Origin of the sequence: Enhygromyxa salina, from assembly GCF_002994615.1 — a bacterium.
GTDB classification, from domain to species: Bacteria; Myxococcota_A; Polyangia; order Nannocystales; family Nannocystaceae; genus Plesiocystis; species Plesiocystis salina_A.
The window spans coordinates 1-52211 of sequence record NZ_PVNK01000311.1 but is presented as its reverse complement, the minus strand read 5'-3'; the positions used below and the strand labels follow the sequence as shown (position 1 = coordinate 52211).

The window sequence follows — 52211 nt, the reverse complement described above, 5'->3', positions numbered from 1 at the left end:
CGTCATCGCGGCGCCCTGCTCATCGACTTTCGTCAGCAGGTCATCATCGACACACTGCGGGCAGCCAACGGTCTCGAGCCGGACGATCTCCGACCCCGCGGGGCCCGACAACGGCGAGAAGACCCCGTCCAAACCCAAAAATGACTGTAAAGGTGTACAGGAGGCCGCCGAGCAGGCCAAGTCAGAGCGCGATTGGCCTGCGGTCCTGCGTCACACCAGCAAAATGCGATGCTGGTCGTCGAACCAAGCTCGCCTACGCTTGCGTGTAGAGGCCCTCGCACAAGCCAAGCGCTGGGCCAAGTGCCTCGAGGCTGCCGAGGGCAGCGACGACCCCGAGCTCGCCCGCTGGGTGAAGTTCTGCACCAAGAACAACTAGCCACCCGATCCCCGACCTACCATGTCCAAGCCAGCGATTTTCATGACCGCCGTGTTGCTCGCGGGGCCCCTCGTCGTTCTGCCGAGGCCGGCTGAGGCCGCGCCAGCGAGCGAGCCGAGCACCGACCCCGCCCAGGTCCGCCTCGTCATCGACGCGAACGCCCTCGGTGACGCCGCCAAGTTCTTCTCCGGCGCCATCGCCGAGCGCCTCGGCCCCGTGTTCGAGGACGCGGGCTACAAGGTCACCGACAAGGCCGACGCCGACGTGACCGTTCGGGTTCGCTTGTCCTTCTATAATGAGGAGGACCTGGACTACCAGGTTGACGTGGACATCTCCGCGGGGTCGGAGATCGTCCGGCTCGAGACCGTTGGCTGCCCGCAGTGTGTCGATGATGACCTGCTGACGAAAGTCGATGAGCAGGGCGCCGCGATGACGGATGCGATCGGCAAGGCCCTCGCGCAGGCGCGCGACGCTGATTCGACGACCGAGCCACCGGCCACGCAGGCCAGCGAGCCCGAGGAGGTCGCGCCGATTGGGGCGCTTGGTGGGGTTGGGATCGGCGTTGCTGTGCTCGGCCTCGGGGCGACCGTCGCCGGGGCGGTCGAGCTGTCCCGCGGGAGGGTCTACGACCAGCCCGCCGACGGTCTGGAGCTGGGCTACGTAGATCACCGCCCGCCTGGCGCCGTGCTCCTCGGCGTCGGCGTGCCCGTGTTCGTCGCCGGGGCCGCGATGCTGATCGCGGACGTCGTCATCCGGTCGAACAAACGCAAGCGACGACAAGAGCAAACTGGCACCACCTACCCCTTGATGGGCCCGGACGTCGTAGGCTTGGGCTACGTTCGCCGATTCTGAGACACACGAGGAAGATCATGCACAACAAAAAATTCACAATCGCTACATTTGGACTTGGTTTCGTCGCCAGCGCTTTTCTGGGTCTCGGCGCGTGTAGGGGCTCCGAACCCAACGACGAGCACTGCGCCAACGCCAACGGCAATGAGACCTGCGACCAACGCTATGGAGACCAGCGCCCGTTCTGTCTGAGCTGCGGAGACGGGTCCGACGCCAACTTCGGCTGCGTCTCCGACGAGCCCACGGACCTCTCCTGCTACAGCCCCTGCGGCGGCGGCGAGAACTACAACGACAACTCGACCTGCATCGAGATCGGCGACGGCGACGGCGACACCGGAGATGGCGACGGAGACACCGGAGATGGCGACGGCGATGGCGACGGCGACACCGGCGGGTGCATGGAGGACGTCGACTGCACCGAGGCCGGCAGCCCGTTTTGCAACCTCGACACTGGCGAGTGCGTCGCCTGTGATGCGACCGCCGAGCCCGACGCCTCGTGTGCGTCCCTCGACGCGGGGACGCCCGTGTGTGACGACGCGGGCAGCTGTGTGCAGTGCACCCTCGACGTCCAGGATGCTTGCGTCGACACCACGCCGGTCTGCGATGCCGACGCGGGCGCTTGCGTCGGGTGCTCCGACCACGCGCAGTGTTCCGACAGCGCTTGCAACCTCGCCGACGGGAGCTGCATCGACCAAGGCAACATCATTCATGTCGATGGTGACGGAGGCGACTGCGACATGGCTGACGGCAGCGAGGGCATGCCCTACTGCACAATTGCCTCGGCCATCGAAAACGCAGACGACGCCACCCTCATCATCCTCCACGAACAGGATGGGGACGCACCTTACCTAGAAGCCACGACTCTGACGCAACCCCTCGCGCTCTTCGCCGCAGATGGCGAGCGACCCATCTTGCAGGGTTTCGACAGCAAGCCCGCCATCACCGTCTCTTCCACCGGAGACCTCTTCATGCGGGGCATCACAATCTACGGCTCTCCGAACAACGCCGAGGGCCTGCTCATCGACGGCGGCGCCGCCTGGGTCGAGCGCTCACGCATCATCAACAACACCGGCGGCGGCATCACCGTCGACAACGCCGGCTCCCTCGTGCTCGTGAACTCCTTCGTTGGCGGCTCCAACAGCAACCCCGCCCTCAGCGTAGACAACGGCTCGTGCGACATCTCCTACGCGACGCTGGCCGCCCCTCTCCTGGTTGGAGGCCCCTCCCTCGCCTGTACAGACGGCGTTAACACCACGGTCCGCAACAGCATCATCGTGAGCGCCCACGCCGACCCTGAGGTCGACTGCTCCAACGCCACCATCACCGACAGTGCCTTGGAGATGGTACTGGGCGACAACGTCGCCCTTGGGGATCTCAATATCAATTGGTTCACCGACTACCTGCAAGGGGACTTCCATCTCGCGCCCGGGTACCCGCCCGAGCTCGACACCGCCGCCATCTGGCTCACCGGCGACCCCACCACCGACATCGACGGCGACCCACGCCCCATGGTCGACGGCACCATGGACTTCGCGGGCGCCGACCTCGTCGTCCCCTGACGAATTCTCCTCACCACCAACACCTCGGCTCTCAGGCCAAAGACCCACGCCAACCCGGGCAGGTCTCCGCGGCCACAACCGACCCCGCCCCTCCCCCAGCGCCGTCCTGCCTGGGCTCGAGGGGCCCGGGCGTCACTGGCTTGAGCTTCGTTCGCCGACTCTGAGAGGCGAGGGAGCTCATGCATCACCAACACGTCACACTTGCGACCTTCGGGCTTGGCTTCGTCGCCAGCGTCCTCATTGGTCTTGGCGCGTGCCAGAGCTTGGAGCCCAACGAGAAGCATTGCTTCAACGCCAACGGCAATGAGACCTGCCTCGAGCGCTATGGAGACGAGCGCCCGTACTGCGTGAGCTGCGGAGACGCGACGTATGCCAACTTCGGCTGCGTCTCCGACGAGCCCACGGGCCTCTCCTGCTACAGTCCCTGCGGCGGCGGCGAGAACTACAACGACAACTCGACCTGCATCGAGATCGGCGACGGCGACGGCGACACCGGAGACGGAGACGGCGACGGAGACGGCGATGGCGACGGCGACGGCGACACCGGCGGGTGCATGGAGGACCTCGACTGCACCGAGGCCGGCAGCCCGTTTTGCAACCTCGACACTGGCGAGTGCGTCGCCTGTGATGCGACCGCCGAGCCCGACGCCTCCTGTGCGTCCCTCGACGCGGGGACGCCCGTGTGTGACGACGCGGGCAGCTGTGTGCAGTGCACCCTCGACGTCCAGGATGCTTGCGTCGACACCACGCCGGTCTGCGATGCCGACGCGGGCGCTTGCGTCGGGTGCTCCGACCACGCGCAGTGTTCCGACAGCGCTTGCAACCTCGCCGACGGGAGCTGCATCGACCAAGGCAACATCATTCATGTCGATGGTGACGGAGGCGACTGCGACATGGCTGACGGCAGCGAGGGCATGCCCTACTGCACAATTGCCTCGGCCATCGAAAACGCAGACGACGCCACCCTCATCATCCTCCACGAACAGGATGGGGACGCACCTTACCTAGAAGCCACGACTCTGACGCAACCCCTCGCGCTCTTCGCCGCAGATGGCGAGCGCCCCATCTTGCAGGGTTTCGACAGCAAGCCCGCCATCACCGTCTCTTCCACCGGAGACCTCTTCATGCGGGGCATCACAATCTACGGCTCTCCGAACAACGCCGAGGGCCTGCTCATCGACGGCGGCGCCGCCTGGGTCGAGCGCTCACGCATCATCAACAACACCGGCGGCGGCATCACCGTCGACAACGCCGGCTCCCTCGTGCTCGTGAACTCCTTCGTTGGCGGCTCCGCCAGCAACCCCGCCCTCAGCGTAGACAACGGCTCGTGCGACATTTCCTACGCGACGCTGGCCGCCCCTCTCCTGGTTGGAGGCCCCTCCCTCGCCTGTACAGACGGCGTTAACACCACGGTCCGCAACAGCATCATCGTGAGCGCCCACGCCGACCCTGAGGTCGACTGCTCCAACGCCACCATCACCGACAGTGCCTTGGAGATGGTACTGGGCGACAACGTCGCCCTTGGGGATCTCGATATCAATTGGTTCACCGACTACCTGCAAGGGGACTTCCATCTCGCGCCCGGGTACCCGCCCGAGCTCAACACCGCCGCCATCTGGCTCACCGGCGACCCCGCCACCGACATCGACGGCGACCCACGCCCCATGGTCGACGGCACCATGGACTTCGCGGGCGCCGATGTCGTCGTCCCCTGACGACTTCTCCTCACCACCAACACCTCGGCTCTCAGGCCAAAGACCCACGCCAACCCGGGCAGGTGTCCGCGGCCACAACCGACCCCGCCCCTCCCCCAGCGCCGTCCTGCCTGGGCTCGAGGGGCCCGGGCGTCACTGGCTTGAGCTTCGTTCGCCGACTCTGAGAGGCGAGGGAGCTCATGCATCACCAACACGTCACACTTGCGACCTTCGGGCTTGGGTTCGTCGCCAGCGTCCTCATTGGTCTTGGCGCGTGCCAGAGCTTGGAGCCCAACGAGAAGCATTGCTTCAACGCCAACGGCAATGAGACCTGCCTCGAGCGCTATGGAGACGAGCGCCAGTACTGCGTGAGCTGCGGAGACGCGACGTATGCCAACTTCGGCTGCGTCTCCGACGAGCCCACGGACCTCTCCTGCTACAGCCCCTGCGGCGGCGGCGAGAACTACGACGACAACTCGACCTGCATCGAGATCTGCGACGGCGACGGCGACACCGGAGACGGCGACGGAGACGGCGATGGCGATGGCGACGGCGATGGCGACGGCGACACCGGCGGGTGCATGGAGGACGTCGACTGCACCGAGGCCGGCAGCCCATTTTGCAACCTCGACACTGGCGAGTGCGTCGCCTGTGATGCGACCGCCGAGCCCGACGCCTCGTGTGCGTCCCTCGACGCGGGGACGCCCGTGTGTGACGACGCGGGCAGCTGTGTGCAGTGCACCCTCGACGTCCAGGATGCTTGCGTCGACACCACCCCGGTCTGCGATGCCGATGCGGGCGCGTGCGTCGGGTGCTCCGACCACGCGCAGTGTTCCGACAGCGCTTGCAACCTCGCCGACGGGAGCTGCATCGACCAAGGCAACATCATTCATGTCGATGGTGACGGAGGCGACTGCGGCATGGCTGACGGCAGCGAGGTCATGCCCTACTGCACAATTGCCTCGGCCATCGAAAACGCAGACAACGCCACCCTCATCATCCTCCACGAACAGGATGGGGACGCACCTTACCTAGAAGCCACGACTCTGACGCAACCCCTCGCGCTCTTCGCCGCAGATGGCGAGCGACCCATCTTGCAGGGTTTCGACAGCAAGCCCGCCATCACCGTCTCTTCCACCGGAGACCTCTTCATGCGGGGCATCACAATCTACGGCTCTCCGAACAACGCCGAGGGCCTGCTCATCGACGGCGGCGCCGCCTGGGTCGAGCGCTCACGCATCATCAACAACACCGGCGGCGGCATCACCGTCGACAACGCTGGCTCCCTCGTGCTCGTGAATTCCTTCGTCAGCGGCTCCGCCAGCAACCCCGCCCTCAGCGTAGACAACGGCTCGTGCGACATCTCCTACTCGACGCTGGCCACCCTCCCGGCGGTTGGAGGCCCCTCCCTCGCCTGTATAGACGGCGCGAACACCACAGTCCGCAACAGCATCATCGTGAGCGCCCACGCCGACCCTGAGGTCGACTGCTCCAACGCCACCATCACCGACAGTGCCTTGGAGATGGTATTGGGCGACAACGTCGCCCTTGGGGATCTCGATATCAATTGGTTCACCGACTACCTGCAAGGGGACTTCCATCTCGCGCCCGGGTACCCGCCCGAGCTCGACACCGCCGCCATCTGGCTCACCGGCGACCCCTCCACCGACATCGACGGCGACCCACGCCCCATGGTCGACGGCACCATGGACTTCGCAGGCGCCGACCTCGTCGTCCCCTGACGACTTCTCCTCACCACCAACACCTCGGCTCTCAGGCCAAAGACCCGCACCACCCCAAGCAGGTCTCCGCGGCCACAACCGCCATTCGATCGACCTGCCGTCACGTGGCTCGCCGACGACCCCGCGACCGACATCGACGGCGACCCGCCCCCCTTGTCCGGCGGGAGTTCGGACTTCGCGGGCGCCGAGTCGTCCAGCGAGGAGGTTGCGCTCGTCTCGGACGCGGTGATGTCGGCCTCATCCGGGCGCTCCCGCCGAAGCCTCCGCGGAAGCACTCGCCCTCGGTCTCCACCGAAGACCCACGACCGCCATCCACCGCGCAGGCCTCCTCGGCTCGCCCCGCCCCGGCCGAGCGAGCGGCCGATCGAGCACCGACCCCGCCGGCTTCAGCGACGAGGCGACGCCGACGACCTCGACCACCAGGGAGTGATCGGAGCGGACTCGGTCACCGATCCCAAATTTTGCGCAGCGAGCGCAATCCAGAGTTCGCTCACGCCGGTCCCTACCCAGCGCGATATCGCGCCAAGCGGAGAGGCGCCGACATCTCGCGCAACCCACGCCAACCACGTCGGCGCCCCCTCAACTACGCGTCTATGCCGGCTCGAGGCCGGAGATCACTCCCGGTGCGCCCTACTCAGCCCCCCCGCGCCAACCTCCCCGGCACCAACCATCCCCTCAACCAGGCGGACCTGCCCCTTTCAACCAGGCAGTTCGCCAAAGTGGCCTCTGTTCAGGTAACAAGTACCCGTGGATCGCTCGCATCCCCCGGTTCCAGGCCCGTCGAAGTCGGAGCTGGGATTGCACCTCCGGACGCTTCGGCTCGCGCTCGGGCTAACCATTGCACAGCTCGCCGAGCGCTCGGGCATCTCTGCCGCGATCGTCGAGGCGATCGAGGTCGGGGGCGACGAGATCGAGCGCAAGGTCCTGGGCAAGATCGCGACCGGGCTGGGCATGACGACCGGCACGATCATCCGGCTGTGGGAGCGTCGCGTGACCATCACGGCTCCCGACTTCGAGACCTGAGCGCGAGGATCGCGATCGACGCGCCGTGCGTCAGCTCCGCCCGCGCTCCTGGCTCACCGTGACACGCCCCGGGCGAACACGCCCATTTTGTTGCTCGCCGCTGCTGACACACCAATTACTCACGGGGCACAGGTCGGCGCCAAGATCAGGCATGATGAGGCAGCCCTCACCGCTCATGCAGACCCAGACCCTCCGACTCACCCTCCTCACCCTCGCGTTCGCGTCCGGCAGCCTGGTGAGTGGATGCAGAGTCGCGCGGCCCAACGCCGAGCACTGCTTCCACGCCGCGGGCGACCAGACCTGCGCCGAGCGGGACCCCTCCCTCCCCTTTTGTGTGACCCCGGACTGCGGTGACGCAGCCTACGGGTGCGTCGCCGAGCAGCCCGAGCCCGAGTGCTACAGCCCTTGCGGCGGCTCCTCCAACACCGAGCAAGACGACAGCTGCCTGGAGATCGCGGCCGACACCGGTAACGGTGATCCCGACCTCCCCAGTGAATGCGGCGACGGCGAGGTTGGGCCGGGCGAGGAGTGCGACGACGCCAACACGATCGACGACGACGAGTGCACCAACGCCTGCACGCTGCCGCTGTGCGGGGACGGGATCGTTCAACTCGGCAACGATGAACAGTGCGACGACGCCAACGACGACCTTGGCGACGGCTGCACGGCCTGTCAGCTCCCGGGGGCGCTGATCTGGGAGCAAGTCCTCGACCTCGGCGCCCAAGCCGAGGACATCGGTCACCGAGTCGTCATCGACAGCGAAGAGAACCTGAACATCTTGTTGAGCACCGACGGCACCTTTCGCCTCACGGAGTACGACCCCGAGGGCGCCTCCGTATGGAGCCAAACCGCGCTGGAGAACTCGCGTCCGAGCTTGGCGATCGGCTCCGACGACCAGCTCGTGATCGGAGGAACGGTCGACGATCAGGGCGTCACGAGGCTCTACGACACCGACGGCAACCTGCAGTGGACGCAGATCCTGCAGAACCAGAACACCGGCATCCTCGACGTCGCGATCGACAACCTGAACTACGTCGTCAGCGCGGGCTACTTCCCAGTCGATGCAGGTCTGCTCGCTCGCTACGACCTCGGCGGCACCGAAGACTGGAGCAGCTCCCCCGACAGCGCCATCTCCTTGAGTTCGGTCCTCATCACCCCCGATGACCTGATCTGGGTTGTCCGCGAGAGCCCCCACCGCCTCGACCGCTACGACGACAGCGGGAGCTTCGTCGGGCTCTCGCCAACGCTCCCCACCGCCCGCCACGAGGAGCTCGTAGCCGACGCCGAGGGCAACGTCTACTTGCTGTCGGCGAGGGTCACATCGTTCAGGGTCAACAAGTACAACACGAACGGCACGTTGCTGTGGAGCATCCAGCACGAGGGCCCGAACCCATCCGAGACCGGAGACGGGATCGCGGTGCTGCCCGGCGGCGGGGTGGTCGTCGCGGGTACCACTTACGGCGAGCAGATCAGCGGGATGCTGAGCTGGTACGGCGCCGACGGCAAAACCCTGGCCCCCGACGTCGTCGTCAACGGCCTGATGTCCACCGACGCCAGCGAGTTCCTCGACGTCGCGGTGTCGCCAAACGGCTACGGCATCGCCGTGGGCAGTCACCAGCCCGATGGCCTCGACGCCGACTTGTGGATCCAAAAATTCGGGCTTTGAATGAGCAACCCGGAGACCAAAGTCACCCACGCGATGGTGCCCCGCGAGCTCGCGGCGCGACCCGGCGGCCTGGCGCTCAAGGTCCACACCGGCCCCCTCGCTGGCCAAACGCTGGCCGTCGCCAAGCCCAGCATCAAGGTCGGGCGCAGCCGCGCCGTCGACCTCACGATCGCCGATCGCTCGATCAGCAAGGTCCACTTCGCCCTGCGCGCGACCGAGTCCGGCGCCGAGCTGCGTGACCTCGGCAGCAAGAACGGCCTCTGGCTCGGCCAGCGGCGGATCTTTCACGTCGGCCTGATCCCCGGCGACGTGTTCACGGCCGGCGAGTGCCGCCTCGAGCTCGTCGACGTCGCCGAGGTCGAGGTCGAGGTCAGCACCAGCGAGTGGTGCGGCGAGCTCTACGGCCAGAGCGTGGTCATGCGCGAGCTGTTCACGCTGCTCGAGCGCGTGGCCCCGACGCCCCTCGACGTCCTGATCCAGGGCGAGACCGGGACCGGCAAGGAGCTCGCCGCGCGCTCGCTCCACCAGCTCTCGGATCGCGCCGAGCGGCCCTTCATCGTGCTCGACTGCGCGAGCCTGCCCGAGACCCTCGCCGACGCGACCTTGTTTGGGTTCAAGAAGGGCGCGTTCACGGGCGCCGACCACGACCAGCCGGGCCTGTTCGAGCAGGCCGACGGCGGCACGGTGTTCATCGACGAGATCGGCGAGCTGCCCCTGGCCCAGCAGACCAAGCTCTTGCGCGTGCTCGACCGCCGCGAGCTCAGCCGCCTCGGCGAGCCCGGCGTCCTGCGCAGGGTCGACCTTCGGGTGATCGCCGCGACCAACCGCAACCTGGCCGAGGAGGTCTCCGAGGGCCGGTTCCGCGAGGACCTGCTCCATCGCCTCAACCAGGAGCTGCTCACGATGCCGCCGCTGCGCGAGCGGCCCGGCGACGCCGTCGAGCTCGCCGAGGTGATGATCGACGAGCTCGCCGAGGACCACGGCCTGACGATCGAGCTCGGCGACGACGCCCGGGCCGCGCTGCCGCTCTACGCCTGGCCGGGCAACGTTCGCGAGCTGCGCAATGCGATCCGTCGGGCCGTGCTCCTGCGGCGCGAGGGCACCGTGCGCGCCGCCGACATCCGCTTTGGCCGCGGCGACGGCGTCGCGTCGAAGCTCGGCGAGGTCCTCAGCCACGCGGGTGACTACGAGCAGACCCACCTCGAGTTCGACCGCGTGTTCGTGCCCAGCGTCCTGCGGGAGTTCGGTGGCAACTTGTCGGCCGCGTCGAATCGGCTGGGGATCAGTCGGGACCGCCTGCGCCGACGCTTGATGGCGCTCGGGCTCTACGGTGATGGTGCGTAGGAGATGTTCGGGCCGGGGCTGGGGGTGTCCGTCGTGATCTTCGCGTGCACGAGCCACGCGCTCGGTGACGCGCGCAGCGACGACGCCTGGCCGCTGGGTGGACCCGATGGGGAGCCGGCGCCCTCGCTCGAGCTCCTGTTCGTCGCGGTTGGTAGGTGAGCATGGGCAAGCAGGTCTTCGCCAACAAGATGGCCATCTCGGCCAAGGCCGGCGGCGGCAAGCTCGTCGCCGCGTTCCCGGACGTGTGCAACAGCCCGCCCTCGCCACCGACGGGTCCGGTCCCCGTCCCCTACCCGAACAGCGCCTTCTCGAAGGACCTGAAAAAGGGCACCAAGCGGGTGTTGATCGGCGGCAAGCCAGCCGGCGTCGAAGACAGCTACCTCCAGAGCTCCCCGCTCGGCAACGAAGCCGCGACCAAGGCTCTCGGCGGCTCGCTGCTGACCCATACGATCACGGGCAAGGCCTACTTCAACGCCCACTCCATGGATGTGATGTTCGAGGGTCGCCACGTCGTGCGTCACCTCGACCTGATGACCAGCAATCACGCGAGCTACCCGCCGTGATCTGATCTCCGCGGGATGGAGCGAACGTAAAATGAACAAGGCTATTCAAGTCGACCACACGACGCCACGCGCGGCGGGTGGTTGCCCAAGCTCTGAGACAAATACGAGTCCTCACGACAGGAAGTGCGCTTCGTGTAAAGTCATCGACTCTGCGCTCGACACGTGGAACGGCCAGGAACTCCAACAACGTCGAGCCGCGTTGGGGGTTCAGTGATGGTCAATTCCCCCCCTCCCCTGCCTGGGCGAATGTATCGCGACGCTCGCGGATACTTTGCATTTCCGCTGATCGAGGAGGACTTAGTTCTCGACGACTTCGACAAATGGAGCATCGTCGGAGATCTGGTTGGCGCTCTAAAAGCAGGCGACCTCCGCGCAGCACCGACGGTACTGGAGTTGTACGACCGAGATGCCGACTGGGTACGCCGCGGTGCGTACGTAAAAATGATCGGAGATGCAGCGCCCGACGCACTTGTCGAGCGTATCCATTCCCACTTGCAAACGGGTCTACCCGTCGACTACTCGTGGGACTTCGCGGAATTGCTATTTCATTGGGGACGTCTCGACATCGTTCCTACTCTGGCCCGTGGGTGGCGGGCAGCCTACCAGTATCAGGACGGGCCTGACATTCCGCCACGCTTGGCACTCCTCCTCGAGGAGGAGAGCTGGGGACCCCTCAGGACAGATTTCCCACGCAAGGTCGACGAGAAGCAGGCGGATGCCTACGTCGCGCGGGTACTCGCGCGCCACGCTGAACTCGTCGAGAGTCTGGGCGAGCACGCGTTCGTGTTTCGCGGGCGTCTGCTCGATCTCGAGTGGATCGCCCGACGGGGACTCCAAGATCTCGCCGACGGAGAGTTCGACTCGCGGATGCGCCGCAAGTTCGAGGCCATGACCGGGATCGACTGCTCTTGCTTCTATCACAAAGAGAAGTTGCAACCGCTCGCCGCGGCCGCCGTGTTCGAGGCCTTCCTCGCCAGCCCCGAGCGCAAAGCCTTCACCCCCGGAAGGCGCTACTTCTTCGGTCACCCGATCCCCCCCGGCGATCCCGCTGGCGCGTCCGAGTGGCCGCCGCGCTAACCCGGCGCCTCGACGACCACCACCACCCGCTCACCTTCATCCGCGCCCGCGCAGATCAGCGCCCGATGCCCTGGCGCGTAGCCCCGCGCGAGAGAGGGTTGAGCGCAATGACCACCCCACACAAGCCCGCAGCAGCCCCGGCATGTCCAAGCTGAGTAGCGAGCAACCACAGCAGCCTCCCGGCTCTTGAGCATCTGGATACTCGTGGCTATGATGCGACCCTTGGCCTCAGCCGTTGGGGGCTGTCGCTTCTGGTCGCTTCTGGTTACCAACGATGACACGCAGAGCTCTTCTCACTCTCTTCCCAGCCACCTTGGCCTGCGGCGCGGCAACAACACCCTGCCCGGAGCCGATCGCCCCCACCCCTGCCGTCGCGGTTGCGTCGTCGACATCCGGGCCAGCTCCGACATCCGTACCCGAGGGTCAACCGGGCGCCACCGACTGGCTCGCGCTGTGGGTCGAGTTGATGGGCACCGTCGTGGATGATCGAGCGAAGTGGCCCACCACCCCCGAAGCCGCGCATGCAGATCTGTGCGTCGCCGGCTGTGAGGCGGCAGGGCCACAGCTGATCCTGCACCACGAGCTCGACGAGACCGACGAGTGGTGGTCACGACTGCGGGTCGCGATGGAGTTCGACAACGGCGTCGCGGCCAGTGACACGGTCTTCGAGTGGAACTACGCACAGCTCCATCCCCGTTGTCAGGCCCACGAGGTCACGATCGTCGACGCCTCGATACTCCCCTACGGCGAGGTCGCTTGGCTCGAGCTCGAGCTGCTGGTGCCGGAGATCGTCGATAGTTGCGACCACGAGGAGTGGGCCGAAGTCGTCGCAGCGATCGAAGCCGACGAGAGCGATGACTCGGGGTCGGTCACAGACCACTGCGAGGCTTGTGAGGAGGTCCCCTTGCAGTGCCAGGGTCTCTACGCGCTCGACACGCTCGAGCTCCTCGAGGGCGGCTGCGCCCTGTAGAGCCCTCGAGGGCTGCTTCTCGCAGCATTGGGACGCCACCTCGAACGTGCTACCGTCGCCTGTCTTGAAACTCTGGCGCAGATCCGAGAACCCGCTGTGGGAGGTGGTCGATCGCCACTTCGAAGAGGCCGAATTTCTGGCCGAGCGCTGGCGCGACGCCTTTGATGAGCCAGACATCACGCTCCACGAGCTCGCCGTGGGCACCGAGCAGCGGCTGGCCGCGCACCTCGACGCGCTCGAGCTCGTCGGCGCCCCGCTCCTCGAGCGCACGTACTGGCCGGCCTTGGCCGACGCCAGCACCGAAGCCGCGCTCGCGCTGGTCTCGGGCCTCGGGGTCCTCGCCTGCGGGGAGCTCGAGGACAGTCTCCCTGGACCTGGGGGCCGAGCGGAGCGAGGTTGTCGGGCCGCAGGCCCGAGTCTTGGAGACGATAAAGACAGTCTCCCTGGACCTGGGGGCCGAGCGGAGCGAGGTTGTCGGGCCGCAGGCCCGAGTCTTGGAGACGATAAGGATGGTCGGCGCCTGCTCGCGCTGCTCGGCGAAGTCGAGGTGCGGAGCGAGCGGTGGCATGGTCTCGTCGAGGCGCTGGCGCTATCGAGGCGCGCGGGGCTCGAGCAGTGGCTGCGCTCCCAGCTCGGTGACGCAAACGAAGGGCCTGCCGTCGCAGCTGTGGTCGCGGCCCTCGCCCGACGCCAGGTGCAGCTCGGACCTCGCCTGACCGCGCTGCTCGCCAGCGAGGATCCGAATGTGCTCGAAGCCGCCGCCACGCTCGCGCGCTCGGGTGACCCGCAGCAGCTCCAGATCGTGGCGGGCCTCGGCGAGCACCCCAATCCGCGGGTGGTCGCGGCCGCGGTCGAGACGGCGCTCGTGCGCGGCGTCGCGGGGGCGGTCGAGGCTGCGCGCTACTGGGCCTTCGACGCGCCAAGCTGCGAGTTTCGCCCGAGGGCCCTGCTGTGGCTCGGCGTGCTCGGGCAGCCCGGCGACCAGCGCCGCCTGATCGCGCTGCTCGAGGATCCCGAGCGCCGTCGTGCGGCGCTGCGGGCTCTGGGTTTTGGCGGCTCGGTCGAAGCCGTGGAGGCTGCCTTGCCCTTGCTCGCGGACGCCGAGCTGGGCGCGCTCGCGGGCGAACTCATGACTGCGATCGTCGGGTTGCCAAGGGAGGACGAGTCGCTGTGGGTCGACCGTGTGCGCGAGGACGACGCGGCCCTGCCCCCCCTGGCCGACGACGCGCTCGATGCAGACCTCGCGATCGAGCCCGAGGAGCTGTTGCCGGTGCCCGATCCCGTCGCGGTCACGAGTTGGTGCCAGCAGAGGCTGCCACAGCTCGACCGAAGTGCGCGACTGCTCGGCGGCGCAGTGCTGGATGATGCGGTCCTCGCCAACGCGCTCTTGCATGAGCCCATGCGGCGTCGACATGCGCTTGGGTTGCTGGCTCAGATCCGGAGCCAGGGTGCGCAGCGGCCCAACACGCGGGATTGGGCCCAGGCGCAGCTGGACGCGGGCGGGGCCAACTAGCAGCCCGGGGTGCAATGCATCGTGTCGCCTCGCGCCGGAATTTTCGCCGAGGGCGCGAAGCCAAAACGCCGCTGTACCGAGCGTACTGCAAGTTTTGGCGACAAAGCCCTCGGTGAACAGGCCAAGCGAGGCGGCGCGAGGCATTGCACCCCGGGCTGCTAGCTTGACTGAGCCTCCAGCAGCACTGAGGCTCCAATGTCAGACTACCTCAAGAGCGCAGTCATTTCTGCCGCCACATCCAGGGCCCACGGCGCTATCGTGATGTGGGACGCCATCACCCTGCTCACGAAGAAATATGTGCTTCGATGGCCGACGAAACGCTGACGAGCGCCCGATCCACGGCTACGATAAAATCACTGACCTTCAGCAGGCCGATCTCGACAAACTCTCAAACTCTTTGCACTGGTTGAGCGTCACGGGCAGCTTCCGCTTCGAGGACTCCCTCCGTCTCTACGACATCAGCCTGGCGTTATACCCGACGTTCGACACCGAACAGCCCGTGTGTTTCATCGCTCATCTCGACGCGGCGCTATACACAGACCTGTGGAATGATCACGACCACCTGAACGCAGATGCGGCCGAACGACTACGAACGCTGTCCATCGCACTCGGCGCACACGAAGGCCTGGACGGATTCTACACGACCAACATCGACACTTTTTCTGAAGCTCCCATATTCGACGGGGCGACCCTCAGGAAGTCCTTCCTCGAACCAACCTCGGTCCGTGCGGCCTGGGAGAATCGACAACGAATATCGCACGGCTTGGTTAGCGGCATCAAACGTTCGCTGGTCACTCTCGAGCAGATGCGCGAACGCTGGGGGGACGGTGAGCTATTCGAGACGATCACCGGTCACGTAATTCTCAGTTGCCTCGTCGACATCGACGAGAGTTTCTTCGACGACGAAGACTAACCTCCCAGCCTCTGGCATCGACTACGAAGGGGAAGTCACGCGACTGCACTCACGCAGCGGTGCTCCCACCGTGACCTCATCCCAGTCAGACCGCGCGCTCCATGGCTCACCAAGCATATCCGTGACGCGGGCAACGCCTTGGGGGTCAGTGTCCGGGTTATCCGCGTCTGACGGGGTCCAACATGTCGTTTTCATTTGACGCTCGCTTTCAACCGACCAGCCTCGATTTCGCGGAGGTGCTTCGTCAACTCGAGTTCATCCTCCCAGCCTCCGGTATCGACTACGACGGGGAGATCGCGCGACTGCACTCACGTAGTGGTGTCCCCACGGTGACGTCGCTCCAAAGCGAATCCGTCCCGACCCTGGCCGACATAGCCACCTACGCGTCGTCCTGGTGGGGTGTGGGCCTCTACTGTATTTCGCGCCCCCTTGCCGAGGCGCTCGGCCGCACCGACTCGATGGAGGTCTACATAAATATATTCAAGGCGCGAGGGGGCGGCTTGATGGTTGAGTACAACGAAAATTCGGGAGCATTTCGCGCCAGGCGGGACTCGACCGCCCTCTCCGCAAATCTCATCGCGTTTCTCACGCGGACCGCGAGCGCGCTCGAGGTTGATCGGGTCATCTATTCCGAGGAAGTTGAGCATGCCGCCCCACCTGAACTGTCGGTTCTGATCGCCCTGCTCGAACAACAAGCGCAGTCAGACCGCGCGCTCGAAACGCTGGCCATCGTGTCGAAGAACGTGATGAGCCTCGAAAAGGCGCAGCAACTCGCGGGTGCATGGGCACCAAGTTTGCGTCTTACCATCGACGGTTTCGTCGTCGCACCATTTCTCGGCGGAGAGCGCCCCTAGGTGTCTGTCCGGGTGACTGCGCCCGTGTCCGTCCGGGTGACTGCGCCCCGAGATGGCGCCCATCGACCGCGAGAGCGGGAGACCATCGCAGGTCATGGCACCCAAGAACTTGCTGGAGGCAAGGCTCGTCCAACTCCGCGATGGCCGATGGACCAAAGCCTACGCCCGCTTGGTCCTCGACGCGGTCGAGCGCAGCGGAGACTCGGTCTCGGCCTTCGCCCGGCTCCACGGCCTCAGCGCAAAGAAGATCTTCTGGTGGCGCAGTCAGCTGGAGAATGACGACCCACCCGCGGACTCGGAGCACAACTTCGTCCCGGTCGCACTGACGCGGAAAAACTTTCTGTTCGCGGGGTCCTACGCCGGGGCCGAGCGCGCGGCGGTGGTCTATACGATCCTGCGCTGCTGTCGGCTCGCGGGGGTCGACCCGGTCGAGTACCTGACGGAGGTGCTGCCGGTGCTCGCGCGGAAGATCAAGCGTGTCGACGTCGCGCAGCTGATGCCTGCGGCGTGGGCCCGCAGTCGCGCCGCGTGAAGCTCTGGTGCGGAGACGGGCCTGGCGGGGCTGGTCAACCCCACTCACCCGGACGGACACGTCTGTGATGCGGGCGTCAAGACGTGGGGATGATACCGCAGAGCTCTCGAGTCAGCCAGGGCCAGGAGTGTACGGTAGCGTTCAGTCTCCGAGGAGTCGGGCGGCGATGCCACCGCGTAGCGTGGGCTGACCAAAGGGTCCCGCTCCTGGCCGAATAGGCGTCTGTGGGCAGGAGAGGAGTGTTCATAACCTCGCGTTGACCCGCTGCCAGTACCCACGCCGCCGACCAAAATCACGCTTCAGCGAGGCGAGGCGCTGCTCGAAGTCCGGCTTGCGACGACCCTCATCGGCATCCCGTAGCTTCATGGTCAGCGCTGTGGCCTCGTCGTAGTGTTTTTGGTCGACGAGTTTTTCGAGCTGCTTCCAGTTTGCCGACCAGCGCTTGCGCAGCTGCTGGAGCTCGAGCGTCCTCTCGGTCTCTCGTCGTGCCCGATCGCGCTCGCGTAGCTCGGCCTCCTCGTTCTCGCGTAGCTCACAAACTTCGTGGGCGCGAGCACGCAACTGCGCCACAGTCCGAGGTGGCACAGTGGGTGCTGGGTTCTGCCGTAGGAAGGCCACGATCATCTCCCTGCCCAGGGCGAGCTCAGGCCGCTCGATCGCTCGCAGTAGCCATCGCTTCTGTTGCTTGCTCGACAGACCGCGAGCCCACTGACGCAAGGCTTCGCTGTCGTGGGTGTTCGCAGGACTGCCCTCCGCGGCAGCCGTGAACAGATCCGGATCGATATGAAGGAAATCCACCAGCGCCGCGAGCGCCGAGTCCGGCTGTCCGAGTCCAGGCGGAACCGGAGGTTCCTCGACGTCGACGTCTAGGGTCTCATCGTCGAAGTCCCCCACAAACACGGTCGACAACCAGGCGACGTACGCGGGACGCATGTCGTCCACGAGCAGCGCCGCACGCAGAGGCAGCAGCGGCCCGAGTCCCCACGACGAGACTTTATCATCGTAGTCTTCGTTCTTGAGCCAGATCTCGACCAGACAAAGCGGGCGCCCGATCTACCCAATTCCACTCAGATCGAGCACAATGCGATCCCGCATGGTCGAACCAGATCCCGATACCTGGGAGGACGCGCTCACGCGCCGCCTACGGACCTTGCTGCGCACCGCCCCACTGCACCAGCTCGAGGCCAGCAAGCGCCAGCGCGGCGAGGCCTTCGCCCACCAGGATCTGCGCGCGCTCGGCCTGCGCGCCCTCGACCTGGCGATCGAGCACAAGGGCCTCGGTCACGGGGCCAGCTTCGAGGAGCTGTGCGTCGAGCTCGAGCCCCTCGTCCGCGATGTCGATCCTGAGCTGTCCCCCGAGCGCGCGCTCGAGATCGCCGCGGTCACACTAGAGGCTCTCCTCAATGAGAGCGGCCGCCGCCAGGCCTTCCGCGAGCCCTACCTCGCGCTCACACCCGAGCGGGTCACGCACAAGCTGCTCGAGTTTCACCTGTTGCGCGAGCGGCAGCTCCCCGACGGCTCGACAATCATCGAGCCCACGACGCAGGCGATCAACCTCTACGCCGGCATGCTCGAGTACGAGGTCGAGGACGCGCAGGCTGCTGAGGAGGCGGTGCTGCGCTCGCAGGTCCGACGCGGCCGCATCGAGGACGCCGTGCGTACGGCCAAGCGCGCGCGCCTGCGCAGCATCGAGTACGAGCAGAAGCTCGTCACCTTCCTCGAAACCACCCGGCGAGACATCGGTCAGGTCAATTGGGTCGAGACCGCGCTGGGCATCATCGACGAGGCCCGCGAGCACATCAGCGAACGCCTCGAGGTCGAGCGCGAGATCCTCGCGGCGATCGAGACCCGCCGCGAGCTCGAGGGCACGACGAACTCGACCACGTCGCCCAAGGCGGGCGCGCAACTGGCCGCGCTCGAGGACACGCTCAACGAGTGCCTGACCCGCCACGCCAAGCTGCACCAGCGACTGATCCGCGCCAACGCAGACTACCTGGTCGAGCACGATCGGCAGGCCTTCCGACCACAGCTCGCCACACCCTTGCCCGACCTCGAGGCCGAGGTGCTCAGCGATGCGCTAGAGCTCCCGACCTTGGCCCTCGCCCAGCTCGCTGACGAACTGCTCGCCCGCTGCCAAGCGCCGCGCTGCCCGCCGAGCTTGCGCTTGGGCGCGCTGATCGAACGTCTGCTCAACCCGCGCCGCGTCGAGGTCGGCGACTACGAGACCTGGGCCCCCGAGCTTGAGGAGGTCGAGACCCCGCCGCCGGTGTTCGACGACGAGGACCGCCGCCGCGTCGCGGAGCTGCTCGCGGAGCTGCGCGGCCGACAGCGTCTGTCCGAACTGCTCGCCCGCGCCCGGGGCCGTGGCTACCCACCGCAGAGCCTGCGCCTGCTGGTGCTCGAGCTGCTCTCGGCCTTCGACCCGGAGGCCGCGAACGCGCCGGTCGAGGTCGAGCTCAGCGACGAGTGGCTCGACGATCCCACCTTTCGTGGTGACGAGCTAATCGTGCGGGAGCTCGCCCATGGCTGACGCGCAGCAGCTGGCCCAGGACGCCGCGAAGCTGTTGCGCTTCGGCCTGCAGCCCAAGCTGCGCCCAGCCAACGAGGCCGACTACGGCGTGCTGTTGCGCCGCTACGACGCCGAACTCGAGCTGCGCGGCTTCGTCCACATGATCGCCGACGGCCTCGGCCTCGTGGTGCTCGGCGTGACCGAACTCGGCCTGGTGCTCGGCGCCGAACCCGACGGGCCCTTCGCCCTGACCCTGGCTGACTACCGCCGCTCTGGGCTCAGCGTCGAGGCGCGCATGTGCCATGGGCTGATCCAACTGTTGATCGCTGCCTACTGTTTCCCGAGCGCCGCCTCGCTCGAGGACGCCACCCACATCGCTGGCACCCGCGTTTGTGTCAACCGCCTGGTCGAGCACCTCGTCAATCTTGCCCGCGAGTTCGAACGCCGCGCCAACGAGGACCCAGAGCTCGGCACCAAGGAGCTGCGCGAGGCCTGGCGCGCGGTCCTGTCCATGGCCCAGACTCGCGGCACCACCGACGGGCGCTCGGCCGCCAACACCCTGTCTGGCATGACCCTGCACGCGCTCAAGCAGCTCGAGCGCGGCGGCCTGATGCGCAAGCTCGGCGACCAAGACGGCGGGAGCTTCCAGGCGCTCGGCGCCTACCGCCTGCAGGTGCGCGAGCTGGCCGCCCTGCCCGCTTTTCGCCTGGTCCGCGACGCCCGGGCCCGAGAGGAGCGCGGCTGAGATGGCTCGACTGCTGCGTCTTCACTTCGCCTCGATCGGGCATCGGCACGCGCGCCTGTCCCCGCTGACCCTGGATTTCCGTGCGCTCTCGGCCGAGCGCGAGCCGGGCTCGGGCATCGATTCGATCCTGTGGCTGCGCAACGGCGGCGGGAAGTCCTCGGTCATCAACCTCTTCTACAGCGTGCTGCGCCCCAACCGCAGCGAGTTCCTGGGCAGCTCGGCCGAGGGCAAAGCGCGACGCATCGAGGACTACGTCAAGACCCAGGATCTGGCCTTCGTCATCAGTGAGTGGGACATCGACCCCGCCAACGGCGACGAGGATTTCGAGCGGCCGCCCTCGACCGTCCGCATCATCGGCCAGGCGCTTGCGTGGCGCAACCAGCAACGTACCGAGCTGCGCCGCGTGTTCTTTAGCGCGCGCTCGATCCCCGGGGTGCTCGAACTCGAGCACCTGCCCGTGCTCGGACTCGGTGAGCCCTGTGCCAGCTTCGGTGAGTTTCGCCAGTGGCTGCGCGATACGATCCACCGCCACCCCGAAACCGAGATTGCCGACACCAGCAACCAGCGCAACTGGCGAGACAACCTGGAGAAGCTCGGCATCGACACCGAGCTGTTTCGATACCAGCTGCAGATGAACCAGCGCGAGGGCGCGGCCGACGAGCTGTTCCGCTTCGGTACGGCGCAGGATTTCATCGATTTCTTTCTCGAGCTCACGCTCGAGCGCGAAGGCGCCGAGCAGCTGGCCAAGAACATCGAGGCCCAGCGCGAGACTCTACGCAAGCGACCCGAGTTCCTGCTCGAGCAGCAGTTCATCAGCTCGATCCGTGCGAGCTTGGTCCCGCTGGTCGACGCCGTCGAGCACGAGCGGGCGTGCACAGACGAGCTCGACCACGCGCACATACGTGCCGCCGCACTGATCGCCGGCCTCGACGAACGGGGCGCGCAGCTCGAGCTACGGCGCGGAGAGCTCGAGCGGTCGCTGTCCGAGGCGAGAGAGGACCATTCCCGCGCCCGCAACGAGCGCGACAAACAAAACCGGTGGAGCCGGGGGCTCGAGCGGCGCGCGCTCGAGCTCGAGTTACACGAAGCCGAGCAAGCGCTCGACTTCGCCGAGCAGAGCAAGCGTGAGCTCGACCAGGAGCTGCGCGTGAACAAGGCCGCCGCGGCGCTGCAGGAGGTCCGCACGAGTGAGGCGCAGGTCGAGCACTGGACGCAGGAGCGGCGGCGCTCCGAACTCGAGCTCGCCCCCCAGCGGGAGCAGCTCGAGTCGACGGGCTCAGCACTGAGGACCCTGCTCGCGCGCGCTCGGGCTGTACGCGAGGCCGACGCCCAGGCCCGCGAGCGCGAGCGCGCCACTCGACGCGCCGAGGCCGAGCAGGCACGCGCCGAGGTCAACCGCTGCGAGCGCGAGCTCGGCCGCCTCCAACAGGAGCTCGCCAATCTCGACGCACAGCTCAGGCACTACAAGCAAGCCCGCGAGCGCCTGCTCGCAGGCGGCGTGCTGCAAACCCACGAGACCGCCTCCAGCTGCGTCGAGCGCTGGCAGAGTAACAGCGAGGAGCTTCAGCGACGCGGGCGCGAGGCCGAACGACAGCGTGAGACCATCGCCGGTCAGCTTCATGGCCTGGGCGAACGAGTGCAAGAGCTCGGCGTGCGTCGGGCGACGCGTAGCGAACAGCTGCGGGAGCATCGACAGGAGCTTCAGCGGGCCTACGACCAGCGCGACGAACTGCGTGCGAGCCCGCTGCTGATCGAGGTCGAGGAGACCGAGGAGCCCGAGCTCGACACCCCTGGGCTCGGTCGCAGGCTGCGTCAGCGCGCCGAATCGGAGCGCCACCAGCTGCTGCAGAGCAGGGTCGATGGCGCGGAGGACAGCCGGGCAATCGCAGCCATCGACGACGGCGGCCTGTGGCCGGCCAATCGCGACGTGCAGCTCACGGTTGGAGCGCTGCGCGACGCGGGCGTCGCGGCCCACCCCGGGCTTGGGTATGTGGCCGAGAACGTCCCTGCGGACGCGCGGGCGGACGCGATCCGCTCGGCGCCAGCGACCTTCGCGGGGGTCATCGTGATCGGCGACCACATGTCGCGTGTGCGAGAACGACTGTCCGACCTCCCGCGCCTCCACACCCCCGTTCAGATCACGCGGATCCAGAGCCTCGTGCATCAACAGCCCGAGCGTGACGAGGAGCGACTGGTGGTCGCGCCAGACCCCGCGACCTACGACCGTGAAGCCGCGACCGAGCGCAAGCTCGAACTCGAGCGCACACGGGGCGAGCGCCAGCAGCGAGAAGCCGAGCACACCGAGCGCGAGCGAGCCTTCCTCGGTATCGCCGACCAGCTCGCCCGCTATCTCGAAGCCTACGGCAAGGGCGCGCTCGAACACCTCGAGCAAGCTGCGCACGCGGCCACGACCGAGCTCGAGCAGATCGAGGACGAGCTCGAAGAGCTCGCCTCGAGGCGCAAGGAGCTCGAGCTACGCAGCACGACGTTGCTCCGCGAGCGGGAGGAGCTCGCGCAGCGCGAGCGGGAGGCCCTGACCAAGTTGCAGGCCGTCGAGGCCTTCGTCGAGCACTACGAGCGACAAGTTGGCGAGGCCCGTGAGCGGCGCGAGGCCGCCCTGCGTGAGCGGGACGCCCACGAGCGTGAGCGTGAAGTCCAGCGCAGGCGCGTCGAGAGCCTGTCTGAGCTCGCCGACAGCCTGCACGCGCGCATGCACGAAGCCCACACAGCTGCGCGCGAGCTGGCGCGCGAGCATGACGGAATTCAGCACCACGACGACAGCCCCTTGCCTGAACCACCTCCCGAGCTCGAGCTGACGCGCGAGCGCTACCAGGCCCTTCGCCTGAGCTACGAGACCAAGCTCGGCGAGAGCCTGGCCCGGTCGATGCTCGAGGAAAGCACCCGGACCCTGACCAAGCACAGGCAGCGCTACGACAAGCTCGCCGCCTCGCTCGAGACCGCGGTCGTCGAGACCAAGCTACGCAGCTGCGAGGATCTCGAGGGCGAGCGCGAGCAGCTCGAACGAGATCGAGACGAGGCCAACGCCGACGTCGGCAAGGCCAAGAGCGAGCGAGACTCCGCGATGCGCGCGCTCGCCGAGACCCGCAAGCGCCGCGAGGCCAGCGACCTACCGCCCGACGTCGACCCCGCCAGCGCCGACGAGGCCCGCGAACGTGCGCGTGGCTGCGCTGAGCAGGTCGAGCGCCTCAACGAGTCCATCCGCCGGGTCGAGACCGCGATCGCAGACTTCGAGGGCAAGCTACGCACGCTCGCCGAACAGCGCCGCGAGTACAGCCACGCGGCCAGCAAGCTGCGCACCATGCTCGACGCCGTCGGCTTCGGGCTGCCCTCCGTCGAGGCTGTCGCTCCACCACTCGAGCTCGACGCGCTAGACCGCGTGGTCGAGCAGCACCGCGAGACATTCACGATTTGCCACAAGCGACGCGACGCCGCCCGCGAGGCCACGCGCGATCTCTGCGGTGAGCTGCGCACATGCGCGACCGCGACCACCTACTCCGAGCTCGACCGCCAGTACAAAGACCGGCTCGCAGCCGGCGATGAGGAGCTGCGCGAGCGCGCCGCGACATTGCGCGATGATCTCGACCACCGCCTGACCGTGCTCGAGCGCCAGCTCGAGCAGTACGATCGAGATCGCAAGCTGCTCGTCCAGCACCTGCTACGCCTGACCGACGAAGCCGAGCGCGTGCTCAAGCGGGCGCAGCGGGCCAGCAGCTTGCCCGAGGGCCTCGACGCCTGGAGCGGCCGGCCCTACCTGCGCTTGCGCTACACCTTGCCCGAGACCGACCTCGAACGCGAAGCCCGGCTCGGTCCGCTCGTCGACCAGATCCTTGAGGCCGGCGCGCTGCCCTCGGGCGCGGTGCTCGTGCGCCGCGCCATGCACGAGCTCGCGCGTCCCGGCGGCTTCGACGTTCGCATCCTCAAGCCCGACACCGTCCTGCGTCCCGACCCGATCCCGATCGCCGCGATGGCCTCGTTCAGCCGCGGGCAGCAGCTGACCGCGGCGATCTTGCTCTACTGCACCCTGGTCCAGCTGCGCGCCCAAAATCGCGGACGGGGGCGCGGGCGCAAGGACGGAGGCGTGCTAGTGCTCGACAACCCGCTCGGCACCTGCTCGACCGTCGCGCTGGTTCAGCTGCAGCGGAGGATCGCCCGGCAGATGAAGGTCCAGTTGATCTACACGACCGGGATCGAGGACCGTGAAGCGATCTCGGTCATGCCCAATACCATCCGCCTGCGCAACACCCATCGAGACGCGCGCACGGGCGACCACCACATTACAGGTGAGAGCGAGGGCGCGGTCGAGCAGGCCCGAATCGTCGAGGCGGCGAGCTCGTGAGCCCTGCCCAGCGCCTGCTCGCAGCGATTGCTGCGCGCGTGGGCAAGCGCCGACACGTCTCGATCAACGAGATCTGGGCGGCCTACCGCGAGGTCATCCGCGGCTCGACGGGGCAGCTCGACGCGCGCCCCGAGCTCGCCGCGTTGCTCGCCGAACTTGCCGAGGATGGGCATCTGTCGCTGCCGCGCACGCGGTGGGAGCACACGGTCGAGCCGCCCCTGCCGCTGTTCGTCCGTCTGCCGCAGCGGCCGAAGGTGCGGCAGAACTACCCGGACCCAAAGACCATCCTGTGGCCACCAGAGCTCGAGTTTGCCCTCGAGCTCCAGCCGAGCCGACAGGTCGAGGAGTTGCTGGCGATCAAGCAATTTCTGGCCGCGGGTGGGCGGACGCGGCGCTTTGTGCCCATACGCGAGCGATCATTGGAGCTGTTTGGGGACGAGAAGCGGCTCGAGGCGCTGGCGAGAGGCTCGCTGTTCCGGGACGGGCGCTGCTCCTTCGCGCTCTTGCGCTGCCACCCGGTCTCGCCGCCGTTGGTGTATCAGGCCGGGCCAGCGAGCAGCCGGGGCGTGATCCTGGTCGTCGAGAACCTGCATACCTACGCGAGCTTTCGGACGTGGAACGATCAGGCCAGGGCCTACGCGGCCGTCGCCTACGCGAGCGGCAACGAGTTTGCCAAGACCGTGGGTGACCTGCCGCGGCTCTGTGAGCTCGTCAGGGCGCGGCGAGTCGAGTATTTTGGCGACGTCGACGATCGCGGATTGATCATGCCGGTGCTCGCCCAACGCACGCTTCGTGAGCGTGGCGAGGGGCTGCGGATCGAGCCCGCGACGCTGTGGTACGAGCGGCTGTTTGCGATCGGTCGCAGCGGCGAAGGAGCGGTGGTCGAGCTCACGGGGCTGGTCGCCGAGGGAGTCGAGTGGATGCCTGCGCAGCTGCGGGAGCCAGTGCGGACGCTACTCGCAGACGGTGGGCGGCTGGCACAGGAAGCCGTGGGTACGGACGTGCTGAGCGGGTACGGCGTAGCGGGTGATGGGCACTTGCTCGAGCGTGAATGAGCCCGCTTGATGTCCTAAAACTCATCACATCGAGTTTGGGTTGCTACGGCCTGTTGTTACCGCGCACGTCTGATGATGGCGTCGTGATCGCGCCCAGTGAGGGCACCAGCACTAGACACGACAGCGCCGGCGACCGAGGCGGCCACCGGCGCGACGTCGACCGATCCACGCTCAGAAAGGCAGCTCGTCCTCCCCCTCGCCGTCATGCACGGCGCGCCAGTAGGAGCTGATCGCGTCCTGCAGGTCCCGGGCCTGGCCGGCGACCCCGTGCGTGTCGGGGACCTGGTCGAGGGTCTCGATGACCAGGCTGAGCATCAAGGAGAGCAGGTCGAGCATGGCCATCTCGACCTGATTTGAAGATCCAGGAGCGCTCACGTCGACAGCCCCGCCTGCTGCTCGCGCTCGAGCACGTACTCGAGCAGCTCGCGGTCGACGACCGATTGTTTGCGGCGCGCGGCCAGACGCAGGGAGTTGGTGGCGACGCGGTCGATGTCCCGCAGCTGTCCCCGCGTGGCCTCGTGCAGGATCGTCAGCGCCCCGGCGCCGAGCAGCAGCTTGCTCGCCCCGACCTGCCGCAGGCGATACTCGACGTACTCGGTCGAGTCCGCGACCGTTGGCGCCTCGAGGCTGAGGCGGCAGTGGATCCGCGACCACAAGGAGCGGTTCTTTCGCCGCGAGAGCTGATTCCACAGCTCCGGCAGGCCGACGAGCACCAGCGACAGGAGCGGCTTGCGGTCCCAGTGAAAGTTCGCAAGCACGTGCAGGTGATCGAGGACCTGCGGATGCAGCAGGTGCGTCTCGTCGAGGAGCAGGACCGGGTGCACGCGCTCGCGGCCGAGCTCCTCGATGTGGGTGCTGACCGAGTGAAAGACCGCGGCCGCCGTCGCCTTGGGCGACAGGCCCAGAGCGATGCACAGCTGGCGATAGAAGTCGCGCCGACCCAGCGTCGCGTTGTGACAATAGGTCAGGCGAAATTCGGTCTCGGGCAGGCGCTGACGTAGGCCACGCAGGGAGCAGGTCTTTCCCCCGCCGGGCTCGCCCACGAGCACGGCGTGCTCCCGGCCCTCGACCGCCGACGCGAGCTCGTCGATGATCGCCAGCTTCGAGGCCGGCAGCCACAGCCGCTCGTCCTCGATGCCCTTGGAGAAGGGCGGCGCCGTGAGGCCAAAGTGGAAGAACCTGCCGCTCGAACAGCTGCGACAGCTCGCGTGTGATGGCCGGCGATCGAAGCACTACTATACGGTCTTCGATCGCTACACCGTCGCCGACTTCATGTTTCCGAGCGACAAGCCCTGGCGAGGTCACGGAGTTCGCGCAGACCACAGACCCCGCCCTCGCCGCAGCGTTAATCGTGGCCCAGCTGCTCAGGCTACGGGCGGGCCAAAGACAGTACCCACGATCTCCGGATCGCCAAGGTCCTCGTCCTGTGCGGGAAAGCGCGCCATCAACAGTCGAGCCTCCTCGAACACGACCGCGGGAGCCAGCTTGTGCTTCTTCCACAGCCTGGCCTGCTTGCGTATCACCAACTGAGCAGACCCGCCCTTGACCCAGGCCTCGAGGCGATCGAGGAGTGGCCGCTTGGGCTCAGGGCACTTCTTGCGGTACTGACCGAGGCGATCGAGGACGTAGAACTCGAGCTTGGACAGCTGTGGCTCGAGTCGGCGCTGACGAAAGAGCTCGACGAGCGGCTCGAACTGTGCGCGGGCCCGCTCGACGAGTTGACGCTCGTCAACCGCGGGCTCCAATTTTGACGCTTCCCCAGCCTCGGCGTGACGCCGAAGCACCTCGAAGGCTTCGCTCGTCCCGACACGATCGAGCTCTTCCGCGCCGACCGGAGTCCAAAACTCCCAGTACCAGCCACAGCGGGTGGCGACGATGGACGGGCTTGCCTGGCTCACCGCCCGGCGGCCTGACCGCATCTCCATGATCTGAGCGAAGTAGGCGGGTTCAGCCTTGCGGAGGCGAGCAAGCTCATCGGAGTGGCGGCTGAGGCCATCGAGTTCGTCGCTCGCGTCGGCTGCGTCGAGGGCCGCGCCAGTGTACGCGGCTTCGACCTGGTCGATGTCGGGACGCTCGTGGCCCGGCAGAATGTTGTTGTCCTCGCCGAAGACCTCGATAAACTCGCGGATGCGCCTTTGCAGAACTTCAACGAGCTTGAGGTCGGCCTCGAGCTCGCGCTGAGGAACAAACCCGCACACATGGATCTCGTCGTGCTCACTTCCGAGGCGGTCAATGCGACCTGCGCGCTGAATGAGACGTGTAGGATTCCAATGCAGGTCGTAGTTGATCAGCGTGTCCGCATCCTGGAGGTTGACTCCTTCGGATAAGGTGTCCGTGCTGATCAAGAGGTCAATCTCGGTGTCTACGTTGCGCTTCCGGATACGGTTGGCCACGGGTGCAAAGCGTCGGGCGATCTTGATGATCCCCGAACTCGCTCCCGTGACCACCTCAGTGCGCCCAAACAGCTCGCCGAGTTTGTCGTGCAGATAATGGGCCGTATCGGCAAACTGTGTGAAGATAATGGTCTTGTGCTGCGTGGGTTGGCGCTGGTCGAGGTAGTCAATCAGGCGCTCGAACTTTTCATCCCTTCGCACCTTGAGGATCTTGACCTGATGCACGAGGCGGCCGACGGTCTGCTTGTCGGCGAGGATGTCCTCGAGCAACCGCTTACCTTCGAACAAGGTGATGGGTAGCGAACTCGCGGTGTCGGTGTCGGCCTCTTCGCTCGCTCGCGCTCGCGGAGGCAGGGGAACCCGGCCGCGCTCGACCTGCTCGAGGCCTTCGGCGAGCTTGGTGTCGAGACGCGCGAGCGTGTTGTGAAGAGCCTCGATACTCGACTCGAGGCGCTTGAGCAGCAGGACTTTGAACAGCCCGCGCACGCTACTGGCTCCCCGACGAAGATCGGAGACACGCGCGTCGCCGTCGGCATCTTCGCGCAGGTAGTGACCGACGCCCTGCAGCGGGTATCGCATCGTCCGGATGGCCTCGAGCAGTTCGGTGTAGAATTGCTTGCCGTAGGTCGAGTCGAGTGAGTAGCGGAGGCACTGCTCCTCGCCAGAGAGCCGGGTCGGGAAAGCGAGCGGGCGCTCCTCGTACTCGCCCGGTCCGACACGGACGCGGAGTTTGGCGTCCGGGTAGGAGCGGGAGATGTCGCGTCGCGTGCGACGAACGACGATGTGCTGAAGCAGGTCGCGGAGCGAGGCGCGGCCCATGGCGACGTCTCGAAACCACGCATCGCGGTCCTCGAAGGGCAGTTTGGTGTAATTGTCGGGAAACAGCGCGATTTGGTTTTTGATGTCCTCGGGGCGGTTGTTCTGCGGTGTCGCCGAGAGCAGCAAGACCTTGCGCTGGGACGCGCTCTCGTCGGGGCGCAGCCAGCGCTGCAGAGTCTCGTAGCGCAGCGTACCGGAGTTGCGGAAGTTGTGGGACTCGTCGATGACGACGACCTCCCGGTCGGTGTAGTCGTCGAGTTCCTCGAGCTTACCGATCGAGATGGTCTTGAGGTTGATGTCGAGATCGTGGCCCAACTGGTCCCAGGCCGGGCATACGCTCGGCGGCGCGATCACGACAGCGCGCTCTCCGTAGCGTCGCTTGAGGTGGTTCAGCAGAGCGAGGCCGATGTAGGTCTTCCCGAGTCCGACGACGTCGGCGAGGAAGACCCCCCCGTAGCGGCTGAGGATCATCTTGGCGTAGTCGTAGGCGGACTTTTGGAAGTCCGTGAGATGATCGAGCATGGGGTTGTCGTCATCTTCGAGGTTCATCCCCTCCGCGAAGCTGTGAAAATAGCGCATGAGCGTGAAGTAGTAGATGTCCCGCGGCGTGCAGTAACCGCCGGCCCACGACTCCTCGAGGCACTTGAGAACCTCCTCGTCGAGTGGCGCGGCCTCCTCGAAGTGACGGGCAAACCAGGCGCGCGCGCGTAGGTGCTCGCTTCCACGCAGTTCGACGGAGAGTTCGAGCTCCGACCCTTGCGTGCTCAAAGCCAGAGGCGCCTGCGGAACGATCGAGTGCTCCGCCCGCGAGATCAGGCGCGAATAGAGCGGAGAACGCTGAACTTGACGGATCCGGATCTCTCCGGCGGCGAGGGAGCTCGTCCACGCCCGAAGTAGGTCCTCCCATTCGGCTGTTTGTGGGAGGCGATCGATGCTCTGAGCAAATTGCGCGAGCAGAGCAGCGCGGAAAGCGTGGCTCGCGTCCCATGGTAGCCGCCTGCCTGGGTGTTCGATCGTGCGCCGACAGCCCGGATACGGAATCGACAGACCAGGGGCCGCTACGAGAATGTCGGTTGGCGTTGGTTGACCGAGGATTCGGAACAGATCGGCGCGCAGCTCACCGGGCGCGACGAGTTGGCGAAGAGAGGAGTCTTGCACGGACATGTAGCTCTAGCTTGGATGGGCGGCGAGCCAGGCTCGCAAGGAGACATCGACGACAACGGCCTCGTGTGCGAACGCGAAGGGAGTCGGCGGATCTGGATCGACGGGGGCAACTGGAGTGGGTGTCGAGACTTCGCCCTCGACTTGGGGTGCGGACTTCTCGGCAGCGGCGCTCGCGGGTGGACCCGGCTCCTCGGTAGGCGCTCGCGGCTCGCCCCAGTCGATGTCGACAGGTAGCTCACCAGCGTCGAGGCCGAACCAGGCTCGCACGCTCGGGCTTCGCGGCTGGACGACAGATCCGCGTGCGAGCGCGCGCAACGGGTCTGTCATCAGGTCAAAGTCGGGCCACAACCGCCAGGCGGCGTCATCGAGGCGGGGGACCATGCGAAGAAAGTCCTTGGGCGCGTCGTGTTCGGAGTGCGCCCACAGCCAGCCTGAGGGATACTCGGTACTCGGCGTGCCGCACCAAAACCCACCGAGGATCACGCCAAGGGCCCGGGCGCTGACAATCGCAGCAGCATCGCCAGCGTCGACGAGGCCCGCCAGACGCTGCTCGATGGCTTCAGAGGCTGCTTGATCCGCCCGGGGAAGGCGGAGGGGAACGCGGCCCAGCATGAGCTCGAGGAGCTTGCTCGGACGACCGGAAGCCGGGGCCATAGCCCGGACGAGCTCACGCAGCAACACGCGCCCAACTGTGGAGTAGTCAGCCAGGTCGGCCACGAGGACCGCGCGCACGGCCTGGCGTGCGCGAGCGTGCCCGTCGACTCCGAGCAACACGGCGGCAAGCCAGGTCAGGTGGTGCTCGAGAAACTCGGTCCAGGCGCCCCGCTCGGACCAGGACCGGGCGTCCCGAGGATCGAGCGCACACATGGGGGGTGGCGGCAGAGGAAGGAAACCAGTCGGCGTGATCACACCGTGGTGCGCTCGGTCCTCCCCCTCGAGCGTGGCTCCCGGCCATAGCGCGCATGTCCAAGACCGAGCGAGCTCATCGGGAGTCGCGTCAGCGACTAGGCCGGGCACGCTGAGCGCGAGCTCGCCATCGGCGAGGGTTGGCCACACCCGCGACCAGTATTCGGCGAGCGTGCCTGGCTCGGCCCCCTCGACCGAGCCAAACAGCTGCTCGACTCGGCGCTGGAGCTCGACCCACTGGGCCCGCCGGAGCTGCGGCAACATCTCGACACGGCCGCTCGTGAGCTCGGAGACCGCAGTGATCGAGCGGTAGTGCTTCGTGAGGGGACTCTCCAGGAGATCCGGAGCGCCGAGTCGGTAGCCATCGAACAGCAGCCGCGGAGACAGCACGGGTAGATCGGTCAGCCACAAGTCGTCCAAATTCAGACCATGACGAAGGGCCACGTCGAGCTCCGCGTGCTGCTGAAGTAAGGCCGTGAGCAAATCCGCGTCGTCGGTCTGAGCGATACGTCGGTGGAGGCTGCGGTGCGGTGCCTCGAGCGCGGCGGCGGTGAGATCCGCGAGCTCGGAGCAGTCCTCGGTCTGCATGATCCGACGCAGCTCGTCCTCAGTCAGTCCGAGAAGCGCAGCCACCAACGAGCGACGCCAGGGGTGGATGACAGCGACCGCGAGCGGGCACTCATGCAGCATCTCGGGGTGGCGTTCGCGGCTCACGGGCTCCAGACAGATTGCGCAGGACATCCCCGCGAGCGTGGACCCACGTAGCCGGCCACATGTGCAGCGCCACTCCCAGATGCCTCGGCTGCCCTGCTCGTCGCACCATGGTCGCGGGTGCCCGGCGCGGCGCCGGGGGTCGTACGCTCCGAGAGTCGCTGCGTCGCCCTCGGCCGTTTCTGGCGCGAAGAAGGGCAGCGGCGTTCGACACGCGACCGCCAGCTGTGCGGCCGAGGTCGCCATCGGCAAGACGCCCACGTGCTCGCTAGCGACGGCGTAGATCTGTGTGGCCGCGACGGGATGAGCAGCCTGAAGCCAGCGTAAGTAGGTATACGCGATCTGAGGGTCCCCGTCGGCCCGAGGCTGTCCCCAGTTGTCGATGACTCGCACGCGCAGGGCCGGGTCGGGTTCAACAGGGCGGCGACTGATCAACGTGAGCTCACCGAGTATGTCGAAGACCGCCAGCGGCTCCCCGGTCGCGCCCGCGAGCCACCGTGATTGCTCCTGGTCATCAGCGGAGCCGCCAGGACACTCGGGAGCCTCGACGCGCGAGTCGATGACGAGGCCCGAGGCAAGCTTGTCGCTGTGGCCGTCCCAAGGCAACTCCTCGGGACCAACGAGTTCGACAAGAGCAACCCTGCCGTCTGGAAGAAGCGCACGATCGACGGTCTCGGTCGTAATGGACTCGAAGCTGACACGATGAGCCAGGAGTGTGCCGTCAGCGTCGCGAACCTCGACGAGGTCGACCCGAGTCAAGCGACCGCGCAAGCTCGGAGGTGCGTAGATGTGCAGGCTCGAGTCCGCCGCGCTCCCCCTCGCGATCTCGTCCGTGATCTCCATGAGCCGGTGGGGTCGTTGCTCGGGGTCATTCCCCCAGGTGTGAGGAGGGGTTCGGACCAACCGTTCCCCGACCTCGATGGTCTGGCCGACCTCCACGAGAATCACCGGGGCCCCATCGAGATCAGCGTGGGCCGGGATGTCCGTATGCCAGGTACATTGCACCGGCCTCTGCCCTTCTGACAGCGGGAGCAGGACGCGCAAGCTTGGTCCCGGACAGCGAAGGAATTGACCCTCGAGCGGCTCAGCGATCGCCGACAGGGGGTCCTCGAGCGCCCCGACCGTGAGCCCAGACCAGCGCGCGAGCGGAGCAGCGATGAACGCAGTGCGAGTCTCGTCGTTGCCAGGCCCGCGCACACGGGGGTTGGAGGATGTCGCCTCGGCGGCCCGGGTCAACAACTGGACGGAGCCAGCATCGGTCAACGTGGGCGCCGCGAGCACGCCCCCCGGCCCAAGCCGGGCGCCTGCGACCGGATACGCGAATCCAGCCGGCAAGCGGCTGCTCAGGTCCAGACAGGCCCAGGGCGGCGGCGGAGCCTCTCGGTCGACGGGGAGCACACGCAGGCCCACGCGCGGCGGCTGGAGATGGTGATTGAGGACTGGGTAGGACGAGCAGCGCGTGGCGCCGTGCTCGTCTCGCCATCGGCCGATCCATGCCTTGAACGCCTGAACCGTAAACGGGTACGGAGGCCGCGCCTTGGCGAAGTTCCATCCGTACCAGCGCAGCCGTCGACCGACCGCCCAACGCAGCAGCGGCACGAACCCCGCGTTTGAGTAGGCGCTGGGATGGGCGTATTCCTGGGGTCCGGACCAGTCATCCTCGTCTTCCTCGGTGTCCTCCCCATCGCCATCGAGTTCATCTCCGTCCTCGGTCTCAACCTGCTCACTTTGGGCATCGTCTTCGCTTTCCCACGTAACGTGCGCCTGCTCCTTGGGATAGAAGGCGAGCACACGACCAAACACGACAAATAGACCGCGTCCGTCGGGGACGACGATGGAAAATGGCACGGAAAAAGAGACGGGCTCGCCGCCAGCTGTAACGTGCGCGAGTTCGAGGGAGATGACGACATGGGTCGAGCCCTTCCTCCGGATGGCCGCCGCCGCGTCGCGGTGAATCGAGTCGACTTGGTAGCCCACGTAGTCGACCTGAAATCCGTCACGACTCCGCCACGGGAAGCTGGCGCACAGTTCGGCTTCGAGCCCGAGATGGAGACGGCGAGTCTGTGGGTCGGGCTGGAGAAATTGCTCGACTTCGAGGTCCGCGGAGCTGTCCCAGGGGCGACCGGGGAGCCTGGCAGGATTGACCGGTTGCGCATCCCAGTCGGCGCACAGATCGGCGGCAGAGGCAGCGAGCAGATCGTGGGCTCTTTGCGCAAGGGAGCGGGCATCGTCTTCGGGCCGGGGTTCTAGCAGTGCCAGGCGGCGGGCCCAGACGACAGGATCGTCGGTCGGAAAGCTTCGCTTGCCGCGTCCGTGGAGCACACGCGAGCCGAGTTGATGCGCTGCCGCGGCGGTATGACGAGAAACGACGCGGACGCGAGCCCCGGGCTCGAGCGCAAAGACGAGCGCACGCGGGTGAAGGGTGAAGATGAGCTCATAGGAGCTGAGGTGAGGCCCGGCGTAGTTCGACTCGACGATGACGATGGAGAACTGCTGATGGCGGGCGACGACCGAGGCGTGGGTCAGGGTCTTTTGGTTCGCCAGCCGCGGTGTGTCATCGAGGCGCGAGGCGCGATAGCCGAGCTGCTCGACGAACACCTCGCTCAGCGCGGCTTGGAGCTGCGTGCGATCGGACGACTCGAACAATTCGTGGACCGCCGCGAGGAACTTCCACTTTGCCGGCAGCGTCTCGACCCATGGGCCAAGAGAAGAGAGCAGCGCAAAACGCGGTGGCGGCGGCGTGAGGTCGACAACGGTGGCGGCAGTGGCCGTCGGGTGTACGGTCGACTCCGTCGACTCCGCAGCGGCACCCGCGAGCGCAGCCCGTTCGGCGGCGCGCTGAACAGCGGCGAGCACAGTGAGCTGGTCGCCGAGTTCGAGCTCCCAGCCACGCCGCTCGAACTCGGCCTCGAACTGCGCGACTTCCCGCTCTCCGCCCGCATGACGAAGCGCGTGAAGCAAGCTGGTGACCATCGCGCGCAGGTCACTCATCGGGTGCCCTCCAAGCCCAAGGCGGAAGGGCCTCCGCCTCGCCAAACAGACGACGCGAGAGGAACGACAAGAGCGTGACTTCCAGCTGGCGAATCCGCTCGCGGCTGACCCCGAATTCTTCGCCGAGCTCCCGAAGTGTGGACTTCTCCACCTGCGTTCGGAGGACTCGGCGGGTGACGATCGCGGACCAGCGCCCGTCGGAGGGCCGACGGCGCTCGTAGTCCTCGATCTGTGCCAACAGGTGGTCAAGCGCCCCCCGAACCCAACCGCTCGCAGGGTTGCCCTCCATCGGCGAGGGTACATCGTCGTCGAGAATGGTCTCGGCCGGTCCGAGCTGGGAGCCGCGCGCCAAATAGGCGGCCCGTGCCCGGCGACGATAGCTCCCGAGCCTCTCGATCGAGTACTTGATGCTGGCCCGCTCGCGCACTTCTTCGTCCGAGGGGCGGGAGCCCCGTTGGGCCCACAGTTCCTGCTGAACACGCCAAAAGCGAGAGACCTCCTCACTCGCGTGGACGGGGATGCGCAATGCCGCGGCGTAATCCATCGACGAACGGGTGATGCTCTGGCGAATCCACCAGCCCGCATAGGTCGAGAACTGTAAGCGCCGCTCCGGCTCGAAGCGGTCGATGGCCGTGTCCAGGCCCAGCGCCCCACGGAGCACGCCAGTGGTGAAGTCCATGCGCTTGCCATACCTGACGACGAGACTGACGACAAACCGGAGCGAGTCCGCGAACAACCGGCGCCGCAGCTCGAGGATCCGGTCGAGCATGGCGCGAACCTCTAAACCAAAGTCGATCTCCCCAGCCAAGACAGACCGCGCGACCCGCATGCTGATCTCCGCGCGCTCGCGCCGACTGAGGCCGGGGAGGTCAGCCTCCTCCAGCGTCGTGGAATGGTTCGAGTCGATACGAGCGTCGGCCTCGAGCAGCCACTGTTCTTGCTGCGCGTCAACGGTGGTTAAGAGCCTGTGGATCAGCTCGAACTCCGACTGTTCGAGGACCTCGAACAATCGCGTGCGGTCGGCGGACTCGAGGGGAACGATGGCGTCGAGCATCGAGTAGCGGTCGCTCTGGGTGTCCTCGGGGCGTGCGACGAAGCCGACTTGCTCGCCCTCATCGCCGAGCAGCGGGATCCCCTCGACGGCGTTCGGCAAAGCCGACTCTCCTACCCACGCGAAGCCACGCGTGGCCAGGACGCGGGCGATGGCTTGTTGGCTCGAGCTGGTCATGGCACGTGGCCGCTGATAGTACTCGCTGTCGCCTGCCTTGACTGCTAGCGCGAACGCGCGTAACGAGACGCTCGTCGATCCAGTCATCGCGCAGGAGCTCGCGCAGACCACAGACCCCGATCTCGCCGCAGCGCTGATCGTGGCCCAGCTGCTCGATCACCTCGGCAATGCTTGAGGTCGAGCGGTTTCGCTCATCCCTTTGGGCCCGACTGGCCCTTTGGGCCTGACGGGCTCACACAGCGGCCCAAAATGGGACACCTGTTGCTCGATAGATCTGCTATCAAGCGAGCACGATGGCACCAAAACCCAAGAGCTTCACCGAACTCGCCGCCGCCGTCGGCGACGGCACCGTCGTCCACCTCACCGCGCGTGACCTGCTGCGCATGGTCGGGGCGCAGCGCCGCGGTATCCACGTCGTCGGGCAGATCCGCTCCCAGCTCGACCGCCACTCTCTCAAGACCGAGCCCGACTTCGCCGAGGTCAACGCCGACTTGAAGATTGAAGTGCTGCGCAACCCAGAACACCCCCCGCCCCACGTCGAGCTGCTCACGCAGGCCGCGGAGCGCCTGCGCGCCGAGCCGCCCACCCCCATGAGAGTCACCCCCCGGACCATATTGGGTTGGTTCGGTGCCAAACGCCGCGGGAGTGACATCACGGAGTCGGTCGACGCGGCCTTGGCCGGCTTCGAGCTCGAGACGGACCCCGACTTTCGCAGCGTGCACCTCGATCAGCCTGTCGACCTCGTGGGTCGAGGAAGCACCAGCGAGGACGCCAGCGGGCTCGACGATCCCGGCGACGCCTCCAGCGAGAGCGTTGGTCGCGAAGAGAGTGGCGCCACCGCTCAGCAGGCTGACACCCAGACAGCTCCCAACGACTCGGCCGGCGAACCGACGAAAGCCAAATCGAGCCAGGCGCCAACCGCCAACAACACCTTCCACATTGGAACGCTCGACGAGGCCCGCCGCGACGTTGTTCACGTCAAGCCGCAGAGCTCGCTGCGGGTCGCCCTGTCCCAGATGATAGCGAAACAGGTCTCGCATCTGCCGATCATGCGGAACCCTCGGTCCGTGACGGGCATGCTCCGCTGGAAAGATGTCGGCCGCTACTTGCTCCTCAATGGCAACGTTTCCCTCGACGACCCCGTCGAGCGAGCTCAGGCTCCCGCAATCGAGGTCCGCTATAGCCGGCCTTTTCTCAACGTCATACCCGAGATCATCAAGCACGGTTATGTGCTCGTCCGTGGCCCCAAGAACGTCATCACGGGCATCGTTACCAAAAAGGATCTCGGTCGCCAGCTCCTCGACCTGGCCTCGCCTTTTGTGCTTCTGGGCGAGATCGAACGCGGACTGCGGGCGCTGATCGAGAACGGTGACTTTACGGTTCAGGAGCTACGCGATATCGCCCTCGACCCCAAATCACCGCGCGAAATCGAGAACATCGCCAGTTTGACGCTGGGCGAATACCAGCGGCTCTTGTCACATCCCGACGCCTGGGACCGCATCGACCTCAACATTGATAAGTCAACCTTCGTCGCGCAGCTCTCCGGGGTACGAAACGTCCGCAACGGCGTGATGCACTTTCACCCCGACGGGGCCAACGATGACGACCGGAAGCAGCTGTCGCGATTTCTCGAGTTGATCTACGATCTCCAGCGCTTCGGTTGAGCTCGTGACCCCCGCCCCCGTAGTCTGTGTGCGGAACAGCTGAGTTGCTCCAAAGTCCGGCCTCTTTTCCGCTCACGAGCATCAGTCCAGCAGCGCAATGCGCGCAACCCTTGCGCTACACTGCTCTCGCGCGCCTCTGAAGGCCCCTTTGAGTCCACTCGGGCTCGACTTCGCGCCCCCCCACCGCCCCGCGCCCCCCCACCGCCATTTGTCGTTTTTCGCTTGGCGCAATGCGCGCAACCTGGTGCTCATTTACACCGCTCAGTTGGGACACGATCCGCGCGCTGCGAGAGCAACGTCGGACGTGGGCCAAGGGGCCGCTCGCGTTCCCCAACGAGGATGGCGAGGTCGGCTCGCTGCGCTCGGTGGGTCACTTCGTCGGCAGGTGATCGACCGAATCGCCCCCGAGAAACCACACCCAGAACCGGTGCGAACACCGCACGGCACCATGGCGGCACCGCTTCGGGCCATGAATTCAAAAACGGCGTCCTACCCCTTGTAGAACGCCGAAATTCGAGAGCGGGAGACGGGATTCGAACCCGCGACATTCAGCTTGGGAAGCTGACACTCTACCAACTGAGTTACTCCCGCTTGCGGCCGATCTCCCTACCACCGCTCCCCGCTCCTCGCAAGCCAATTCCGCCCCCACCAAGCTCACGCGCGCTCCCCGCTCAGTCCTCCCAGTCGTCATCCGCCCCCACATCCGCGTCCGGATCCAAAAACACCGGATCGTACAGCGCGTTGACGCTCAGCATCAGCATCCCAAACATCGCGACCGACCCCGCCGCCAAGATCCACGTCGCCTTGTCCTTCCCGCTCCCGGTCCGCGTTGCGACCCCCGCGGCCAGCACCACCGCGCCGCTCACCAACACGGCGCCCTGAAACGCGGGGTGCATGACCACGCTCCCGAGCCCGCTGAGCGCCTCCGCGCCGAGCCCCTTGTGCGCCATCAGCTCGGGCACGAGCCGAAACCACAGCACCGCCAGCGCGGCCCCGGTCCCGACCCCGAGGAAGATGAAGAACAGCTCGCGCGGACGCAGCCGCGTGTTCTCTGGCACCTTCTTGCTCATGAGCGCGCGCATCATACACGGACGGCGGACGACCATCACCTCGCTCGGAGCGCTGGTCCCGATCCTCGCCGCCTGCGCCCACGCGGACCCCCCGCCCTCGCCCCAACCCGACTGCGCCGCCACCTACGACGAAGCCGCGATCGTCGCGGTCCTCGACAGCCAGCGCGAGGCCTGGAACGCCGGCGATCTCGACGGCTACCTCGCGGGCTACGAGGAGTCCGACGCGCTGCTGTTCACCTCGGGCGCCAAGATCCGCCAGGGCTTCGCCGAGACCCGCGACAAGTACCGCGCCCGCTACGGCGAGGCCCGCGAGACCATGGGCACGCTGGGCTTCGAGATCCTCGACGTCCGCGCGCTCGGCCGCTGCCAGGACGCCGCGGTCGTGCTCGGTCGCTGGGCCCTCAGCGACACCCCCGAGGCCGGCGCGGGCGTGTTCTCGGTCATCCTCGAGCGCCACGCAGACCGCTGGGAGATCGTCCACGACCACACCTCGGCTATGCTGCCGCCGTGAGCCGTCAGCTCGACCTGTTCGGGGCCGAAGCCACGCCGCCCGCGGGTCGAAGCAAGCTGGGGCTGGCCGAGCTGTCCGCGCAGATCGAGGAGCTCGGCCGCAGGCTCCCGCAGCATCTGCGCATGGGCACCTCGTCGTGGAGCTTCACGGGCTGGACGGATCTGGTCTGGGACCGCGCGGCCAGCAAGCGCGTGATCGCGCGCCAGGGCTTGCCGATCTACGCCCGCCACCCGCTGTTTCGCACGGTCGGGCTCGACCGCACCTACTACGGCCCGATGAGCGCACAGGAGCTCGAGGCGCTGACCACCGACCTGCCCGAGGACTTTCGCCTCCTGGTCAAAGCCCACGCCGAGTGCACGACGGTCAAGTTTTCCGAGCGCTCCTGGAACCGCAGCCGCGCGGGCCAGCGCAACGAGCTGTTCCTCGAGCCGCAGTACGCGACCGAGGTCGTGGTCGAGCCCTTCATGCGCGGGCTCGGGCGCCACGGCGGCGTCTTGCTGTTTCAGTTCCCGCCCCAGCACGTGCCCGGCGGGGCCAAGAGCTTCGCCCACCGGCTCGGGAGCTTCCTCGGCGCGCTGCCCAAGGGCCCGCAGTACGCCGTCGAGATCCGCAACCCGGACCTGTTCACGCCCCACTACATGCGCGCGCTCGACAGCGTCGGCGCGACCCACTGCGTCGCCGAGCTCCCCCGGATGCCAACGATCCACGAGCAGTGGGCGCGAAGCGGCGGCGCCGATCGCCCGGCCCTGGTCATGCGCTGGATGCTGGCGCGCCACCACAACTACGAGTCCGGCCGCGGGGCCTACGCGCCCTTCAACCGCCTCGTCGACGAGAACCCGAGCGTGCGCCGGGCCTACGCGCAGATGATCTCAACCACGAGCAAGCCCTCGTACCTGATCGTCAACAACAAGGCCGAGGGCTGCTCACCGCTGTCGATCCAGCGCCTCGCTGAGCTGTTTTAGACCCCCGCGGCCGGCCTGCACTTTGCCACGCACGGCCGCAAGCGGCCGGTCGCTCGGTCGCTGCGCTCCCTCCCTCGGTGGGCTTTCATGAGCCCTGCAACGGGATGCGTGGCCCCCTAAAGGGGGCTCGAGACCCGTGCTCGAATACTTGTTTCCTGCGTCCGAGGAACGCCCCCCGCGCGGGCAATTCCAGCAAGAGGCGTCCTCGGACCCCCGCGGGTCCACCCCCTTCAGGCCAGGATCTCGGTCAGCGGGGTCCCAGAGCCGGCGCCCTCGCCTTGGTCGTTGGGCTGCTCGCCGATCCACGACACGCTGTCGTCAAAGGCGCGCATGATCGACATGAGCACGTCAGTCGTGTTGCCGCTGGTCGGCCCGGGGTGGCTGCCGTGGCTGTAGTTCCCCGACAGCGGCTCGGGCTGGTAGTGGATGCCGGGATACTTGAGGTAGCCGCCGCCCGCCCCGGCGAGGATCATGGGGTGGCGCTGGATCGAGTGGACCGAGCCGTCGGAGGCGTCGCTGCTCATGAGCACGATCGAGTTGTCGAGCAAGTTGGTGCCGTCGAACTCGATCGTGTCGCGCATCTTGGTCAGCAGGTAGCCAAAGCGCTCCATCAAATAATACTGGCCATTGTCGAAGGGGCCGCCGACGTCCCAGCTGTTGACGTTGTGGCTGTACTGGTGCCACGAGCTGTCGTTGCCCGGGACCTCGCCGAGCGAGGGCTCGGCGGCGCCCTCGAGGAAGAGCATCGTGGCCACGCGGGTCAGGTCGCAGCTGAACGCGTAGCAGAGGAGGTCGCTCATCAGCTCGTTGACGAGGGTCAGCTGCTCGTTGTTGACCGCGTCGCTGTTGTCGAACATCGGGTCCATCGGCAGCTCGCAGACCGGGGTCGCGGTCATGAGCTTGGCCTCGAGCGCGGCGATGCTGTCGAGGTGAGCCTCGAGCCGGACCTTGTCCTCGGCGCCGAGCCGCGACTGCAGGGTCGAGACCTCGCCCTTGACCGAGTCGAGGATGTGCAGGCGTAGCTCGCGGTCATCCTTGGGCTGGACGAACGAGCCAAACAGCGACTGCCACGCGGCGCTGGGGTTGGTGATCGCGGCGTTGGGCTGAAGGTGACCGCGATGCGAGAGGTTGTGCATCGTGGTGCCCTCGTCGGCGGGGCTCTGGGCCTTGGACGCGCCAAGGTGGACGCTGGCGATCGGCGTCTGACCGGCGAGGGCGTCGGAGATCAACACGTCGATCGTCGGCCCGCCAGAGTTCGAGAAGAAGCCCTGGCCCTGGCCGATGTCGACCATGGTGTAGCCGTTGAAGACCGTCATGCCCTCGTGATGGGTGATGGTCTCCTTGCAGCGGTTGGTCAGGCCGGTGACGACGTTGAGGTAGTCCTTGACCCCGGCGAGCGGCGTCATGTGGTCGTTGAGCTGCCAGTCGGCGCCCGCCCCGATCGGCTCGAAGCGATCGAGGATGAAGCCGTTGCCGCGGAACCACGAGACGTAGCGACGCGGCTGGCTGCTGCCGTCGGCGAACGCGGTCTGCTCGAGGTTCATCATCGCGTCGAGCGGCGGCAAGGCGATGCTGGCGATGCCGCCACCGAGGGCGCCACGGAGGAAGGTTCGGCGTTTGAGGTGCTTGCGCATGGCTTGCTGTCCTTCCTACTTGGGCTCCCCGACCTGCAAGAACAGCTCGCTGGTCACGAACGCGACCAGCAGCTCCTGAAAGCGGTAGTTGGAGCTCTCGAACGCGCCGTAGAGATCGGCGAGCTGCTCGCTCTCGTTGCTCGGGTTCTCGAGGCTGCCGCGGCCGAAGCGGATGATGTTGTTGACAATGCACTCGCCGAGGCGCGGATCCATGGCGACGTTGGCCGCGAGGTCGGCGGCGTTCTCGAGCACCCCGTAGTCGCCGTACTCGGCGACCGCGTCGATCGGGAGGCCGTTTTGTTCCTGCGTACGCCAGGCCCCGAGCGCGTCGTAGTTCTCGAGCGTGAACCCGAGCGGCTCCATGTGTCGGTGGCAGTCGGCGCAGGAGTCGACCTCGAGGTGGAGGGTCTCCATCAGCTCGCGCAGGGTCATCGGCGTGTCGTCGGGGATCTCGGGCAGCTGCGGGTTGACCTCGGGCGGCGGCGGCGGGATCGCGAAGCACAGCAGACGCTGCTGAATGTAGAGGCCGCGGCGGGTGGTCGAGTTGCCAGCGCCGTGAGAGTTGCGGGCCAGGACGCTGGCGTGGGAGATGAACCCGGCGCGGGCCTGCTCGGCCGGGAGCATGACCATGTCCCAGTCGTTCTCGGGCGGCGGCACGCCGTAGAGCTCGGCGAGCTTGCTGTCGATGAAGGTGTAGTCGGCCTCGATGAAGTCGCGAAAGTCGGAGTTTTGGGTCCAGATCACGTCGCGCAGGAGCAGCTCGGTCTCCTCGACCATCGAGTCGACGAGCGCGACGCTGTAGAGCGGGAACGCCTCGGTGTCCTTGGCCGAGATGTCGTCGAGGGCGAGGTACTCGCCGAAGAACTCCGAGACGGCCTCGGGCGCGCGGGTGTCGTCGAGCATCGCGCGGGCGAGGGTCTCGACCGCGTCGGGGCTGTCGTAGTTGCCGGCCTCGGCCGACTCGAGCAGGGTCAGCGAGGGCGTGCGGCCGATCAGGAGCAGCGACAGGCGGGTCACGACCTCGGACCCGGTCAGCCAGTACACCCCGGGCTCGCCGTCGTCCTGGACGCCGGTCTCGACCACGTAGATGAAGTCGGGCGAGAGCAGGATCCGGACGATCTCGTACTTGAGCCCGGCGTAGAAGTCGCCCGCGCCCCAGGCCTCGGCCTCGAGCGCGATCTCGACGATCGCGGCGACCTCGTCGGCGGTCGGCGGGCGGCGCCAGGCGAGGTGGCCGAGGGTCTCGGCGACGGTCGTGTAGCAGGCCTGGTCGGGCGAGCTCTGAACGCAAGGGACGATGCCCGCGAGCGTGCTGATGTTGGCGATCGCCGCGTCGGCGATCGCCAGCGCCGAGGCCTCGTAGAGCTCGACGAGGTCGAGCGCCGGGGAGATCTGCGCGGCCCCGATCGAGGTGTAGCCGTGGAGCGAGGGATCGACCGGCGGGTTGGCGACCGCCGCCGCCTCGGGCCCGAACATGTACTCGATCGTGTTGAGATACTGGTAATCGAGGAGGCGGCGCATGCCGCCGGGCGGGGGGATGTATGCATCCTCGTCTCCGCCGTCCTCACCGGTATCCGTCCCATCGCCGTCGGTCCCCGTGTCGTCGCCGTCGGCGGAGCTGCCGTTGCTCTTGCACCCAGGCGCGGTTACGAGCAAGAGCGCGCTCAGGCAGCTGACTACGCCCGAGCTCAAAGACATGCAAAAGTTCACGGGTGTCAGTCTATGCAGGTCTGCCTCCGATAATGCAACAGGAAAGTCGGTTTTTTGTGGTCTTTTACCCACATAGCTAGGGTGAAGACAGCTACCCAGCGTACGAAAAACCGTGCACGGGGTCTGGGTCGCCCAGCAGACTCGAAGGTAAAAACCTGAAGAGACCCGCGAGTTCAACGCAGTTCATTCCAGGTTGCAGTGGTACTCGGTGTCGTCCGTCACCACGAAGCTGCAAGCGCGAGCGCGCGCTGGCCCTCGGCGACAAAGCGGGGAGCGCCGTGGCGCAGCCCCCAAGCCAGGCTCGCGAGCCCATGCAGGGCAACGACGATGCGCAGGCGCGTGTCGTCCGCGGCCGACAGCGAGCGACCGTAGCCCGCGAAGAACGCGAGTCGGAGCTCCGGCCGCGCTGGCCACTCGACGGCCAACTTGGCGAGATCGCCGAGCGCGAGATCGAGGCGCGCGTGCTCGAAGTCGATGACCGCGAGGCGCCGACCGTCCCACAGCCAGTTGTCTGGGGTGAAGTCGCGGTGGCACGGCACTCGAGTGACAGCCCCGAACGAAGCCGCGCTCGGGGCGAGCTCCTCCACCAGTCGCTGCTGATCCGCGTCGAGAGCTCCCTCGATCTGGGCCACGGCTCGGGCCCAGCTTCGATAGCGACGAGCGAGCGCCTCGGCGAGCGGCAAGGGGTCGCGATCGGGGATGTCGAGGCGATGCAGCGCGGCGAGAAAGCGGCCGGCCGCGCGGTGGATCGCGGGAGCGTCGGCGTCGGCTCCAGCGGGCTCGGGGCGGACGCCGGGCAGCCGCGCGTAGACCAGCGCGCGCTCGGACGGCGCGACGGCCACCAGCGCAGGCACTCGCGCGCCGCCGAGCTCACCGGTCACGTCGAGCCACCGACCGAGCGCGTCGCGCTCTTGCGCGAAGAGCCGCGGCGAGTCGAAGCACTTGACGACGACAGCCCGCGCGCCGCCCTCCCCCAGCTCGACGTCGACGCCAAACACCCGCGCGGGCCCGCCCGGGCCATCGAGGCGCACGAGCGACGCGGGCCGCGGACGACCCACGCGCTCGGCCACGAGGGTCAACACGGCGTCCCGAGCTCGGCCGAGGGTCATGGGGGCATCGTAGGGGCTATGCTTGCTCTGTGGCTCGAGCGCTGCGGCTGATGATCTACGACAACACCTGCGTCGGTGACTTTCCCAAGCCCGGCGCCAGCAGCTCCAAGCACACCCTCGGAGCTCGCGTCATGCGCCGGGCCGGACGGATGCTCGATGGCGCCCCGTGGCCGGGGCTGACCCAGTCGTGGCAGGTCGGCGGGCTGCTCTACAGCGCGCTCGGGCGCCTCGACGGCTGGCGCGGGTTCCCGGACTGGACCCGCGCGCTGACCTGGCTGGCCGAGCACCGCGCCGACGAGGCGATCGGCGAGGTCCAATTCTGGGGCCACGGCAAGTGGGGCTGCGCGAAGATCGACGGCGAGACCCTCGGGATCGACTCGCTCGACCGCGAGCACGCCCACAACGACGCGCTCCGGGCGATCCGCGAGCGCATGCGCGGCGCCGAGCAGCCGCTGTGGTGGTTTCGAACCTGCGAGACCTTTGGTGCCGACAGCGGTCGCGCCTTCGCGCGCGGGTGGACCGAGTTCTTCGACTGCCGCGCGGCCGGACACACCTACATCATCGGCCTCTACCAGAGCGGCCTCCACACCCTCGCGCCGGGCCAGCGCCCAAGCTGGTCGACGGACGAGGGCCTCGTGGAGGGCACGCCCGACGACCCGCGCCAGGCGCTGTGGTCGAAGCGGCGCGAGCCCAACACGATCACCTGTTTTCACGGCAGGATCCCGCCGGGCTTTTAGTCAGCTCGGGGTCAGCATCGACCAGGGGAAGCCGCCGCAGCCGCCCGTGGTGGGATCGCTCGGATCGGCGCTGCCGGCCAGGGCGTCCTCGACCGTCGCGCCGTCGAAGACCGACTGGCAATAGTAGAGCTGCTCGCCGTCCCAGGTCCAGTCAAAGCGGCTCCACAGGCCCGGCGACCACATGTTGGTGTCGGCGTTCTGGGCGACGAGCCACATCCCCTCGTTGTCCCACTCCGAGATCAGGAAGCCGCCTGCGCCGTTGAGCCACTCGGCCTCGGTGATCGTGTGCATGTCGCCGAAGTCGTCGGTGTAGGTGCCGACGATCGCCAGCGACATCTCGTCGCCGGTCTCGGTCTCGGTCTCAGTCTCGTCGCCGGTCTCGGTCTCGTCGCCGGTCTCGGTCTCAGCCCCGGTCTCGGTCTCGGTCCCGGTCTCGGTCCCGGTCTCGGCCCCGGTCTCGTCTTCGCTGCCCCCTCCGTCGCAGGCGACGAGCGCGAGCGCGAGGCAGACCGTGAGCAGCGGGAGGTTGCGGATGGAGATGATGTCGGTGGTCATGGATCAGTTCGTCTCTCGACGACCCGCGGGCCCGGGTGCGAGGGGCAGCGGGCGCGGGTCGTCATGCAAGGCGCCAGCGTGAACGGCGACGACGGGGACCGCAGCGCCTTCGCGCGCGCTCACCCTCGTCGTCGCTGTACCTGCTCGGTGCCGGGTCATTGCCTCATCCTCCCCTCGAGGACATCGCGCAAATCACCACCTCGACGAGGTGGCGGCTTCCGGCAGGTCTTCGGACTCGTGGGTCTTCCTAGTAGCCGTCGCTTCCCAGCTCGAGAGCCAGTGCATCTTGACGGCGTTCGTCGCCACTCACCGCTGCGGGGGCAGTCCCGGTCTCTCACCGGGTTCCCTCTTACGACGCTCGCACGCGAGCGAACCGGAGTCGCCCCCTCCTACCGAGGTCCGCGGCCGCCGTCAAAGTCGAAATGTCACGGGGACTCGAACGTGCCCGAGTAACCAGCGCAGACCTCGGCCCCCGCCTCGGCGCCTTCCTCGACGGCCCGAAACTCCAGCAGGTAGGTGTCGGCGTCGCGGCTGATCTCGCCTTCGCACTGCTCGGTCAGGACCGAGCAGTGCCGCGGGTCCGCGCAGCGCACGGCCAAGAACCACAGGTAGCTCGGAGCCCCGCAGTCGCTGCACGCCGCGGTCGCGATGAAGCCGGGCGCCAGGGTCAGGAGTCGGCCATCGGCGTCGGCGCCCTGCATCCGCAGCTCGGCGACGAGATCGCTCGGGAGCTCCTTGCCGACCTGCTCGTGCTCGCCGACCGTCTCGACCTCGGCGCTCGCTCCCCCCTCGCCTTTGTCGGTCGCTGCGCCGTCGCTCGCCGGGTCCCGCGACGACTCGGACGAGGGCGAGCCCGCGCAGGCCGCAGCCAGAACACACGCGTGGGTGAGCGCGACGAGGGCGGTCCGCATTGCAACTGTATCGCGGATCGCCGGGCGCCCGACAACCCCGACGCGGCCCGTGCTGCTATGACTCGCCGATGCCTCGCCTGTTCCTCGGCATCGATCTGCCCGACGAGGTCAAACTCGACCTCCAGATGATGTCCTGCGGGATCCCCGACGCGCGCTGGCAACAGCCCGAGCAGCTTCATCTGACCCTGCACTTCCTCGGTGAGGTCGACGGCGGCGACGCCCGGCGCTCGAGCGCCGCGCTCGAGCAGCTCGACGCGCCCGCGTTCGACATGCAGCTGCGCGGCGCGGGCCTGTTCCCGCCCCGGGGCCAGCCTCGGATCTTGTGGGTCGGCGTGGCCGCGCCCGAGCCCGTGCGCCTCGTCCACCAGCGCTGCGCCCGGATCCTCGACGAGCTCGGCGCCGAGCGTGAGCACCGAAAGTACGCGCCCCACGTGACCCTCGCTCGCTTCGCCAAGACCGTGGATCCGAGGCGCGTCGCCCAGTGGGTCCGCGGCCACTCGCTCTACGCCTCGGCCAGCTTCCGCGTCGACCATGTCCGCTTGTACTCGAGCGTGCTCTCGCAAGGCGGGCCGAAGTACCGGACCGAGGCCATCTATCCACTCAGTGGCTAGCAGCTCGGGGTGCAGGAGGTCGTCGGTTCGAATCCGGCCATCCCGACTCTCGCTTGGCACCAAACTCGGGATGTGGCGCAGTCTGGCTAGCACCCCGGGCTGCTAGCGCGCTCGCTTCGGATGCGAGAAGTCGTGGGTTCGAATCCCACCACCCCGACTCCCCGTGGGACGCCCCAATGGCGGGGCAGCGGTTTGTAGGTCCGCCGCGTCTTCGGACGCATGGCAGGTTCGATCCCTGCCCCACGGATTGTGCTTCGTTCAGATCTCGCGCAGGTTGACCCGGCGCTGATCATCAATCAGGACCAGGTGGTTGCGGGGCACGGCCTCCCAGCGCGAGCGGTCGCCGAGGGGCTCCGAGGCCACGACGACCGCGGGGCCGTCCGATTTTGGCGCGTCGATCCGGCTCTTCCCGTCCTCCACGACCAGCGCTCCCCGGGCGTAGTAGAGCGAGTGGGCCGGGTCCGGGCCGGGGCTGACGTAGCGGCAGACCATCGCCGCCGCGCCGTCGGTGATCGCCAGGTTCAGGTAAGAGGGCTCCTCGATGTCGAGCTCGGCGCGCAGGTGCTCGAGCAGCTCGATGGTCTCGCGCAGGGCCAGCGCGGCGCGCTCGAGCGGATCGGGCTCGAGGGCCTCGAGCCACCGATCACTGAGCAGCGCGAGCACGTGCTCCGAGTCCGTCGAGCCCGCGATCGCGTCATAGGCGAGATCGGACAGGCGCTCGCGGAGGCGCCGACGCAGGCGGGCGAAGCCGCCGACGCTGCCGTTGTGCATGAACGCGAAGCGCTCGCGCACGAAGGGGTGGCAGTTGACCTGCGCGACCGCGAGGCCGGGGCTCGCCGCGCGGACGTGGGCCAGCAGACAGTGGCTGCGGGTGACCGGCGCGAGGTTGAGCAGGTTGGCGTTGTTCCACGCCGGGCTGATCGACTTGAACACCGCGGGCTCGTCACGCAGCTCGGGCACGTACCAGGCCACGCCGAAGCCGTCGCCGTTGAGGGGCTCCTCGCGCTCCTGGGCGTCGTAGCTCTGGTGGATGATCGAGTTGCTCGGCTCGGTGACCAGCGCGCTGAGCTTGATCGGGGGCCCGAGGTACATGGCGAAGCGACACATCTCGCCCGAGTCTACCGTGAGGGGCCCTGCTTGCGCCGCCCACAGGCGGCTGCGAAGCTCGGCCATGGCTTCGATCCGTGCCCGCGTGTGGCTCGACGATGGCGTGCCCCGCTTTCCCGAGCTCGGGCTCGACGATGTCCAGTCACGACCCTCGACGGGCCTGTGCCTGTCGGGCGGCGGGACCCGGGCGACCTGCGCCGCGATCGGCTACCTCCGCGGCTTGCTCGAGCTCGGGCTGATCGAGCGCCTGCGCTACACCAGCGCGGTCTCGGGCGGCTCGTGGGCGTCGATCCCCTTCAGCTTCTGGCAGACCGGCGCGAGCGATGACCGCGAACTGCTCGGGCCGATCCTCCCGCCGCAGGAGCTCGACCACGCGCGGCTGACCGCCGAGCTCCCGCCCGCCTACCTCGGCGCGGCCGCGACCCTGAGCTTCCGCGACAGCCTGTTCGACGACATCTGCGAGCTAAAGCCCGGGCGCGCGTGGGTCCGCGCGGTCGCAGAGACCTTCTTGCAGCGCTACGGGCTCTACGGGCCGAACACGCCGCGCAGCCCCGTGCTCAGCGTGGGAGCGCGCGACGAGATCCTGGCTCGTCAGGAGCCGCCCGAGACATCCTCCGCGCTGACGGCCGACGACTTCGTGGTCGCGCGGCCCAACCGGCCCTTTCCGATCGTGAGCGCCTGCCTGCTCGGGCCCGACGCGGGCAACAACCTCGTACGCCTCGATCCCGTGAGCCTGCAATTCACGCCGCTCTACGTCGGCAGCCTCCCGGCCCACGAGATCACCTACGCGTACAGGCGCGGTGACGGGCTCCGGCGCTCGGTCGGCGGCGGCCTGATCGAGCCCTTCGCGCTCGGCGGCCCGGGCCCGCGCGAGCTCAGCGGCGCGTCGGGCCAGACCCTGACCCTCGCCCGACCGCCGGGTCTCGACCAGCTCGCGCTCGCGCTCGGCAGCAGCAGCTGCGCCTACGCGTCGGCGATCCACGCGATCCCCGAGCTCAACACCTCCTCGGGCCGCGTCCCCTGCCTCGACTACTGGCCGCCGCGGCGCGGTCAGGTCCCGGCCAGCGAGGCCTGGGAGCTCGGCGACGGCGGCACGATCGACAACTACGGCCTCCTGCCGCTGCTCCAGCGCGAGCTCGAGACGATCATCGTGCTCGTCAACACCAAGCAGCAATTGAGCGTCGACTGGACCCCTGGCCACGGCTCCTACCAGCCCCACATCGATCCCTACCTGCCGCCGCTGTTCGGAGTCCACGAGGAGCGGGCCAGCATCAGGCTCGACCGCAACCAGGTGTTCCCGAGCGCCGAGTTCGCCGAGCTCGTCGCGGATCTGCAGGCGGCCAAGCGCGGCGGCGGGCCGGTGATCGCCGTGCGCGAGCACGAGGTCCTCGACAACGCGTGGTGGGGGATCCGCGGCGCTCGCAAGGTCCGCGTCGCCTGGGTCTACCTCGATCGCGTGGCCAGGTTCGAGGCGCTGCTGCCCAAGTCGACCCAGGCGGCGGTCGAGGCTGGCAACGCCCGGATCGCCGTGGGCCCGTGCCAGCGCTTCCCGAACTACGAGACGATCGGCGCCAACGCGTTGAGCCTGGTCCGCTTCACGCCGCTGCAGGTCCGGCTCCTGGCCAACCTGTGCACCTGGACGGTCCTCGACCAGCGCGAGCTGTTCGAGGAGCTGTTGTAGTCAAGCCAAGTCTTCGAGCTCGGTCCAGCGCTCGGCGAGCTTCGCGGCCTCGGCCCGGGCGGCCTCGAGCTTGGCGAACGCGGCTTGCTGCGCGGGCACGGGCTGCTCGTAGAAGCCCTCGGCGGCGAGCTCGGCCTCGAGGGCGGCGACGGCCTGCTCGGCCTCGTCGACCCGCTCGAGCAGACCGTCGAGCTCGATCTCCTCGGCGTAGGTCAGCTTGCGCTTGGCGCTTGTCTTGTTCGGCTCCGGGCTCGGGTCTGCCTTGGGGCCCTCGGCGCTGTCACCACGCTCGCGCGGAGCCGCCTTGCGGCGCTCGAGGTAGTCGGCCCAGCCGCCCTCGTGCCGGGTCAGGCGGGCGTCCTCGAACACCAGCAAGCCCGTGGCCACGCGATCGAGGAACCAGCGATCGTGGGTGACCACGAGCACGGCGCCGGGGTAGCTGCTCAGCGAGTCCTCGAACGCGGTCAGGGTCATGACGTCGAGGTCGTTGGTCGGCTCGTCGAGGATCACGAGGTTGGCCCCGCCGCGGAGGGTCTTGGCCAGGGCGACGCGGGCCCGCTCGCCGCCCGACAGGGTCCCGACCAGCTGGCGCTGGGCGTGGTTGTCGAACAAGAAGCGCTCGAGGTAGGTGCGCAGGTCGATCTCCTGATCGCCGAGGACCACCCGGTTGCTGCCCTCGCCGACGTTGTCGAACACGCTCTTGTCGTCGTCGAGGCCGCCGCGAGACTGCTCGAGGAAGGCGATCTTGGTCCGCTTGCCGAGCCGGACCTCGCCGGCCGCGGGCTCGATCTGGCCGGTCAGCACCCGCAGCAAGGTCGTCTTGCCGCAGCCGTTGGGCCCGACCACGCCGAGCCGCTCGCCCTTGCTCAGGCGCAGCTCGACCTCGTCGAGCAGGCGCCGCCCGCCGATGTCCACGGCCACGTCCTCGGCGTCGAGGATCGTGCGCCCGAGGCGGTCGCCGACGAGCTCGATCCGGGCGGTCGCCTCGCGCTTGGGGCCGAGCTGATCGCGGACCGCGATGACCCGATCGACGCGGGCCTTTTGCTTGGTCCCGCGCGCCTTGGGGTTGCGCCGCAGCCACTCGAGCTCGCGGGACAGGAAGTTGCGACGGTTGGCCTCGACGCGGTCGGCGTGGGCCTCGCGCTCGGCCTTGGCCTCGAGGTAGCGGCCCCAGCCGCCCTGGTAGATGTGGAGCTCGCCCTGCTCGACCTCGACCGTGCGCGTGACCAGGCGATCGAGCAGGTAGCGATCGTGGGTCACGAGGATCAGCGCGCCGCCGAAGCGGTTGGCCAGCCAGCCCTCGAGCCACTCGACGGTCTCGAGATCGAGGTGGTTGGTCGGCTCATCGAGGATCGCCAGCTCGGGGTTGGCGACCAGCAAGCGCGCGAGCGCGACGCGACGGCGCTCGCCGCCGCTCATGCGATCGACCAGTTTGTCGGGATCGGCGATCCCGACCACGGCGAGGAGCGCGAGGGCCTCGTGGCGCTGATCCCAGCCGCCGAGGCGCTCGATCTTGACCGCGAGCTCGGCCTGCTCGCGGAGCAGCGCGTCGAGCTTTGGCTGGGGGTCCTGACCGAGCAGCTCCGAGACCTCGGCGTGGCGATCGATCGCCGCCTGCCAGGCCGCGAGCCCGCCGAGGACCGCGTCGACGGCCCGCAGCCCGGGCTCGAAGCTGGGCTCCTGGGCGAGGTAGCCGACCCGCAGCCCCCCCCGCCGCACGACCTCGCCCGCGTCGGGCTCTTCGACCCCCGCGATGATCCGCGCGAGCGTCGACTTGCCCGAGCCGTTACGCCCGACCAGCCCGACCCGCTCGCCCTCATCGATCGACAAGTTCGCGCCACGCAGGATCTCGCGGATGCCATAGCTGCGGCGGACTTCACGTGCGCTGAGGATCGTCAAGAGCCCGAGCATAACGGGCGCTCGGGCATAGTCGAGGCATGCACCGAGCGACCTGCCCTGCTCGCGCCTGCCGCCGAGCGGCCACCCCAACGCCCACCCACGAGCCAACCGAGCCCCTTTCTAGGGGGCCACGGAGACCCTTGCGGCCCACATGAGCGCCCACCGACCAAGGAACGAGCGACCGCCCGCTTGCAGCCCCCAACGCCCCACCGAGCGCCCTGCCGCGTAGCGGCCACGCCAACGCCCACCCACGAGCCAACAAAGCCCCCTTCTAGGGGGCCACGGAGACCATTGCAGGGCACATGAGAGCCCACCGAGCGAGGAACGAGCGACCTGCCGCGCAGCGGCAGTGCGTGGCAAAGTGCACAACCGCCCACCCACGAGCCAACAAAGCCCCCTTCTAGGGGGCCACGGAGACCATTGCAGGGCACATGAGAGCCCACCGAGCGAGGAACGAGCGACCTGCCGCGCAGCGGCAGTGCGTGGCAAAGTGCACA

The 52211-nt window shown here is 67.5% G+C and carries 41 protein-coding genes, 3 tRNA genes and 1 riboswitch; of the genes, 29 read left to right on the top strand and 15 right to left on the bottom strand.

Going from position 1 to position 52211, the window contains the following annotated elements:
• Positions 1-397 precede the first annotated feature (397 nt).
• From ENSA5_RS35355 to tnpA, 15 genes are all read left to right on the top strand, one after another.
• Positions 398-1228, top strand: coding sequence for a hypothetical protein (locus tag ENSA5_RS35355; protein ID WP_106396131.1), 831 nt, complete (start codon positions 398-400; stop codon positions 1226-1228).
• 17 nt (positions 1229-1245) lie between these two features.
• A complete protein-coding gene (locus ENSA5_RS35350) occupies positions 1246-2784 on the top strand; it encodes a hypothetical protein (protein WP_181198495.1) in 1539 nt (512 codons plus the stop codon).
• Positions 2785-2963: 179 nt separating this feature from the next.
• Positions 2964-4499: a hypothetical protein gene (locus ENSA5_RS35345; protein WP_106396129.1), complete on the top strand. Its 1536-nt coding sequence runs from the start codon at positions 2964-2966 to the stop codon at positions 4497-4499.
• 179 nt (positions 4500-4678) lie between these two features.
• Positions 4679-6220, top strand: a complete 1542-nt coding sequence (locus tag ENSA5_RS35340) for a right-handed parallel beta-helix repeat-containing protein (protein WP_181198494.1) — start codon at positions 4679-4681, stop codon at positions 6218-6220.
• 747 nt (positions 6221-6967) lie between these two features.
• A complete protein-coding gene (locus tag ENSA5_RS35335) occupies positions 6968-7243 on the top strand; it encodes a helix-turn-helix domain-containing protein (RefSeq protein ID WP_106396127.1) in 276 nt (91 codons plus the stop codon).
• A 151-nt stretch (positions 7244-7394) separates the two neighbouring features.
• Complete coding sequence (locus ENSA5_RS35330; RefSeq protein WP_106396126.1) at positions 7395-8909, top strand: DUF4215 domain-containing protein; 1515 nt, start codon at positions 7395-7397, stop codon at positions 8907-8909.
• Positions 8910-10253: an FHA and sigma-54 interaction domain-containing protein gene (locus tag ENSA5_RS35325; protein WP_106396125.1), complete on the top strand. Its 1344-nt coding sequence runs from the start codon at positions 8910-8912 to the stop codon at positions 10251-10253. It abuts the gene before it with no gap.
• Between the two features lie 3 nt (positions 10254-10256).
• Positions 10257-10412, top strand: coding sequence for a hypothetical protein (locus ENSA5_RS38840; protein ID WP_181198493.1), 156 nt, complete (start codon positions 10257-10259; stop codon positions 10410-10412).
• Between the two features lie 2 nt (positions 10413-10414).
• Complete coding sequence (locus tag ENSA5_RS35320) at positions 10415-10816, top strand: PAAR-like domain-containing protein (RefSeq protein WP_106396124.1); 402 nt, start codon at positions 10415-10417, stop codon at positions 10814-10816.
• A 246-nt stretch (positions 10817-11062) separates the two neighbouring features.
• Positions 11063-11893, top strand: a complete 831-nt coding sequence (locus ENSA5_RS36730) for a hypothetical protein (protein ID WP_146156461.1) — start codon at positions 11063-11065, stop codon at positions 11891-11893.
• 478 nt (positions 11894-12371) lie between these two features.
• Positions 12372-12863 (top strand): hypothetical protein, encoded by a 492-nt coding sequence (locus ENSA5_RS35305; RefSeq protein WP_146156460.1) that lies wholly within the window; start codon positions 12372-12374, stop codon positions 12861-12863.
• 64 nt (positions 12864-12927) lie between these two features.
• Positions 12928-14376, top strand: a complete 1449-nt coding sequence (locus tag ENSA5_RS36725; RefSeq protein ID WP_146156459.1) for a HEAT repeat domain-containing protein — start codon at positions 12928-12930, stop codon at positions 14374-14376.
• Between the two features lie 295 nt (positions 14377-14671).
• A complete protein-coding gene (locus ENSA5_RS35285; RefSeq protein WP_106396117.1) occupies positions 14672-15289 on the top strand; it encodes a hypothetical protein in 618 nt (205 codons plus the stop codon).
• Positions 15290-15471: 182 nt separating this feature from the next.
• Positions 15472-16143 carry a hypothetical protein gene (locus ENSA5_RS35280; RefSeq protein WP_106396116.1) on the top strand — a complete coding sequence of 224 codons (672 nt, stop codon included), beginning with the start codon at positions 15472-15474 and terminating at the stop codon, positions 16141-16143.
• Between the two features lie 94 nt (positions 16144-16237).
• Positions 16238-16675, top strand: a complete 438-nt coding sequence (gene tnpA / locus ENSA5_RS35275; RefSeq protein ID WP_106396115.1) for an IS66 family insertion sequence element accessory protein TnpA — start codon at positions 16238-16240, stop codon at positions 16673-16675.
• 243 nt (positions 16676-16918) lie between these two features.
• Here tnpA and ENSA5_RS35270 read toward each other — a convergent pair whose 3' ends face one another.
• Positions 16919-17617, bottom strand: a complete 699-nt coding sequence (locus ENSA5_RS35270) for a hypothetical protein (protein ID WP_106396114.1) — start codon at positions 17615-17617, stop codon at positions 16919-16921.
• Positions 17618-17768: 151 nt separating this feature from the next.
• Between ENSA5_RS35270 and ENSA5_RS35265 the strand changes: the two genes are divergently transcribed.
• Genes ENSA5_RS35265 through ENSA5_RS35250 form a run of 4 tightly spaced genes read left to right on the top strand, consistent with a single transcriptional unit; the run spans position 17769 to position 25341 of the window.
• The gene (locus tag ENSA5_RS35265; protein ID WP_106396113.1) at positions 17769-19205 is read left to right on the top strand and encodes a hypothetical protein; all 1437 of its coding nucleotides are present in this window, start codon (positions 17769-17771) and stop codon (positions 19203-19205) included.
• Entirely contained in the window at positions 19198-19929 is a 732-nt protein-coding gene (locus ENSA5_RS35260; protein ID WP_106396112.1) for a hypothetical protein, read from the top strand. Before ENSA5_RS35265 ends, ENSA5_RS35260 begins: the two co-directional genes overlap by 8 nt.
• Position 19930: 1 nt before the next feature.
• On the top strand, positions 19931-24286 hold the full coding sequence (locus tag ENSA5_RS35255; protein ID WP_106396111.1) for a coiled-coil domain-containing protein: 4356 nt from the start codon (positions 19931-19933) through the stop codon (positions 24284-24286).
• Positions 24283-25341 (top strand): Wadjet anti-phage system protein JetD domain-containing protein, encoded by a 1059-nt coding sequence (locus tag ENSA5_RS35250; protein WP_146156458.1) that lies wholly within the window; start codon positions 24283-24285, stop codon positions 25339-25341. Before ENSA5_RS35255 ends, ENSA5_RS35250 begins: the two co-directional genes overlap by 4 nt.
• A gap of 171 nt (positions 25342-25512) precedes the next feature.
• On the opposite strand, the gene ENSA5_RS38835 is transcribed toward ENSA5_RS35250, so the two are convergent.
• From ENSA5_RS38835 to ENSA5_RS35230, 5 genes are all read right to left on the bottom strand, one after another.
• The gene (locus ENSA5_RS38835) at positions 25513-25683 is read right to left on the bottom strand and encodes a hypothetical protein (protein WP_181198492.1); all 171 of its coding nucleotides are present in this window, start codon (positions 25681-25683) and stop codon (positions 25513-25515) included.
• Between the two features lie 29 nt (positions 25684-25712).
• Complete coding sequence (locus ENSA5_RS35245) at positions 25713-26477, bottom strand: ExeA family protein (RefSeq protein WP_106396109.1); 765 nt, start codon at positions 26475-26477, stop codon at positions 25713-25715.
• A 228-nt stretch (positions 26478-26705) separates the two neighbouring features.
• A complete protein-coding gene (locus ENSA5_RS35240) occupies positions 26706-29717 on the bottom strand; it encodes a helicase-related protein (RefSeq protein WP_106396108.1) in 3012 nt (1003 codons plus the stop codon).
• Between the two features lie 6 nt (positions 29718-29723).
• Positions 29724-34325, bottom strand: coding sequence for a hypothetical protein (locus ENSA5_RS35235; protein WP_146156457.1), 4602 nt, complete (start codon positions 34323-34325; stop codon positions 29724-29726).
• Positions 34318-35553: a sigma-70 family RNA polymerase sigma factor gene (locus tag ENSA5_RS35230; RefSeq protein WP_181198491.1), complete on the bottom strand. Its 1236-nt coding sequence runs from the start codon at positions 35551-35553 to the stop codon at positions 34318-34320. The genes ENSA5_RS35235 and ENSA5_RS35230 overlap by 8 nt, the downstream gene beginning before the upstream one ends.
• 37 nt (positions 35554-35590) lie before the next feature.
• Between ENSA5_RS35230 and ENSA5_RS38830 the strand changes: the two genes are divergently transcribed.
• The 3 genes from ENSA5_RS38830 (at position 35591) to ENSA5_RS38825 (ending at position 37606) form a co-directional block, all read left to right on the top strand.
• Positions 35591-35728 carry a hypothetical protein gene (locus ENSA5_RS38830; RefSeq protein WP_181198490.1) on the top strand — a complete coding sequence of 46 codons (138 nt, stop codon included), beginning with the start codon at positions 35591-35593 and terminating at the stop codon, positions 35726-35728.
• 118 nt (positions 35729-35846) lie between these two features.
• Complete coding sequence (locus ENSA5_RS35225) at positions 35847-37217, top strand: CBS domain-containing anti-phage protein (RefSeq protein WP_106396105.1); 1371 nt, start codon at positions 35847-35849, stop codon at positions 37215-37217.
• A 230-nt stretch (positions 37218-37447) separates the two neighbouring features.
• Positions 37448-37606 carry a hypothetical protein gene (locus tag ENSA5_RS38825; protein WP_181198489.1) on the top strand — a complete coding sequence of 53 codons (159 nt, stop codon included), beginning with the start codon at positions 37448-37450 and terminating at the stop codon, positions 37604-37606.
• Positions 37607-37735: 129 nt separating this feature from the next.
• Here the strand turns inward: ENSA5_RS38825 and ENSA5_RS35220 are convergent.
• Positions 37736-37808: transfer RNA gene (locus ENSA5_RS35220), tRNA-Gly, on the bottom strand.
• Positions 37809-37888: 80 nt separating this feature from the next.
• Positions 37889-38287 carry a hypothetical protein gene (locus tag ENSA5_RS38820; protein ID WP_181198488.1) on the bottom strand — a complete coding sequence of 133 codons (399 nt, stop codon included), beginning with the start codon at positions 38285-38287 and terminating at the stop codon, positions 37889-37891.
• Between ENSA5_RS38820 and ENSA5_RS35210 the strand changes: the two genes are divergently transcribed.
• Together ENSA5_RS35210 and ENSA5_RS35205 are read left to right on the top strand one after the other, a co-directional pair.
• On the top strand, positions 38286-38798 hold the full coding sequence (locus ENSA5_RS35210) for a YybH family protein (protein WP_181198487.1): 513 nt from the start codon (positions 38286-38288) through the stop codon (positions 38796-38798). The two genes, ENSA5_RS38820 and ENSA5_RS35210, sit on opposite strands and share 2 nt — an antisense overlap.
• Positions 38795-39760 carry a DUF72 domain-containing protein gene (locus ENSA5_RS35205; protein WP_106396102.1) on the top strand — a complete coding sequence of 322 codons (966 nt, stop codon included), beginning with the start codon at positions 38795-38797 and terminating at the stop codon, positions 39758-39760. The genes ENSA5_RS35210 and ENSA5_RS35205 overlap by 4 nt, the downstream gene beginning before the upstream one ends.
• Before the next feature lie 230 nt (positions 39761-39990).
• Here the strand turns inward: ENSA5_RS35205 and ENSA5_RS35200 are convergent, their stop codons facing one another.
• From ENSA5_RS35200 to ENSA5_RS35190, 3 genes are all read right to left on the bottom strand, one after another.
• Positions 39991-41394 carry a DUF1552 domain-containing protein gene (locus ENSA5_RS35200; RefSeq protein WP_106396101.1) on the bottom strand — a complete coding sequence of 468 codons (1404 nt, stop codon included), beginning with the start codon at positions 41392-41394 and terminating at the stop codon, positions 39991-39993.
• A gap of 15 nt (positions 41395-41409) precedes the next feature.
• Positions 41410-43104: a DUF1592 domain-containing protein gene (locus ENSA5_RS35195; RefSeq protein WP_106396100.1), complete on the bottom strand. Its 1695-nt coding sequence runs from the start codon at positions 43102-43104 to the stop codon at positions 41410-41412.
• A 218-nt stretch (positions 43105-43322) separates the two neighbouring features.
• A complete protein-coding gene (locus ENSA5_RS35190; RefSeq protein WP_106396099.1) occupies positions 43323-44213 on the bottom strand; it encodes an aminoglycoside phosphotransferase family protein in 891 nt (296 codons plus the stop codon).
• A gap of 29 nt (positions 44214-44242) precedes the next feature.
• Here ENSA5_RS35190 and ENSA5_RS35185 point away from each other — a divergent pair, with 29 nt between their 5' ends.
• On the top strand, positions 44243-44950 hold the full coding sequence (locus ENSA5_RS35185) for a hypothetical protein (protein WP_258183119.1): 708 nt from the start codon (positions 44243-44245) through the stop codon (positions 44948-44950).
• On the opposite strand, the gene ENSA5_RS38815 is transcribed toward ENSA5_RS35185, so the two are convergent.
• Positions 44951-45505, bottom strand: coding sequence for a hypothetical protein (locus ENSA5_RS38815; protein ID WP_181198486.1), 555 nt, complete (start codon positions 45503-45505; stop codon positions 44951-44953).
• Between the two features lie 203 nt (positions 45506-45708).
• Positions 45709-45897, bottom strand: a riboswitch (cobalamin riboswitch).
• Positions 45898-45930: 33 nt separating this feature from the next.
• Positions 45931-46416, bottom strand: coding sequence for a hypothetical protein (locus tag ENSA5_RS35175; RefSeq protein WP_106396097.1), 486 nt, complete (start codon positions 46414-46416; stop codon positions 45931-45933).
• A gap of 68 nt (positions 46417-46484) precedes the next feature.
• Here ENSA5_RS35175 and thpR point away from each other — a divergent pair, with 68 nt between their 5' ends.
• The 3 genes from thpR (at position 46485) to ENSA5_RS38810 (ending at position 47274) form a co-directional block, all read left to right on the top strand.
• Entirely contained in the window at positions 46485-47027 is a 543-nt protein-coding gene (gene thpR / locus ENSA5_RS35170; RefSeq protein ID WP_106396096.1) for an RNA 2',3'-cyclic phosphodiesterase, read from the top strand.
• 66 nt (positions 47028-47093) lie between these two features.
• Positions 47094-47184, top strand: a tRNA-Pro gene (locus tag ENSA5_RS35165).
• A 4-nt stretch (positions 47185-47188) separates the two neighbouring features.
• Positions 47189-47274: transfer RNA gene (locus ENSA5_RS38810), tRNA-Tyr, on the top strand.
• Positions 47275-47285: 11 nt separating this feature from the next.
• Here the strand turns inward: ENSA5_RS38810 and ENSA5_RS35160 are convergent.
• Positions 47286-48134: a class II glutamine amidotransferase gene (locus ENSA5_RS35160; RefSeq protein ID WP_181198485.1), complete on the bottom strand. Its 849-nt coding sequence runs from the start codon at positions 48132-48134 to the stop codon at positions 47286-47288.
• Between the two features lie 64 nt (positions 48135-48198).
• Between ENSA5_RS35160 and ENSA5_RS35155 the strand changes: the two genes are divergently transcribed.
• Positions 48199-49815, top strand: coding sequence for a patatin-like phospholipase family protein (locus tag ENSA5_RS35155; RefSeq protein WP_181198484.1), 1617 nt, complete (start codon positions 48199-48201; stop codon positions 49813-49815).
• Here ENSA5_RS35155 and ENSA5_RS35150 read toward each other — a convergent pair whose 3' ends face one another.
• On the bottom strand, positions 49816-51714 hold the full coding sequence (locus ENSA5_RS35150; protein WP_106396132.1) for an ABC-F family ATP-binding cassette domain-containing protein: 1899 nt from the start codon (positions 51712-51714) through the stop codon (positions 49816-49818). It lies immediately after the preceding gene.
• Between the last annotated feature and the right edge of the window lie 497 nt (positions 51715-52211).

Excerpts from the sequence above, each read along its gene's own strand:
- ENSA5_RS35355 (WP_106396131.1), top strand. The coding sequence starts at position 398 with ATGTCCAAGCCAGCGATTTTCATGACCGCCGTGTTGCTCGCGGGGCCC.
- ENSA5_RS35350 (WP_181198495.1), top strand. The coding sequence starts at position 1,246 with ATGCACAACAAAAAATTCACAATCGCTACATTTGGACTTGGTTTCGTC.
- ENSA5_RS35345 (WP_106396129.1), top strand. The coding sequence starts at position 2,964 with ATGCATCACCAACACGTCACACTTGCGACCTTCGGGCTTGGCTTCGTC.
- ENSA5_RS35340 (WP_181198494.1), top strand. The coding sequence starts at position 4,679 with ATGCATCACCAACACGTCACACTTGCGACCTTCGGGCTTGGGTTCGTC.
- ENSA5_RS35330 (WP_106396126.1), top strand. The coding sequence starts at position 7,395 with ATGATGAGGCAGCCCTCACCGCTCATGCAGACCCAGACCCTCCGACTC.
- ENSA5_RS35325 (WP_106396125.1), top strand. The coding sequence starts at position 8,910 with ATGAGCAACCCGGAGACCAAAGTCACCCACGCGATGGTGCCCCGCGAG.
- ENSA5_RS38840 (WP_181198493.1), top strand. The coding sequence starts at position 10,257 with ATGTTCGGGCCGGGGCTGGGGGTGTCCGTCGTGATCTTCGCGTGCACG.
- ENSA5_RS35320 (WP_106396124.1), top strand. The coding sequence starts at position 10,415 with ATGGGCAAGCAGGTCTTCGCCAACAAGATGGCCATCTCGGCCAAGGCC.
- ENSA5_RS36730 (WP_146156461.1), top strand. The coding sequence starts at position 11,063 with ATGTATCGCGACGCTCGCGGATACTTTGCATTTCCGCTGATCGAGGAG.
- ENSA5_RS35285 (WP_106396117.1), top strand. The coding sequence starts at position 14,672 with ATGTGCTTCGATGGCCGACGAAACGCTGACGAGCGCCCGATCCACGGC.
- ENSA5_RS35280 (WP_106396116.1), top strand. The coding sequence starts at position 15,472 with ATGTCGTTTTCATTTGACGCTCGCTTTCAACCGACCAGCCTCGATTTC.
- tnpA (WP_106396115.1), top strand. The coding sequence starts at position 16,238 with ATGGCACCCAAGAACTTGCTGGAGGCAAGGCTCGTCCAACTCCGCGAT.
- ENSA5_RS35265 (WP_106396113.1), top strand. The coding sequence starts at position 17,769 with ATGGTCGAACCAGATCCCGATACCTGGGAGGACGCGCTCACGCGCCGC.
- ENSA5_RS35260 (WP_106396112.1), top strand. The coding sequence starts at position 19,198 with ATGGCTGACGCGCAGCAGCTGGCCCAGGACGCCGCGAAGCTGTTGCGC.
- ENSA5_RS35255 (WP_106396111.1), top strand. The coding sequence starts at position 19,931 with ATGGCTCGACTGCTGCGTCTTCACTTCGCCTCGATCGGGCATCGGCAC.
- ENSA5_RS38835 (WP_181198492.1), bottom strand. The coding sequence starts at position 25,683 with ATGGCCATGCTCGACCTGCTCTCCTTGATGCTCAGCCTGGTCATCGAG.
- ENSA5_RS35240 (WP_106396108.1), bottom strand. The coding sequence starts at position 29,717 with ATGTCCGTGCAAGACTCCTCTCTTCGCCAACTCGTCGCGCCCGGTGAG.
- ENSA5_RS35235 (WP_146156457.1), bottom strand. The coding sequence starts at position 34,325 with ATGAGTGACCTGCGCGCGATGGTCACCAGCTTGCTTCACGCGCTTCGT.
- ENSA5_RS35230 (WP_181198491.1), bottom strand. The coding sequence starts at position 35,553 with ATGACCAGCTCGAGCCAACAAGCCATCGCCCGCGTCCTGGCCACGCGT.
- ENSA5_RS35225 (WP_106396105.1), top strand. The coding sequence starts at position 35,847 with ATGGCACCAAAACCCAAGAGCTTCACCGAACTCGCCGCCGCCGTCGGC.
- ENSA5_RS38825 (WP_181198489.1), top strand. The coding sequence starts at position 37,448 with ATGCGCGCAACCTGGTGCTCATTTACACCGCTCAGTTGGGACACGATC.
- ENSA5_RS35210 (WP_181198487.1), top strand. The coding sequence starts at position 38,286 with ATGAGCGCGCGCATCATACACGGACGGCGGACGACCATCACCTCGCTC.
- ENSA5_RS38820 (WP_181198488.1), bottom strand. The coding sequence starts at position 38,287 with ATGAGCAAGAAGGTGCCAGAGAACACGCGGCTGCGTCCGCGCGAGCTG.
- ENSA5_RS35200 (WP_106396101.1), bottom strand. The coding sequence starts at position 41,394 with ATGCGCAAGCACCTCAAACGCCGAACCTTCCTCCGTGGCGCCCTCGGT.
- ENSA5_RS35190 (WP_106396099.1), bottom strand. The coding sequence starts at position 44,213 with ATGACCCTCGGCCGAGCTCGGGACGCCGTGTTGACCCTCGTGGCCGAG.
- ENSA5_RS38815 (WP_181198486.1), bottom strand. The coding sequence starts at position 45,505 with ATGACCACCGACATCATCTCCATCCGCAACCTCCCGCTGCTCACGGTC.
- ENSA5_RS35175 (WP_106396097.1), bottom strand. The coding sequence starts at position 46,416 with ATGCGGACCGCCCTCGTCGCGCTCACCCACGCGTGTGTTCTGGCTGCG.
- thpR (WP_106396096.1), top strand. The coding sequence starts at position 46,485 with ATGCCTCGCCTGTTCCTCGGCATCGATCTGCCCGACGAGGTCAAACTC.
- ENSA5_RS35160 (WP_181198485.1), bottom strand. The coding sequence starts at position 48,134 with ATGTGTCGCTTCGCCATGTACCTCGGGCCCCCGATCAAGCTCAGCGCG.
- ENSA5_RS35155 (WP_181198484.1), top strand. The coding sequence starts at position 48,199 with ATGGCTTCGATCCGTGCCCGCGTGTGGCTCGACGATGGCGTGCCCCGC.